General features: G+C 69.2%; 34 protein-coding genes and 5 pseudogenes (1 of these 39 running past the window's edge). 22 read left to right on the forward strand and 17 right to left on the reverse strand.

The genetic code is table 11. The features are described 5' to 3' along the window. Both ACZ53K_RS33725 and ACZ53K_RS33730 read right to left on the reverse strand, forming a co-directional pair. A pseudogene (locus tag ACZ53K_RS33725) lies at positions 1 to 90 on the reverse strand (IS5/IS1182 family transposase); the annotation flags it as partial. 29 nt (positions 91 to 119) lie between these two features. Further along, the gene (locus tag ACZ53K_RS33730; protein ID WP_468844287.1) at positions 120 to 1037 is read right to left on the reverse strand and encodes a LysR family transcriptional regulator; all 918 of its coding nucleotides are present in this window, start codon (positions 1035 to 1037) and stop codon (positions 120 to 122) included. A 100-nt stretch (positions 1038 to 1137) separates the two neighbouring features. Between ACZ53K_RS33730 and pcaD the strand changes: the two genes are divergently transcribed. Beyond that, positions 1138 to 1944, forward strand: a complete 807-nt coding sequence (gene pcaD, locus ACZ53K_RS33735) for a 3-oxoadipate enol-lactonase (protein WP_468844289.1) — start codon at positions 1138 to 1140, stop codon at positions 1942 to 1944. Between the two features lie 1061 nt (positions 1945 to 3005). Here pcaD and ACZ53K_RS33740 read toward each other — a convergent pair. Then, positions 3006 to 3338, reverse strand: coding sequence for a hypothetical protein (locus tag ACZ53K_RS33740; protein WP_468844291.1), 333 nt, complete (start codon positions 3336 to 3338; stop codon positions 3006 to 3008). Between the two features lie 213 nt (positions 3339 to 3551). Between ACZ53K_RS33740 and ACZ53K_RS33745 the strand changes: the two are divergent. The 4 genes and pseudogenes from ACZ53K_RS33745 (at position 3552) to ACZ53K_RS33760 (ending at position 7371) form a co-directional block, all read left to right on the forward strand. Next, positions 3552 to 4673: pseudogene (locus ACZ53K_RS33745) on the forward strand (epoxide hydrolase family protein). Between the two features lie 467 nt (positions 4674 to 5140). After that, complete coding sequence (locus ACZ53K_RS33750) at positions 5141 to 5359, forward strand: hypothetical protein (protein WP_468844293.1); 219 nt, start codon at positions 5141 to 5143, stop codon at positions 5357 to 5359. A gap of 213 nt (positions 5360 to 5572) precedes the next feature. After that, the gene (locus ACZ53K_RS33755) at positions 5573 to 6769 is read left to right on the forward strand and encodes a sensor histidine kinase (protein WP_468844295.1); all 1197 of its coding nucleotides are present in this window, start codon (positions 5573 to 5575) and stop codon (positions 6767 to 6769) included. Then, positions 6766 to 7371 carry a response regulator gene (locus ACZ53K_RS33760; RefSeq protein WP_468844297.1) on the forward strand — a complete coding sequence of 202 codons (606 nt, stop codon included), beginning with the start codon at positions 6766 to 6768 and terminating at the stop codon, positions 7369 to 7371. Before ACZ53K_RS33755 ends, ACZ53K_RS33760 begins: the two co-directional genes overlap by 4 nt. 51 nt (positions 7372 to 7422) lie before the next feature. Here ACZ53K_RS33760 and ACZ53K_RS33765 read toward each other — a convergent pair whose 3' ends face one another. The 3 genes from ACZ53K_RS33765 to ACZ53K_RS33775 all read right to left on the reverse strand — a co-directional run bounded on the left by ACZ53K_RS33765 (position 7423) and on the right by ACZ53K_RS33775 (position 10072). Next, the gene (locus tag ACZ53K_RS33765) at positions 7423 to 9192 is read right to left on the reverse strand and encodes a PH domain-containing protein (RefSeq protein ID WP_468844299.1); all 1770 of its coding nucleotides are present in this window, start codon (positions 9190 to 9192) and stop codon (positions 7423 to 7425) included. Continuing rightward, complete coding sequence (locus tag ACZ53K_RS33770; protein ID WP_468844301.1) at positions 9189 to 9740, reverse strand: PH domain-containing protein; 552 nt, start codon at positions 9738 to 9740, stop codon at positions 9189 to 9191. The genes ACZ53K_RS33765 and ACZ53K_RS33770 overlap by 4 nt, the downstream gene beginning before the upstream one ends. Positions 9741 to 9847: 107 nt before the next feature. Continuing rightward, positions 9848 to 10072 carry a DegT/DnrJ/EryC1/StrS family aminotransferase gene (locus tag ACZ53K_RS33775; RefSeq protein WP_468844303.1) on the reverse strand — a complete coding sequence of 75 codons (225 nt, stop codon included), beginning with the start codon at positions 10070 to 10072 and terminating at the stop codon, positions 9848 to 9850. Positions 10073 to 10297: 225 nt separating this feature from the next. On the opposite strand from ACZ53K_RS33775, the gene ACZ53K_RS33780 reads away from it, so the two are divergent. From ACZ53K_RS33780 to ACZ53K_RS33810, 7 genes and pseudogenes are all read left to right on the forward strand, one after another. Beyond that, positions 10298 to 10621, forward strand: coding sequence for a type VII secretion target (locus ACZ53K_RS33780; protein WP_468844305.1), 324 nt, complete (start codon positions 10298 to 10300; stop codon positions 10619 to 10621). Positions 10622 to 10631: 10 nt separating this feature from the next. Beyond that, entirely contained in the window at positions 10632 to 11885 is a 1254-nt protein-coding gene (locus ACZ53K_RS33785) for an amidase domain-containing protein (protein WP_468844307.1), read from the forward strand. A gap of 4 nt (positions 11886 to 11889) precedes the next feature. Further along, positions 11890 to 12324 carry a hypothetical protein gene (locus ACZ53K_RS33790; protein WP_468844309.1) on the forward strand — a complete coding sequence of 145 codons (435 nt, stop codon included), beginning with the start codon at positions 11890 to 11892 and terminating at the stop codon, positions 12322 to 12324. Between the two features lie 323 nt (positions 12325 to 12647). Continuing rightward, positions 12648 to 13064 (forward strand): annotated as a pseudogene (locus ACZ53K_RS33795) (transposase); the annotation flags it as partial. Positions 13065 to 13462: 398 nt separating this feature from the next. After that, positions 13463 to 17752, forward strand: coding sequence for a LamG-like jellyroll fold domain-containing protein (locus ACZ53K_RS33800; protein ID WP_468844312.1), 4290 nt, complete (start codon positions 13463 to 13465; stop codon positions 17750 to 17752). Between the two features lie 118 nt (positions 17753 to 17870). Continuing rightward, positions 17871 to 24830, forward strand: a complete 6960-nt coding sequence (locus ACZ53K_RS33805) for a polymorphic toxin-type HINT domain-containing protein (protein ID WP_468844314.1) — start codon at positions 17871 to 17873, stop codon at positions 24828 to 24830. Then, complete coding sequence (locus ACZ53K_RS33810; RefSeq protein ID WP_468844317.1) at positions 24802 to 25221, forward strand: DUF5958 family protein; 420 nt, start codon at positions 24802 to 24804, stop codon at positions 25219 to 25221. The genes ACZ53K_RS33805 and ACZ53K_RS33810 overlap by 29 nt, the downstream gene beginning before the upstream one ends. A 132-nt stretch (positions 25222 to 25353) precedes the next feature. Here the strand turns inward: ACZ53K_RS33810 and ACZ53K_RS33815 are convergent. The 4 genes and pseudogenes from ACZ53K_RS33815 to ACZ53K_RS33830 all read right to left on the reverse strand — a co-directional run. Then, a pseudogene (locus ACZ53K_RS33815) lies at positions 25354 to 25800 on the reverse strand (tyrosine-type recombinase/integrase); the annotation flags it as partial. Positions 25801 to 25845: 45 nt separating this feature from the next. Then, positions 25846 to 26585 (reverse strand): annotated as a pseudogene (locus ACZ53K_RS33820) (replication initiator); the annotation flags it as partial. Positions 26586 to 26651: 66 nt separating this feature from the next. Then, complete coding sequence (locus tag ACZ53K_RS33825) at positions 26652 to 27335, reverse strand: DUF2637 domain-containing protein (RefSeq protein ID WP_468844320.1); 684 nt, start codon at positions 27333 to 27335, stop codon at positions 26652 to 26654. 168 nt (positions 27336 to 27503) lie between these two features. Further along, positions 27504 to 28517: a hypothetical protein gene (locus tag ACZ53K_RS33830; protein ID WP_468844323.1), complete on the reverse strand. Its 1014-nt coding sequence runs from the start codon at positions 28515 to 28517 to the stop codon at positions 27504 to 27506. 186 nt (positions 28518 to 28703) lie between these two features. On the opposite strand from ACZ53K_RS33830, the gene ACZ53K_RS33835 reads away from it, so the two are divergent. From ACZ53K_RS33835 to ACZ53K_RS33845, 3 genes are all read left to right on the forward strand, one after another. Beyond that, on the forward strand, positions 28704 to 28967 hold the full coding sequence (locus ACZ53K_RS33835) for a helix-turn-helix transcriptional regulator (RefSeq protein WP_030597009.1): 264 nt from the start codon (positions 28704 to 28706) through the stop codon (positions 28965 to 28967). Positions 28968 to 29135: 168 nt separating this feature from the next. Next, the gene (locus ACZ53K_RS33840; RefSeq protein WP_468844325.1) at positions 29136 to 29984 is read left to right on the forward strand and encodes a DUF6083 domain-containing protein; all 849 of its coding nucleotides are present in this window, start codon (positions 29136 to 29138) and stop codon (positions 29982 to 29984) included. A 138-nt stretch (positions 29985 to 30122) separates the two neighbouring features. After that, on the forward strand, positions 30123 to 31595 hold the full coding sequence (locus tag ACZ53K_RS33845) for a UvrD-helicase domain-containing protein (RefSeq protein ID WP_468844328.1): 1473 nt from the start codon (positions 30123 to 30125) through the stop codon (positions 31593 to 31595). 485 nt (positions 31596 to 32080) lie between these two features. Here ACZ53K_RS33845 and ACZ53K_RS33850 read toward each other — a convergent pair whose 3' ends face one another. The 4 genes from ACZ53K_RS33850 to ACZ53K_RS33865 form a co-directional block, all read right to left on the reverse strand. Then, on the reverse strand, positions 32081 to 33829 hold the full coding sequence (locus ACZ53K_RS33850; RefSeq protein WP_468844331.1) for a WD40 repeat domain-containing protein: 1749 nt from the start codon (positions 33827 to 33829) through the stop codon (positions 32081 to 32083). Between the two features lie 55 nt (positions 33830 to 33884). After that, positions 33885 to 34724, reverse strand: coding sequence for a nucleic acid/nucleotide deaminase domain-containing protein (locus ACZ53K_RS33855; protein ID WP_468844333.1), 840 nt, complete (start codon positions 34722 to 34724; stop codon positions 33885 to 33887). Positions 34725 to 34736: 12 nt separating this feature from the next. Then, entirely contained in the window at positions 34737 to 35366 is a 630-nt protein-coding gene (locus ACZ53K_RS33860; RefSeq protein WP_468844336.1) for an SUKH-4 family immunity protein, read from the reverse strand. A 68-nt stretch (positions 35367 to 35434) separates the two neighbouring features. Further along, positions 35435 to 37123 (reverse strand): WXG100-like domain-containing protein, encoded by a 1689-nt coding sequence (locus tag ACZ53K_RS33865; RefSeq protein WP_468844339.1) that lies wholly within the window; start codon positions 37121 to 37123, stop codon positions 35435 to 35437. A 286-nt stretch (positions 37124 to 37409) separates the two neighbouring features. Between ACZ53K_RS33865 and ACZ53K_RS33870 the strand changes: the two genes are divergently transcribed. Then, the gene (locus tag ACZ53K_RS33870; RefSeq protein WP_468844341.1) at positions 37410 to 38132 is read left to right on the forward strand and encodes a DUF6461 domain-containing protein; all 723 of its coding nucleotides are present in this window, start codon (positions 37410 to 37412) and stop codon (positions 38130 to 38132) included. Between the two features lie 59 nt (positions 38133 to 38191). On the opposite strand, the gene ACZ53K_RS33875 is transcribed toward ACZ53K_RS33870, so the two are convergent. Next, a complete protein-coding gene (locus tag ACZ53K_RS33875; protein WP_468844344.1) occupies positions 38192 to 39517 on the reverse strand; it encodes a hypothetical protein in 1326 nt (441 codons plus the stop codon). A gap of 492 nt (positions 39518 to 40009) precedes the next feature. Here ACZ53K_RS33875 and ACZ53K_RS33880 point away from each other — a divergent pair, with 492 nt between their 5' ends. Then, on the forward strand, positions 40010 to 41950 hold the full coding sequence (locus ACZ53K_RS33880; protein WP_468844347.1) for a hypothetical protein: 1941 nt from the start codon (positions 40010 to 40012) through the stop codon (positions 41948 to 41950). Positions 41951 to 41999: 49 nt separating this feature from the next. On the opposite strand, the gene ACZ53K_RS33885 is transcribed toward ACZ53K_RS33880, so the two are convergent. After that, a complete protein-coding gene (locus ACZ53K_RS33885; RefSeq protein WP_468844349.1) occupies positions 42000 to 42662 on the reverse strand; it encodes an SMI1/KNR4 family protein in 663 nt (220 codons plus the stop codon). Positions 42663 to 43660: 998 nt separating this feature from the next. Between ACZ53K_RS33885 and ACZ53K_RS33890 the strand changes: the two genes are divergently transcribed. The 3 genes from ACZ53K_RS33890 to ACZ53K_RS33900 all read left to right on the forward strand — a co-directional run bounded on the left by ACZ53K_RS33890 (position 43661) and on the right by ACZ53K_RS33900 (position 54841). Further along, positions 43661 to 53878, forward strand: coding sequence for a LamG-like jellyroll fold domain-containing protein (locus tag ACZ53K_RS33890; RefSeq protein ID WP_468844454.1), 10218 nt, complete (start codon positions 43661 to 43663; stop codon positions 53876 to 53878). 6 nt (positions 53879 to 53884) lie between these two features. After that, a complete protein-coding gene (locus ACZ53K_RS33895) occupies positions 53885 to 54490 on the forward strand; it encodes an SMI1/KNR4 family protein (RefSeq protein ID WP_468844351.1) in 606 nt (201 codons plus the stop codon). A 216-nt stretch (positions 54491 to 54706) separates the two neighbouring features. Further along, positions 54707 to 54841: a hypothetical protein gene (locus ACZ53K_RS33900; protein WP_468844353.1), complete on the forward strand. Its 135-nt coding sequence runs from the start codon at positions 54707 to 54709 to the stop codon at positions 54839 to 54841. A gap of 730 nt (positions 54842 to 55571) precedes the next feature. Here ACZ53K_RS33900 and ACZ53K_RS33905 read toward each other — a convergent pair. Further along, positions 55572 to 56240, reverse strand: coding sequence for an HNH endonuclease family protein (locus tag ACZ53K_RS33905; RefSeq protein WP_468844356.1), 669 nt, complete (start codon positions 56238 to 56240; stop codon positions 55572 to 55574). A 247-nt stretch (positions 56241 to 56487) separates the two neighbouring features. On the opposite strand from ACZ53K_RS33905, the gene ACZ53K_RS33910 reads away from it, so the two are divergent. After that, entirely contained in the window at positions 56488 to 57183 is a 696-nt protein-coding gene (locus ACZ53K_RS33910) for an HNH endonuclease family protein (RefSeq protein WP_468844359.1), read from the forward strand. A 473-nt stretch (positions 57184 to 57656) separates the two neighbouring features. Continuing rightward, positions 57657 to 57671, forward strand: the 5' end (the start) of a protein-coding gene (locus tag ACZ53K_RS33915; RefSeq protein WP_468844362.1) for a lamin tail domain-containing protein. 447 nt of this gene lie beyond the right edge of the window; 15 of the gene's 462 nt are visible here — the first part of the coding sequence; it begins with the start codon at positions 57657 to 57659; its stop codon lies off the right edge, out of view.

Genomic DNA, 57671 nt, shown 5'->3' on the forward strand with positions numbered 1-57671 from the left:
CGCGGTGACCAGCCTGCCGAACTGCCGCGGGCCCAGCCCGGTGAACGGGGCTATCCAGGAGGGCTCCGAGGCCGTGATCACACCAGACACGGCAAGATCATCGCACTTCTGAACAGCAGTTACGGGACAACGCTTAGCGTCGGCCGTAGGACCGGTGCATGGCGGGCCAAGAAGTCCCACAGCTGGTCGGCGACTGGCCCGTGCGGCCGGTCACGCCGGCGGGCTACCGAGAGTTCCTCGACCACACCGGGAAAGTGCCGTCCGGCGATGGAAAGCAGGCGTCCGTCACGCAACTCAGTCTCGATCATGAATCGCGGCACGTGTCCCCACGCCATGCCGTGCAAGATCAGCTCCTTCTTCATGAGGTGGTCCGGAACGGAGCTCAGGGGCGCGCCTTCGACCAGGAAATGGCCTTGTTCGGACGGATGCCGCGCCGAATCCCGGACCATGCATTGGGTGAAGGCCTGCATCCGCTGCGGTGTGATGTCGGTGTCCGGAGGGAAGGGCAGGAAACCGGGCGCCACGACGGGCACCAGCGCGACGCGGCCGAGGTCGATCCACTCCATCCGCACGTCGCTTTTGGGGACGCGGTGCACGATGAGATCGGCTTCGTCCTCCAGCAGCCGCTCCCAGGGGCCGGTGACCGTCTCGAACTGCAGGTGCAGTCGTGTCTGCGGGCACTGCGCGAAGAAGCGGCTGAGCATCTCCAACACCGGCGGAAGTGGGCATAGGTCCCCGAGCACCACGCGCAGTTCGGCCTCTTCGCCCATCGCCAACTGCGCGGCGTAGGTCTGCAGCTCCTCGGCCTCGTGCAGGAGGAAGCGCACCTTGCGGTGGAAGGCGTGCCCCGCCTCGGTGAGCTGAACCCGATAGCCCGAGCGATCCAGCAGGTCCAGGCCCAGCTGGCGCTCCAGCTTGGCGACGGCTGTGAACACAGAAGGGTGCGAGCGGTGCAGTCGCTCGGCGGCGGCCTGGAAGCCGCCGCCGACCACAACGGCGTTGAAGCACTGCAACTCGTGGAGCGTGAAGTTCGACATTGTCCAGACAACCTACAGAACTCTTTCGATCTTTGTAATAGAACTCTTGCAGGTGGCGTTCCTAGGCTGAGCGCATATCCGCCAGATCACTGGAGCTGACATGACTTCTCAGACCCGTACTGCCATCACCACCGGCGATGGCGTCCGCATCGCCTACCGCTTCGACGGTCACGAGAACAAGCCGGTGCTGCTGCTCTCGAACTCCATCGGTACGGACCTCCACATGTGGGATGGCCAGATGTCGGCTCTGACCGAGCACTTCCGGCTGCTGCGCTACGACGCGCGCGGCCACGGCGCCTCCGATGTCCCGAGCGGTCCGTATTCCCTGGACCGGCTGGGGCGCGATGTGGTGGAGCTGCTGGATGCCCTGGGCCTGCAGCGGGTGCACGTGCTGGGCCTGTCTCTGGGGGGAATCGTCGCGCAGTGGTTGGGGATCCACGTTCCGGAGCGCGTCGACCGCCTGGTGCTTTCCAACACCGCCGCGTACCTCGGCCCGGCGAATCAGTGGGATCGACCGATCGCCGAACTGCTGGAAGCCCCCGACATACAGGTCACCGCGGAGAGGTTCCTGCACAACTGGTTCCCGGCCCACATGCTGCGAGGCGACGACGAGGTTGTCGAGGGCTTCCGCCGCACCCTGCTCGCCACGCAGCGCGAGGGCGTGGCCGGGAGCTGGGCTGCGGTGCGCGACTTCGACCTGCGCCGCACGGCCACACTCATCCACAGCCCGACACTGGTCATCGCGGGCGAGCACGACACCGTCACGTCCGCCGACCACGGGAAGGAGCTCGCCGCGACCGTCCCCGGCGCGCGGTTCACTGTCCTGCCCACGGTGCACATGGCGAACGTCGAAGGGCAGGCGGAGTTCCTGGACGCTGTGGTGGCCTTCCTCACAGAGCGGTCTTGACGGCTACCGCGTCGCGTCTGGACGGCCCCTTCCCGCTTTCCCAACCAACAGGCTCTGACAAGCCATCGTGCTTTTGATCAGGCGCTCGCTCCTGAGCGAACAGGGCTCTGGATCGGGTGAGGTGGCGCCCGTACGCGCATGAAGAGAGGGCCTCCTGGTAGCTCGCAGTTGTCGAAGCCAGAGCAAGCAGGAGGCCTTGTATCGCACTTGTATGCGATCACGCCCGCGGAGTCCAGTTCGTCCACCCCGGGGTGTGACTGTCTCGCCCACAGGTTCGGGAACGCGGCTGATCATCCAGGCCGGGAGCTCCGCTACCGCTCGGACATGAGTGATGCGGAGTGGGCGGTGGTCCGGCAGGCCTTTCCGACGCCGGCGTGGATGGACAGCCGGGGCGGCCGGCTGGAAGGCTCTTGCCACCGTCAGATGCTCGATGCAGTCCGCTACCTGGTCGATATCGGCATCAAGCGGCGGTCCATCCTGCGGACTTCCCGCCGTGGGACCGCGCCTACGCGTTCTTCCGCCGCTGGCGCGACCATGGTCCGGTCCGCGAACTCCATGACCGGCTCCGCGACGGCGTCCGCCGGGCGGAAGGCCGCGACGTTGCGCCGACCGCGGCCATAGTGGACTCGCAGTCGGTGAAGGCGGACGCCACCGTCAAGTACGACTCACGTGGCTACGACGGCTCAAGATAACGGCCGCAAACGGCACCTGATCACGGACTGCCTCGGCCTGCTGATGGTGCTGGTCACGCCAGCTCGCGCGGGGAGCACGTCAACGGCGTTGCGGGAGCCGACAACGTCCGCCTGTGCGGAGAGCGCGGGGGTTGTGGGGCGCCCCGGACGATTACCCGCAAAAAAGTGCGGGGCCCGTGAGAAAACCGATGGGCGCGAGACGTTGGGGCGCTCGCGGGGCGGGCTGACCCCGGCCGTGGTGGTGCGACTGCCGGAGGGGCCTCCGCGCGGCTCCTGCGGTGACTGTTGCGACGTAACACGGCTGCGCCCGGGCTGACAAGGCGGCGCCCCCTCCCGAGGGTTCGGGAGGGGGCGCTGTGTCCTGTGGGCTCAGGCGACGCTGAACCAGCAGATGTTCACGAAGTCCAGCGGATCATCGTACTGCTTTATTTCTCTGGCTACCCTCTGCAGGGCCTGGTCCCGGGGAAGGTTCCAGGGCACGAAGTCCTCGTCCTCCTGGGAGCCGAGGTCGCCGATTTGCACTCCACGGTCCAGCATGTCGCCGATCAGCTGCAGGGTGACGCTTTGCAACTGTGCTTCGGTGCGGTCTTTCCCGGTGACATTTTTGGCTGCGTCTCGGACCGGGATGAAGTACACGGGGGTCATCTCCGCATATTCGACGAGGTATTCGAGTTCCTCTTCGTACGCGTCTTTCGCTGTCATGACGACCCTCTCAGTGCTTTGCGTGGTAGCGCTTCAGTCCGAACTCCTCATGGAGGTCATCGCTGAAGTCGATGGCCGGATCTATCTTGGTCTCGCCGACCCGGCGCCCTGCCGCCGACCGCCGCCCCGAACCCGACGCCATGCGTGGGAGCCCGCGATGACGGTCCACCTGCATCTGATCCGATTACGCCTTGACCAGTAAGGAGCCTTGCCATGTCCGCCGAGCCGTTCGAGGTCGGCATCACCGAAGCCGAGATCGCGGACCTGCGTGAACGATTGCGACGGACACGGTGGCCCGAGCGCCAGCCAGTGGACGACTGATCACAGGGTGTGCCGCTGGCGTATGCACAGGAGCTTTGCCGCGCCTGGGCCGAGGACTACGACTTCGGGTTCGCCGAGCGGCTGAACGTGTTCCCGCAGTACCGCGACACGATCGACGATCTGGGCATCCACTTCCTGCACGTCCGCTCGCCGGAGCCAAACGCGTTCCCGCTCGTGCTCACGCACGGGTGGCCGGGTTCGGTGCTGGAGTTCCTGGAGGTCCTCGGTCCGCTGACCGACCCGCGCGCGCACGGCGGTGACCCGGCGGACGCGTTCCACGTGGTCGCGCCGTCGTTGCCCGGGTACGGCTGGAGTGACAAGCCGTCGACGACCGGGTGGGACATCACTCGCACCGCGCGCGCCTGGGACACGTTGATGGTCTCGCTGGGTTACGAACGGTACGGTGCGCAGGGCGGTGACTGGGGTTCGGCGGTGTCCGCGGTGTTGGGCGAGGTGGCGCCCGAGCGGGTCGCCGGCGTGCACCTGAACCTGGGATCCGTGGCGGCGGGCACGTTCGACGACCCGACGCCCGCGGAGCTGGCGAATCTCGAGGCCGAGAAGGAGATGCAGCGCACCGACCGGGGGTACTCGGCGATCCAGGCGACCCGGCCGCAGACGCTCGGCTACGGCCTCACCGACTCCCCGGCGGGGCAGGCCGCCTGGGTGGCCGAGAAGTTCTGGGCGTGGACGGACAACGACGGCCATCCCGAGGACGCGTTGTCGCGGCAGACGATCGTCGACGAGATCTCGGCCTATTGGTTCACCGCGTCGGCCACGTCGTCGGCGCGCCTGTACTGGGAGAGCTTCGCCAACTTCCGGGACAAGGTGACCGCGCCATCCGGGCTGTCGGTCTACCTGCGCGACATCACCCGCCTGTCGAGGCGGGAGGCCGAGCTGCGCTTCATCGGCCTGCGCTGGTTCGAGGAACTGCCGCACGGTGGCCACTTCGCCGCGCTGGAGCAGCCGGAGTCGTTGGTCAAGCAGGTGCGCGGGTTCTTCCGCCTGTTCCGCTGACTGTCCGTGCCGCCCCCTGGGAAGCCCGCGCGCAGGGGATGGTCCTGTCCGTCCCCCGGGTTACCGGCAAAACGACGGCCGCGCTCGGCGAGCGGTCGCTGGCGATCATCGCCCTCGAACGAGGAGTCGGCCTTCGAATGGCGGAGTAGCCTCGGCGAGCGCGGCGAAGTCCATCGCCTCGAAGTTCTTGCGGATGAAGGCGCCGGGCAGGTTCTTGTCGCGAACGGCCTTCTGCCAGTTCAGCGTGGCGAACGAGATGTCGACCGGACGTGCGGCCAGTCAACCCGCATCGTCATCTCCCGCCCGCCCGACACCCGGGTGCGCCTGGCCGTGATCGACCGAGACCCCCGCTGTGCGCCCGCGAGGCGTGCTGCGGGCCCGGCTGATGCCGACGGCCGCGGGCTGCTTCTGGTCGGCCGGCTCGCCGACCGGTGGGGGTACGACCGGATGGGCCCTGCGGTACGGCCATGGGGGGGAAGCGCGTGTGGGCTGAGCTGGCGCGGCTGTTTCCGGACACCCTCCAGCACATTTCCAAGGCGCTGCCGACCAGCCGCTGGGCCCACCTCAGCCAGGCCCTGCTGGACGGCGGGGCGTCCCCACTGTCGGACCTTCTGGTGCTGGGGGGCTGGACGCTGGGCTTTGCCCTGCTGGCCGGCTTCGCCTTCCGCCGGGACACCGCGCACTGAGCCCCAGCAGGTAGGCCTACGCGGCGGGTGGGCCGGGACCCTATGTGGTCGTGGCTGGCGCGGGCGCGTGCCGGCCACCGGCGTTCGGCGCGATGCCCGGCAACGCGCTCGCCGGCCCGGCCCGCAGGCGGCCCCGCCCCTGGAAAAACCTGAGGTTAGAGTGAAGGTCGCAGGGCGTGGCCCCGGCTTGGGGGCGCGGAAGGGGGAAAGCCGATGAGCCAGAAGTTCGGCGCGCGCACGGAGCGGGCGGACGGACCCGCCGGCCCCCCCTCCACCCGGGGAGCGGCGGTGGGCGCCACGGCTGCCGTCATTCCCCTCTTCGGTCTGGTTCCCTCGCTCTCCGCGTCGGACAGCCCGCTCACCACCGTCCTTGTGGCCGCCTTAGCCCTGGCCCTCTTCGCGGTCTCTCAGGTGACCATCTCGTGGTCGTACCACTCCGCCCGGCTCGATGACCGGTTCCGGCTGGCACTGTTGGTGCCGCTCGCGGCGCTGTCCGTGGCCCTTCCGCTGTGGCTGGGCAAGGACTGGACGATCCTGTTGACGTATCTGGCGGCCACCTGCGCGGTCGCCGTACCTCCCAGGATGACCCTGCCGGCGCTTGCGACATCGGTCTCGCTGGCCATCTTCGTGGCCGAGCATGTCGACGGAGCGGACACCACCTCGCTGGTGGTGATGACCGCGGCGGTCGGTCTCTCCATGACTACCTACCGCCGGATCCTCGACCTCAACGCCGAGTTGCGGCGCACCCGCCGCGAACTGGCGCGGGCCGCAGTGACCGAGGAGCGGCTGCGCTTCGCCCGGGACATGCACGACACGCTGGGCCACGACCTGCTCCAGCTCACCCTGCGCACGGAAGTGACAAGGAGGCTGTACCGGGCCGGCGGGATGGATGTGGAGCAGGAACTCCAGCAGATCGAGGACATGGGCCGGCAGTGCCTGGACCGGGTGCGGGAGGCGGTCACCGGCTACCGGCGGCTCAGCCTGCACGCGGTCATCGAGGAGGCCCGGCCGACGCTGGGTGACGCCGGTGTCTCGGTGTCGGTGGACGCTGTGACGGACCGGCTGCCCCAGGAAGTGGAGACGGCTTTGAGCTGGGTCGTTCGTGAGGCGCTGACGAACGTCGTCCGACACGCACAGGCGGCCCACTGCTGGGTCACGCTGTCCACGGAGGGCAGCCGCGCCGTCCTGGAAGTACGCGACGACGGCAAGGGGCCCGCCCGGCGCCCGACCTCAGGGCCAGGCGGGAACGGACTGACCGGTCTCACCGAGCGGGTCGCCGCCCTCGGTGGCTCCCTCCGGACGAGCGCCTCGCCGGGCGGCGGCTTCCGCCTCCTGGCCGCCGTCCCGCTCACGGACTCCACGACCGCCAGGGGCTCGCTCGCCCACTCCCTTACGGAAGGCACGACATGATCCGGGTACTGCTCGCCGAGGACCAGGCCATGGTGCGCGGTGCCATTGCGACCTTGCTGGGGCTGGAGCCGGACATCGAGGTGGTCGGCCAGGTCTGTGACGGGCCCAGCGCGGTGTCCACCGCCCTGGAGCTGCGCCCGGACCTGTGCCTGCTGGACATCGAGATGCCCGGCGGCAGCGGGCTGGATGCCGCGGGGACCTTGCACGCCAAGCTGCCCGAGACGAGAATCCTGGTCTTCACGGTCTTCGACCGTCCCGGTCATCTGCGCCGCGCGCTCGCGGCCGGGGCCAGCGGCTTCATCGGGAAGAACCGGCCGGTGGAAGAACTCGCGGCGGCGATCCGCCAGGTCATGGCCGGGGAAACCGTGATGGACCCCGCGCTGGCGGCCACCGCGCTGCGGGCCGCGCCCAACCCGCTCACCCCCAGGGAACGGGAGGTCCTGGCCGCGGCGATCGACGGTTCGCCGATCCCGCACATCGCGACGAGGGTGCACCTCTCCGAGAAGACGGTGCGCAACTACCTCTCCTCGGCCATCCAGAAGACGGACTGTGCCAACCGCTTCGAGGCGGCTCATACGGCCCGTGACAACGGTTGGCTGTAGAGCAGGAGAACGGGCTCCATGGGGACTGAAGGGACCGCGGGGACGGGCAGGTCAGGGCCTTTCCGGCGCTGACCCGTCAGAAGCGCCCTGGCCGCGTGCGGGCCCACTCCGCACGGGTGCGGCACCGCCGTCGGTGTCGTTCTCGCTGACGAGAAACGGTTCGAGCCAGTCGGGCCTGGCGGCGGCGGCCAGCGCGGTCGCCTCTTGCGTGGGAAGGTCCAGGACGTTGTAGTACTGCCGCCCGGCCGCCGTGGCCACGGTGAGGGTGGTCACCCCCGACCGACGCTGGAAGAAGGACTGGTGGAAGACCCAGCCGACTGCCGCGTCGCAGGACAGGACTTGACGCCGCCGCACCAACGACCCTTGCCGGGTCACCAAGTGAGCCCCGTCCAGCAGGGCATGGCCGAGACTGTGGTAGCGGTCCCGCCCCACCAGTTCGCCGAGTGGGAGCAACACCAGGGAAGCCAGGCAGCTCCAGACGGGCCACCCGGCCCACAGCGACAGCGCACCGATCAGGGCGACGGCCACCACAGCCGTGGTCCGGGCCCGGGTGAGCCGGCGCCTCCTGGCCCCGTGGCCGTGCCGGGTCAACGGGCAGTCCATCGGTGCCGCGTCCCCGTACACGGCCGCACCAACCTCGCGGGCGCGGGCGCGCGGCGCCGGGGGCAGCAGCAGTGAGCCGCCGTTCTCCGCCCCCCGTTCGGTCCGCAGGCCGGTGGTGATGGCGATGCAGCGCGCGCCGCGGACCAGGCGCAGCGGCAGCGTCTCGCTGATCTCGACGCCCCTGAGCCGGCGCCCTTCGATAGTGACTGAGCGCGTGGTGGTCAGGCCCCGGGTCAGCTTCAGTGTGCCGTTCCCGAGCCGGGTGAGCCGGAAGTTCCAGAAGGACACGGCATAGCCGATGATGGAGAGCAGTGACACTACCAGCACTCCCAGTACGACGGTCTCCAGCACCGCCAGCGGCATCGGCAGCGAGGAGAGCTGCCGGGCCAGGGCACGCACCGGGGGGAAGCGGTCGGGGCCGAGTTCCGCGGAGTTGAGGAACGTGACTGCCGATGTCAGCAGCACGCCGACGCTTGCCAGTCCGCTCAGGGTGAAGGCGCCGAACCGCGCCCACGTGGGCCGGAGCGTGGCGATCAGCTCTTCCCCCGCGCGGTCCGCATCCTCACGGATCTCGTCGGCACTCTCTTTACGCCGCTGTTCACGGCCCGAGGAACGCGGCTTTACGTAGCGGGCACGGCGCGGCCGTCCGTCCCCTGCCGGACGGGGGTGCGGCACCTCGGCGCCGGTGTCCCGTGTGGCGTCCGCTTGCGGGGCATCGGCCCGGGCGGGCTGTCCGGTGTGATGCAGCAGCTCGTTCCGCAGCAGCTCGGCAGCCGCAGTGTCCAGTGCGTCCAGTACCAGTCCGTCACCGTGCCGGTCCGACCGGCCCGTGCCGATGGCCAGCCGCCGCAGTCCCAGCGCCCGCTGCAGCACCCGGGCACTGACGTCGACCGACCGGATACGGTCCCGGGGAACGGACAGTACCTCCCGGCGCAGCAGCCCGCGACGGACCTGCACGTGCACGTCCGTCACCCGGTACGTGGTGGTGAAGTAACGGCCGAGGCCGATCATCACGGCCAGCCCGAGGCCGATCAGGCCCCAGGGCTTCTCGCCGCTGCGGCCGAGGAAAAAGACGCCCAGGACCACCGGCAGGAATCGGAGTGCCTCGTGGAGGGGGTGGACCGCCAGCATGCGCGGACTCAGCCGCCGCCACGCGGGCTCCTGCTCGGTGTCCGTCGCCGGTGCTCCCTCGGCGGCGGCAGCGGTCCGGGCCTTCATGTGGCGTCTCCGGGGGTCTGGCCGGTCTGGACGGTGAGCTCCTCGACCAGCCGTTCCGCGACGTCCTGGTCCAGTGCGTGGATCCGGACCGGGCCCCGGGCCGAGGCGGTCGTCACGGTGACGGAGACGAGCCCGAAGAGGGAGGCGAGCGGCCCCCGTTGGGTGTCCACGGTCTGGATGCGTGAGACGGGGGCGATCCGCCGTTCCTGGTTGAGCCAGCCCGCTCGGGTATAGACGGCCACCGGCGCGACCTCCCAGCGGTGCACCCGGAAGCGCCAGCGGGGCATGACGGACACGTGGAGCAGCGCGAGCACCGCCGTCACCGCGATCAGCACGTACTGCGGGTGCGGCACCGGCAGGTACGGCACCGTATCGATCCGGTCGTTCAGCAACCAGCCGGCTTGACCCAGTAGCAGTACGGCCCAGCCGAGTCCGGCACGGGCCGCCCAGAACAGCGGGGCCCGACGGCTGGCCGTCTCGCTGGGCGTCCGCAAGCGCACTGTGGCCTGCCCGGCGGGGCCCTCCGTCCTGTCCACGGTTGTCTTCATCACCACTCCACACTGGCCGAATCGGCGGCCCGCTCCCAGAGGTCCGTGTCCCGACTCTTTCGGGACAGATGTCCCGGAGGCTGGGGCGTGCCGTCGCACTCAGGACGTCAGCTCTTGGCGACGAACTCCCGGATGGAGTCCGCGACGTAGTCGATCATTTCGATACTGAGGCCAGGGTAGACACCAGTCCAGAAGGTGTGTTCGGTGATGACGTCGCTGTTGGCGAGGCTGCCGACGACGCGGTACCGGCGGTCCTGGTAGGCGGAGTGCCGACTGAGGTTTCCGGCGAACAACCTGCGGGTGCCGATCTTGCGTGCTTCGAGGAAGTCCACCGCGCGGCGCGGGTATAGCCCGCTTGTGCGGGGACCACCCGGGCCGGGGCGATGGCCGGGGCGGCGGTCAAACCGTGTAGATGATGGCGCCCGACATCATCTCGCCCTGACGTCCTCGACAACCGGCTGGCACAGGCTCTTTCTCACGGTGTCGGGCTGGCCAACCGCCTCCCGGCACTCCCGTACGATGATCCGAAAAGTGACCGACGGGGTGGGTATCCACGCATGGGCAACATCAGCATCAACAGCCATGCTGTGCGGACGACGGGCAGCGACATGAGCGTGCTGTCCCGGGAGACGGTCCGCAAGCTGAACAATTCCCTGGAGGAGAGCCAGGCGACGGGTTTGGCGGACTCTGTCTGGGGCTGGGAGTGTGCCGAGCACCTCTACTCCTGCGCGCTGACGTGGGAGGAGCACATGGTGGGCCTGGCGAAGAAGATGGGGGAGCTGGGCGAGCGGCTGCAGGAAAGCGCCGGCAGCTACGACGCACAGGACGAGGAAGCGGCCTCACGGCTGCGGCACGGCCTGAACGACCTGGGAAAGGCGTGAGCGGCCGGTGGTGAACTATGAGGCCGTGATCAATGCCCGGCCCGAGAAGTGGCGCAAGGCTGCCGAAGAGTGGGTGACGCTGGCCAAGCACGCTTTGCGCGCGGCCCAGGACATCCGGGGCAACGGCACCAAGCCGCTGGCCGACAGCTGGACCGACGAGGTGGGCCAGAAGGCCGCAAAGGAATTCGAAGAGCTGGCCGACCAGCTGGAGTCCGCCTACGACATTCTGCTCGGCGGCAAGATGCTCTGCGAGGCCGTGGCCGACAGCATGGAGACCGCGCTGAGCTCGGCGCGCGAGATCAACGAACTCGCCCAGCGCCACAATCTGCGCATCGGCACGGACGGTCTGCCCGAGGGCGCGCCGATGCCCGGTGAGGACCCGGACAAGCTGCATGCGCGCGAGTACATCGTCGCGCTGCGCGATCATGTGCTGCAGCAGGTCGGCGAGGCCGACAACACGGCCGCCGCGAAGTTCGCCATGCTGACGAAACAGGTGAACATCGCTGACCCCGACGAAGCGCTCAAGGTGCAGAACAAGGCCTCGCAGGCGGAGATGGAGATCCTCGGCGCCGAGATACCCAAGGATGCCGGGCCGATGACTCAGCGCATGTGGTGGAACGGCCTGAGCGACAAGCAGCGGCACGAGCTGATGCTGGCCGACCCGGTCGCCCTGTCGAAGCTGGAGGGGCTGCCGGAGAGCGCCAAACAGGAGATGCGCGGCACGGACGGGAAGTTCGACCGCGTCAAGATGGTCGAGTACGCGCTGCAGAACTGGGACCAGGACGATCCGATCGACTTCGGAAACAACTGCACCAACTTCGTCTCCCAAGCTCTCGATCACGCAGGCATGCAGAAGAAGCTCGACTTCTGGTCGGGGGCGCGTGGCGACGATACCTGGGGCCATGAAAGCGGTATCGGCAACGACTGGTGGGACAAGACGATGTACTACTCGAAGTCCTGGGGCGGAGCCGAGAACCAGCAGAACTTCATGCTCGATCACGGGGGTGAGGAAGTGCCACGCGACCAGGTCCGTCCCGGCGACATCATCTACTACGAGCAGGCCGGCGACAACGACCAGATCGAGAAGGGCAACACGCACCACGCCGCCATCGTCACCGGCGTCATGCCGGATGGTGAGATCAAGTACACCCAGCACAGCGACCCGTACCGCAACGTCAGCCTCGACGGCCGCCTCCCCAACACGGAAAAGGCCGAAGGCCAGCAGAAGGTCCGCATCGTCCGCCCGCACCCGGATTGGTACTGATCCCGTGGCCGAGACCACTTCCGATGCCCAAGAGCGGCCACAGTATCTGCCGAGACGTCGGCGTACTGCGATTCTGTCCGTTCCGCTGCTGACCGCCGCAGCCGTCACCTGTTTCGTCGCGACGCTGGTCGTGTCAACACAACACGTCCACCACCAGTCCGCCGCCTGCCGCTACATCGCCGTTCCGTGGACCCATTTCGCCTTGTCGTACGGTGCTCTGGCCGCCGCCGTACTGGCAGTGACCGTGCACATCGTGCTCCTGCGCAGCGCACGACGCCGCGGATCGGGGCCGACCGCACCCTGGCATAGCAGCCTTTCCACCATGTGTGTCGTCATCGCCAGCCTGATGATCGCCCTGTCGGCAGCCGTCACCGTTATGACACATGCGGACGCCGCTGAAACGGCAGCCAACCTCGGCAAGCCCATGTGCGAAGGCTGACCGGTCGGCGGCGGGGTCGCCTCCAGGCACCAGGTGCAGCCGCCGGCCTCGTCCAGGACACTCTCCTCGGCGGGGGCGGACGGCCTGCAGGGCGTCGGCAAGCTGCCAACCCGACTTGGTACACCCCAGGGCGGTGCGGGAAGGATCCCGAGCATCTCGAGGACGCCGTCGCGGGGGCCGCGGGTGGCGATACGCAGCGCCGCGGCACGGGGTGGCGGCGGCGCGCACGAGCGCGTGGAGCCGGGACGCGTCGAGCGCGCCGCGTTGCTAATAGGACTCCGTTAGGTCTTTCCATTCTCGCTGTCCGGGAGCATGTTGGGAGTGTGGACAGGCGACAAGTCGACGAGGTCCGTCTTGAGTTGGCGGAGTTCGCGGCCGATGTGTTCGCGTCGGTCCCGCGGCGGGACCAGCGGGCGAAGGGTGACTGCTATCTGCGGGGCCTGATGCTGGATGGGCGGCGCAAGTCGATCCAGGCGATGGCCGGCCGGCTCGCGGACGGCAACGAGCAGAACCTGCAGCAGTTCGTCAACCAGTCCACTTGGGACCCGCTGCCGGTCAGACGGCGGATCGCCGAACGCATGACGGCACTGGTCAAGCCCGAGGCGTGGTTGGTCGACGACGTGTCCTTCCCCAAGGACGGACGGATGTCGGTCGGCGTGGCCCGCCAGTACTGCGGCGCTCTGGGCAAGCGGGCCAACTGTCAGGTCGCAGTGAGCGTTGGCGGGGCGCGTCGCGCAGCGTTCTCAGCAAGTGCGCTTGAGTCGCGCTGCCGGTGACCGCGCGCCCCCGCATTCCTTTCCGGCTCGTCGCCCCCGACAGGCATGTGGTCCGGCGGGGCCGAGCGGTGTCGGGCGCCGTGTGGGGCAGGAAGGGACTAGGCGTCTGGGCTCGCCTCTGGGCGGTGAGGACCGCAGGCTGGAACACGTTCGATCGGGAAGTCCGGGAATCCTTATGAACTTGCGTCTCATTGCTGTACAACCTTCCCGCGAGTGATTCAGATCACCAGCCTTTCTGGGGTGATGTGCCGGGTTTGCTCCCTCCGTGCGGGCGGAGTGATCTAGACCACCGTCCTGCGGTGCCCGTACTGTCCCGCTCCACGGTCTTCATGGAATCTTCATCTTGTGGGCGGGGTGTGGGGATGACGCGTTCGGTGCGCAGACGGCGCGGCGCCAGCCGGTTACTGGTCTGGCTGCTGGGCACCGCGGTGTCGGTGAGCCTGCTGCCGGGGCTTCCCGCGGCCCAGGCCCAGTCCCGTACGGCGCAACCGTCCCCCGCGGCCCGCACCGCGGCCGCCCGTCCCGCCCAAGCCGCCACCGAGCAGGCCGCGTTGGCGCAGGCCAAGAGCAGCGACGCCACCGTCGAGGTGACCTCGGCGCGCGGGGAGAGCCGGGAGGTGTACGCCACCCCCGAGGGCAAGCTGGAGGCGCACGAGTACCTGCGTCCGGTGCGGGCGCGGATCAAGGGCCAGTGGCGCGAGATCGACACTGACCTCGTGACGGCCGGCGACGGCAGCGTGGCCCCGAAGGCCACGACGGTGGACCTGCGCTTCTCCGGCGGCGGGACAGCCCCGCTGGTGCGCATGCAGCGCACTGGACGCGAACTGGCGCTGAGCTGGCCGGCCCCGCTGCCCGCCCCGGTACTGGAGGGGGCGACGGCCACCTACCGCGACGTGCTGCCGGAGGTGGACCTGCGCATGGGGGCGCAGGCCGACGGGTTCACGCAATTGCTGGTGGTCAAGTCCGCCCAGGCCGCGGCCAGTGCGGAGCTGGCGCAGCTGCGGCTGAAGCTGTCCGCGACGGGAATGCAGGTCAAGGAGACCGTGGGCGGGGGACTGGAGGCGGTCGACAACGGCGCCAAGGCCGCGGTGTTCGAGGCGCCCACCCCGCTGATGTGGGACTCCAGCCCCGGCCGGCCCGGGGAAGGCGCCACCGGGCCCAAGGCTGCCTGGGCCGGGCCCGCCGCGGTGCGTGAGGGCGGCCAGGAGCCGGGGGCGGGGGAGTCCGGCAAGCTGGCGCCGGTCGGCGTGCACGTGCCGGCCGGCCAGGACGAAGTGGTCCTCAAACCCGACAAGGACGTGCTCACGGGCAAGGACACCGTCTACCCGGTCTTCATCGACCCGCAGTGGTCCTCGCCGCGCGCGGCGGCCTGGACGGTGGCCTCGAAGTACTGGGCCTCCTCCCCGCAGTGGAAGTTCAACGGTGACCACGACGCGGGGCTGGGCTACTGCGGCTGGAACTACTGCAAGCCCAACGACACCAAGCGCCTGTTCTACCGTGTACCGACCGCCGCCTTCGCCGGCAAGACGGTTCTCAAGGCCGAGTTCGTAATCCACAACACCTGGGCGGCGTCCTGCTCGGCGCGCGAGGTGCAGCTGTGGCGCACCAAGGACATCTCCTCCGCCACCACCTGGAACGCCCAGAACGCCGACGGGTTCTGGCAGCGGCATCTGAAGACCTCCAGCTTCGCCTACGGCTACGAGGGCTGCGCGGCCCGCGACGCCGAGTTCGACGTCAAGGCCGCGGTGCAGGAGGCCGCCGACCACCAGTGGTCGGCGATGACCTTCGGGCTGCGCGCCGGCGATGAGGGCGACCGCTACGGCTGGAAGCGGTTCTCCGACAAGGCGTTCTTGCGCGTGCAGTACAACCGGCCGCCCGCGCAGATCAAGATGGCGCAGCTGGCCATGGAGTACGGCGGGGTGTGCAAGACGCCCCAGGCCGCGGCCCGTACCCGCACCCTGGGCAAGATCTACGCCAACAACGTCAGTGACCCCGACGGCGACAGCGTCGCGGTGCAGTTCCAGGCCAAGTGGGACGCCGGCGACGGCAAGGGCACCATCGCCCGCTGGCAGCCGGGCCACACCACTGCAAAAAGGTCAGGTTCCAGCTTTGCCCTGAACCTGCCGGCCTCGATCCCCGCCAACAAGCAGGTCTTCTGGTACGCCCGGGCCTGGGACGGTGCCCAGTACTCGCCGTGGTCGTTCGCCGGGTCGGCGACCGCCTGCTACTTCGTCTACGACACCAGCGTCCCCAAGGCCCCCGCCGTCACCTCGGGAGAGTATCCCGCCTCCGACCCCGACAACCCCGACGACCCGTGGTTCGACGGCGTCGGCCAGTACGGCACCTTCACCCTGGCCTCCGCCTCCGGCGACGTCACCCGCTACCGCTGGAACCTCAACGGCGACCCCTGGCCTACCCGCGAGATCGCTACCAGCGCCGGCGCCCCCCAGAAGGCCATGGTGCTGCCCGCCCGCCCGGGGCTGAACTTCGTCACCGCCCAGGCCTTCGACGCGGCCGGCAACGGCAGCGAGATCCGCACCTACCAGTTCCGCGTCAAGGCCGGCCAGCCGGACCGCGCCGCCTGGCAGCTGGACGAGCCCGCCGGCGCCCAGCAGGCCAAGGGCACGGCCCCCGCCCGTACGGCACGCCTGCACGGCGGCGCCCGCACCGGCGCCGACGGCGTACTGGGCACCGCCCTGTCCCTCAACGGCACCGACGCCTACGCCGCCGCCGACCTGCCCGTCGTCGACACCGACCGCGGCTACTCGATCTCCGCGTGGGTCAACCCCTCCGAGAAACCCCAGCACGCCGCGGTCGTCGCCGCCCAGGCAGGCAACCGCGTCTCCGGCACCGAGCTGTACTACTCCGCCGACCTGGACCGCTGGGTGTTCAACCAGTACGCCAAGGACGACCCCAGCGCCCCCATCGTGCGGGCCATGGCCCCCGCCCCAGGCGGCCTGACCCCGGGCCAGTGGACCCACCTGATCGGCTCCTACGACCCCATCGCGAAGAAACTGCAGCTGTTCGTCAACGGCAAACTCGCCGGGGAAACCCCCTACAGCGCCGCCTGGAACGCGCGGCGCGGCCTGTACATCGGCGCCGCCACCTACGAAGGCAAGGTCTCCGCCCACTTCCCCGGCACCGTCGACGCTCTGCAGCTCTTCGACAAGCAGCTCACCACACCCGAGGTCGCCAAGCTCTACGCCAAGCAGCACATCACCGGTCCCGAACGTCCCGCCGTCGCCGTCTTCGACCTCGACGAGCAGCCCGGTACCGCCGAACTGGCCGGACGCGCAGAGGTGCTGCCCGCCCAGTTCCACGGCGGCGCCAAGCCCGGCGTGCCGGGCGTCGCCGGAAACGCCGTGTCCTTCAACGGCACCGACGCCTACGCCCGCGTCAACGCCCCCCACCTGAACACCGCCCGCTCCTTCACCGTCTCGGCCTGGGCCAGACTCGACACCACCAAACCCTCCCGGGCCGCGGTCGTCGCCGCCCAGGCCGGCACCCACGCCCCGGGCTTCGAGCTGTACTACTCCGCCGACCTGGACCGCTGGGTGTTCAACCAGTACACCGACGACGCCCCCACCGGCACACCGGTCAGGGCCACCGGCCCCAAGGCCGCCGGCGGAACCTGGGCGCACCTGGTCGGCGTCCACGACACCATCGCCGACACCCTCACCCTCTACGTCAACGGCCAACAAGCCGGCGCCGCCAAACTCAACGGCGCCTTCTACGCCGCCGGCCCCCTGCTGATCGGCGCGGGCTCCTACCGCGACGGCGCCCTGGGCAGCTACTTCCCCGGGCAGATCGACGATGTGCGCCTCTTCGACCGCCCCGTCTCCGCCGAAGAGGTCCAGCAGCTTTTCACGCACCGCCCGCTGCTCGCCGGCCGCTGGCAATTCGACGAAAGCAGCGGCACCGGCCCCGTCACCACGCCCGACGCACTCTCCCCGGCCCGCCCCATGGCCCTGTACGGGGATGCCAAGCTGACGCCCGAGGCCGCCTTCATGGGCAGCAACGGACTGCTGCTCGACGGCACCGGCGACTACGCCGCCACCACCACCGTGCCCGTCGACACCGGCGAGAGCTTCACCGTCGCCACCTGGGTCCAGGCCGCCGCCGTCCCCAAGGGCGCCTCCGCCCTGCTCAGCGCCGACGGCGAGCACACCAGCGCCTTCGCCGTGGGCTTCGTACCCACGCCCGGCGACCCGCAGGCCCAGGGCCGCTGGCAGTTCGCCATGCCCGGCAAGGACACCGCCGACGCCCCGATCACCCGGGCCGACAACGCCCAGGGCTTCCACGACGTCCGCGAATGGAACCACCTGGCCGTGGTCTACGACGGCCTCGCCAAACAGGCCCGCCTTTATATCAACGGCACCCTCGAAGCCCTCGCCTGCACCGACGCCGACGGCGACGGGAACGCCGACAACAGCGCGTGCGCCGACCTGGTCCCCTGGGCCGAGAACGTGCTCTCTTTCCAGGCCGTCAAGACGCTGCAGGTCGGCCGCGCCAAGGGCCGCGGCACCTGGGGCGAGTTCTGGCCCGGCGCCGTCGATGACCTGTGGACCTTCCAGGGCGCGCTGAGCGAAGCGCAGGTCCGCTGGCTCGCCGAGCACTGGAAAGACGTACCCACCGAAGTCCCCCAGCCGTAGCGCCCGGCCGCGAACCGTCTGCCCGCGGCCCGGCGCAGCACCCCGTCTTCCTCTAAAACCTCTTGTCACCCCGCCCTGCGACGGGCCGCGGGTGTCGCAGCGAAGGGTTGGAACAGCGATGAACGGCAAGGCCAGAGCCCGCAAATCCCTGGCACTGCGACGCCGGACCGCCGCAGCACGGCGCAAGATCGCCCTGGCGGCGTCCGCAGTGATGGTCGGCGCTCTCCTGCAGGTCACCAGCGCGCCGCCGGCCCCGGCCGCCGACATCGCCAACCGCCCCGCCCTGCCCGCTGCCGAAAAGCCCGTCCCCGGCAAGACCGCCAGCCTCATCAAGCCGCGCACCCTGCAGCAGGGCCCCACCACCCCGCGCGAGGCGCCCAAGGCGGCCTGGCCCCGCCCCGGCACGGCCACCATCAACCTGTCGCAGTCCGCCGGTGCCCGCTCCGCCAAGGCCGCCGGCCTGCCCCTCAGCCTCACTCCCGCCCCGCACCCCGGCACCGGCAAAGCCGCCGGCAACCCCGCGGCAGCCCGCGCTGCAACTCCCGCCGCCGTCACCGCCCAAGTGCTGGCTCACCAGCGTGCCCAGCGGGTGGGCCTCGACGGCATGCTGTTCACCCTCACCCCCCAGCCCGCCCCGAAATCTGCAGCAGCCGCTCCCGGCAAGGCCGCGGTCGCAGTCACCGTCAGCTACGCCGATTTCGCCGGGGCCTTCGGCGGCGGCTACGCCTCCCGCCTGAGGCTGCTGCAACTGCCCGCCTGCGCTCTGACCACCCCCGACAAATCAGCTTGCCGCGCCGCCACCGCGCTGCCCACGGCCAACGACACCGAACAGCACACCCTGACCGCCTCCGCCGTCGGCCTGCGCCAGGGGGCGCCGACCGTCCTGGCGGCCGCCGCCGCGGACAAGGGCGACAAGAGCGACTACCAGGCCACCCCGCTGTCCCCGTCGGCCAGCTGGAAGACCAACCTCAATACCGGCGACTTCACCTGGTCCTATCCCATGCCGGTGCCCGATGTGCCCGGCGGCCTCAAGCCCGACGTCGGCCTGTCGTACACCTCCGGCGCCCTCGACGGCCGCACCGGCAGCACCAACAACCAGGCCTCCTGGGCCGGCGACGGCTTCGAGATGTGGCCCGGCTTCATCGAGCGCCGCTACAAGCCCTGCGCCGACGACGACGTCAAGAACGCCGACGGCGACAAGCCCGCCGACCTGTGCTGGGGCTACGACAACGCCTTCCTGACCTTCAACGGCAAAGCCGGCGAACTCGTGCCCGCCGGCGACAACGCCTGGAAGCTCAAGGGCGACGACGGCACCCGCATCAAAAAGCTCACCTCCGCCGACCGCGCCAACGGCGACAACGACAACGAGTACTGGGAACTGACCGACCCCAAAGGCACCCGCTACTACTTCGGCTACCACCGGCTCCCGGGCTGGACCGCAGGCAAGGAAACCACCGACTCCACCTGGACCGTCCCCGTCTTCGGCGACGACAGCGGCGAGCCCTGCCACGCCGCGGCCTTCAAGGACGCCTGGTGCCAGCAGGCCTGGCGCTGGAACCTCGACTACATCGTCGACCCCCACGGCAACGCCGTCTCCTACTTCTACGGCAAGGAGACCAACTCCTACGGCCGCAACCTCAAGGAAGACGACGACACCCCCTACATCCGCGGCGGCTACCTCAAGCGCACCGACTACGGCCAAAAGGCCGCTGACCTCTATGCCGGCACCCCGCTGGCCCGGGTCAGCTACACCACCGCCGAGCGCTGCCTGCCCCAGGCCGGCGTCACCTGCGAGCCCGACACCATCGACGCCAAGGCCTTCTACTGGTACGACACCCCCTGGGACCTGAACTGCAAGGCCGCCACCAAGTGCGACAACGGCCGCTTCAGCCCCACCTTCTGGACGCGCAAACGGCTGACCAGTGTGACCACCGAGGTCTTCCAGAACAACAAGCCCACCCCGGTGGACTCCTGGGCCCTCAGCTACCGCTGGGGCAGCGCGGACGTCGACTACCAGCTCCTGCTCGAGGCCATCCAGCACACCGGCCACACCGCCGCCCCCGCCGTCACCCTGCCGAAGACCACCCTGGCCTACACCCAGCTCGCCAACCGCCTGGACAAGACCGGCGACGGCTACGCCCCCTTCATCAAAGCCCGCCTGTCCACGGTCGCCGACGAATCCGGCGGCCAGCTCGACGTCAACTACTCCGCCCCGGCCTGCAGCTTCGACGACCTGCCCACCCCGCAGACCAACACCACCCGCTGCTACCCCCAGTACATCGGCGGCACCGCCAGCGACGACCCGGACCGGCAGTGGTTCAACAAGTACCTCGTCACCTCCGTGACCGCCACCGACCGCACCGGCGGCGCCCCCGACCAGGTCACCCGCTACGAGTACCTGGGCGACGCCGCCTGGCACTTCGACGATGACGACGGCCTGACCAAGGAGAAGTTCAAGACCTGGTCGCAGTGGCGCGGCTACGGCCACGTCCGCGTCAAAACCGGCGGCCAGGGCGCCGACGGCATGAAAACCCAGGCCGACACCTACTTCCTGCGCGGCATGGACGGCGACCGCAAGGACACCACCGGCGCCACCAAAGCCGTCACCGTCCCCCTCGCCGACGGCGAAGGCGACGCCCTCACCGACCACCCCGCCGCAGCCGGCTTCGCCTACAAGAGCGCCACCTACTCCGGCCCCGGCGGCAAGGTCCTGACCAAGACCGTCAACCGCCCCTGGCACCACGAGACCGCCAAGAAGACCCGCGCCTGGGGCACCATCACCGCCAACCTCACCGGCACCGCCCACACCCGCACCTTCACCTCCCTCGACGACGGCGCCGGCACCAAGTGGCGCACCACCGCCCAGACCACCACCTACGAGACCACCGCCGGCCGCGCCGTCCAGCACGAGGACCTCGCCGACGAAACCACCGCCGACGACGACCAGTGCACCCGCACCACCTACGCCACCAACACCGACAAGAACATCCTCGCCGCCGCCTCCCGCACCGAGACCGTCGCCGTCAAGTGCACCGCCACCCCCGACCGCGCCAAGGACGTCCTGAGCGACCAGCGCACCGCCTACGACACCGCCCCCTATGGCACCGCCCCCACCAAGGGCGACGCCACCGCCACCGCGGTCCTCAAGAAACACGACGGCACCACCGCCACCTACCTCGAATCCGGCGTCACCTTCGACGCCTACGGCCGGCCCCTGACCGCCACCGACCTGAGTGCCGACCTCACCGCCCGCGGCGACGCCGCCCCCGCGCGCACCCCGCGCACCGACGGCCGCACCACCACGACCACCTACACCCCCGCCACCGGCTTCCCGGCCACCACCACCCAGACAGGCCCGCCCGCCACCGACGGCGACGCCACCACCGCCCAGACCACCACCACCGAAACCGATGCGCTGCGCGGCCAGCCGACCGCCACCACCGACACCAACGGCAAACGCACCACCATCACCTACGACGCCCTCGGCCGCACCGCGAAGGTCTGGCTGCCCGACCGCCGCACCAACCTTCTGCCGACCTACCAGTTCAGCTACCGCATCGAAGAAGGCAAACCCGTCGCGGTCGCGACCCGCACCCTCGACGAGGACGGCGGCAAGCACCTGACTGCCTACACCCTCTTCGACGGCTTCCAGCACCCGCGCCAGACCCAGGCCCCCGGCCCCGACGGCGGCCGGCTGCTGAGCGACACCTTCTACGACGAACGCGGCCTGACCGCCAAGACCTTCGCCCCCTACTACACCACCGGCGCACCCGGGCCCACCCTCTTCGCCCCCGACAACGCGCTGAGCGTCGAGAGCCAGACCCGCCACACCTACGACGGCCTCGGCCGCGAGACCGAAGCCCGCCAGATCGCGGGCAACGGAGACGGCGGCACCGTCCTGGCCGTCACCCAGACCCGCTACGGCGGCGACCGCACCACCGTCATCCCGCCCGAAGGCGCCACCGCCACCACCACCCTCACCGACGCCCGCGGCCAGACCACCGAACTGCGCCAGCACCACACCCGCACCGCCGACGCCCCCTACGACACCACCCGCTACACCCGCACCCCCGTCGGAAAGCTCGCCACGGTCACCGACCCGGCCGGCAACACCTGGACCTACACCTACGACCAGCTCGGCCGCCAGATCCGCACCACCGACCCCGACAAGGGCACCACCACCGCCACCTTCGACGACCGCGGCCAGCAGACCACCAACACCGACGCCCGCGGCACCACCCTGGCCAGCGTCTACGACAACCTCGGCCGCAAGACCGCCCTGCGCGAAAAGGCCCCCGACGGCCCCCTGCGCGCCAAATGGGTCTACGACACCCTCCCCGGCGCCAAGGGCCAGCTCGCCGAGGCCACCCGCTACGTCAACGGCCAGCCCTACACCCGCAAGGTCACCCAGTACGACCGCCTCTACCGCATCCAGCGCGCCGCCACCGTCATCCCGCCCTCCGAAGGCGCCCTGCAAGGTACCTACGAGGACACCACCGCCTACCGCGCCGGCGGCCTGGTCGGCAGCCGCGGCTACTCCGCGGCCGGCTCCCTGCCCGGCGGCGGCTGGAGCTACACCTACCAGGACCAGACCCTGCGCCCCCTCGCCGTCTACGACGGCCGCGGCGTACGCGCCGATGTCACCTACTCCCTGACCGGCAAGGCCCTGCAGTACCAGCTCGGCGGCACCAAAGACACCTACGGCATCAAGAAGACCTGGGCCACCAACACCTACGAATGGGGCACCCAGCGCCTTGCCACCGCCCGCGTCGACCGCCAGGACCAGGCCGGCGTCGACCGGTATGCCACCTACGGCTACGACCCGGCCGGCAACGTCACCGCCATTTCCGACATCTCGCGCACCGGCACCGACACCCAGTGCTTCACCTACGACCACCTGCGCCGCCTGAGCCAGGCCTGGGCCCAGGGCGACAAGAGCTGCGCCGCGGCCCCGGCCGCCAAGCTGCTCGGCGGCCCGGCCCCGTACTGGCAGAGCTACACCTACGACAAGGCCGGCAACCGCCTCACCGAAACCCAGCACGACCCCGCGGGGGAGACGGCCAAGGACACCACGAAGACCTACGCCTACCCCGGCCCCGGCAAGCCCCAGTCGCACACCCTGGCGTCCGTCACCACCACCGGCCCCACCGGCACCGCCAAGGACACCTACGGCTACGACCCGGCCGGCAACACCACCAGCCGCATCCTGGGCGGCGACGAACAGTCCCTGACCTGGGACGCCGAAGGCCACCTGGAAAAAGTCACCCAGCCCGCCAAGGACGGCGGCGCCAAGCAGACCACCACCTACCTCTACGACGCCGACGGCGCCCGCCTGATCGCCCGCACCCCCACCAAAACCACCCTCTACCTCGACACCACCGAACTCACCCTGCGCAAGGACGCCGCCAAGGCCGAAGCCACCCGCTACATCCCGCTCGGCGGCGGCCACCAGGCCGTCCTGGCCGACGACGGCACCTACACCGTCACCCTCGCCGACCACCAGGACACCGGCCAACTCGCCGTCACCACCGCCGACCTGTCCCTGCAACAGCGCCGCACCACCCCCTTCGGCACCCCCCGCGGCACCGCCCCGAAGACCTGGCCCGGCACCAAGGGCTTCGTCGGCGGCACCGACGACACCGCCGACACCGGACTCGTCCACCTCGGCGCCCGCGAATACGACCCCGCCATCGGCCGCTTCCTCTCCGTCGACCCGATCATGGACCTGGCCGACCCCCAGCAGATCAACGGCTACACCTACGGCAACAACAACCCCGCCACCTTCCCCGACCCCACCGGCCTCATGCCCGGCGGCTGCGAGAACCCCGGAGCCTGCTACGGGTACGCCCCCGGCGGCCACGGCTGCCCGCACGGCTGCGGTACCACCGAAAACGTCCAGTGGGGGAGAAAACAGTCCGAACGGAGTTGGCGGAGGTATACCGGCGGCGGTTCCTCGAAGCCGCGGTCCTACCGCATCGGCAACACGGGGATGAGCTACCCCATCTCCAAGGGTGAAGCAGTTCCGCATCGCTTCTACGAGGCGCTCGAAGCTCCCATGCGGGAGCGAGAGAGGCAGAACTCATGGATGGAGGGGGGAGTTCCTGACTACGTCATCGCCGGGGTGGCTCTGGCGGCGTGCTACGAATCGGAAAACTGCACGAAGAAGGCCAGGGACTACTTTTATGACATCTTCATCGCTGAAGTGATGAAGTTCGTCGGCACTGATCATGCGGGAGCTGGCCCGATGCCCGCAGTGAAGGGGCTCAGGGGTGCGGCGAAGGCCGGAAGTTCCGGTCCCTGTCACAGTTTCCTGGGTGATACCGATGTGCTGCTGGCAGACGGGGAAAAGAAGCACATCAAGGACGTCGAACCAGGTGATGAGGTCAGGGTGACCGACCCTGTCACCGGTAAAACTGAATCCCGCCCGGTTGTCGCTGTTATCCGTACAGAAGACGACAAGAAATTCGCCGAGATCGAGGTGAAGGGCGAGGGCGGCAAGGGGGTCCTAACCGCCACGGACAACCACCCCTTCTGGGTTCCCGAGAAGGGAAATTGGGTGGAGGCCGGGAGCCTTCACCCTGGTGTGCGGCTGCTGTCCTCCACGGAGGGGGCGACTGAGGTCTCCACAGTCCGCCATTACGAGAAGCAGCAGCGTACATACGACCTGACGGTCCAGGGCGTGCACACGTACTATGTGCTGGCTGGTCAGACTCCGGTCCTGGTTCACAACTCCAACGGGTGGTGTGGGCCTGGCCTGAGAACGGCATCGGAAGCTGGTATCAGCCCGAATGATGCCAAGCGAATTCAGAATGCCGCCGACAAGGCAGGGCAGCCAATCATCGTGGTCGGAAGTCGCGCAAACGGAACCCCCAACCCGACGTCAGACTGGGACTACATCCTGTCTGGTCCGTCCAGGACTCGTCACAGCGTCAAGAATTCGCTGCCAAGAGGAACAGGTGATGGTGAAGGGAGCGGTCGCGGTCGAGACTTCTGGCAGAGCTACAATCCGAACCGCCCCGACTATGCAGAGCTGGATCGGAATAGGTCGTATGTGGTATTCGAGCCCCGGAGCAGGTGAGGACTTGAGGGCATCAGAGCGCATCATCAACGAGGTCGCTCAAGGGCTCCGCACCCTGGATGATGCTGTGGCCTGGTTCTCCTCGTTGGAACAGGCTCAGCAGAAGGTGGTACTGCACGAGGTCGTTCGCTACGCCATGCAGGCCCATGCGACGGTGAACGATGCGCGTGAGGGGCTTCTGCGATCAGGCGTCAAGCCGACCATGACCCCGGCAGTTCTGATTGTCCGGGAACCGATTCTCGAACAGATGGGGAAGATCATAAATCTACCCTCCGGCGAGTACGTGAAATCATTTCGCGTCCTCGTGTCTACGTTCGCAGTAGCTGACACGCGACGAAGAGAAACGGAGTGCCGAGGAACTTGTAGCCACGCCTGGCACAACTTGTCGTAGTGGCCAATGTTCCCGGCGTTCCGAAGAAGGAATTGCCGAGGATTTCTGAGTTCACTCAGGCGCACATTGGGAGCCCCCAAGCGGTAATCGGCGGGGGCTCCCGGGCGTTTGACGGCAACGCTGACGGCAACGTCAGCGGACGACGGCTGCGGTGGGTGGGTCGTCGGGGGTGTCGGTCGGGCCGAGGGCGGTGCCGAGGGTGTCAATGGCCTGGCGCTGGAGGCGGAGACGTACGTGGGCGTAGACGCCGGCGGTGACGCCGATGTGGGCGTGGCCGAGGAGTTCCTTGATGACGACGAGGTCGACGCCCTGTTCCAGGAGCAGGGTGGCCGTCGAATGGCGGAGGTCGTGGAAGCGGATCGTCCGGAGTCCTGCCTTGTGGAGGAGGCGGCGGAAGCGGCGGGTGAGGTTGGTGGGGTCGAGAGGCTTGCCGTTCGGGGTGGTGAAGACGAGCCCGTTGTCCGTCCAGGCCGATCCGGCTGTCTGGCGCGCTTCTCGCTGCTGTCCCTGGTGGATCTTGAGGGAGTTGATGCACTCGGTGGGCAGGGCGATGCGGCGTTCGGAGGCGAGGGTCTCGGTGGCGTAGGAGGGTGGGGGCTGAGTGTTGCCGTCGGGGCCGTCGAGTCGGACGACGGCGTGGAAGTGGACCAGGCCGCGCTTCTGGTACTCGGCGACCTTGGCGAAGGACACCCGCAGTACGGCGCGAGCGGCCTTCTGCGTCATGCCGAGCCGGGTGGCGAGTTCGCGGCGCAGGTAGGTGGTGAAGCGGGCCCACAGGGCTGAGGCGTGGGCGTTGAAGAGGACCGCGCCCGCGTAGTCGTACGTCGCCGGATTGAGCGGCGTACCGAGCAACGGGTCTGCGGGGTCGTGGCGGGTGCCGCAGCGGCAGTGCCGGGCGTCGGGGCGGTGAGGGTGGCGAAGACGCGGGGGTGGGTGCGGACGGTGTCGGGGACGGTCTTGCCGCCGGAGAGGCCGGCGCGGATGAGGTGGTAGGTGTCGGCGGCGTAGAGGCGGGAGCAGGCCGGGCAGCGGGAGGCACGGCGGTTGCCGCACGCGGTGAGCAGGCTGCCGGTGGGCTCGGTGTTGGTGGAGTAGGAGCGCAGGACTTCACCGGTCGTGGTGTCGACGGTGGTCGTGTGGCCGGTCAGGCGGACGGGTTCGGTGCAGCCGCCGAGGCGTTCGATCTGCTGCTGTGCGCGGTCGAAGTCGGGATGGTTGACGAGGTGGAGCAGGTCCCGTACGGCGGGGCTTGCCACGTGGCGCAGGTCCAGGGTGACCATTCGGGGCGTGTCCCTTCTGTCGGGTGGGTGGCCCCGAGCAGCACCCAGCCAGGCAGGAAGGCGTGTTGGTGCTGCTCGGGGCATGACGAACCAGGCCCATCGGGTGGACGTGGGGTGGCGCGAGGGGATGCGGCCGGTGAGGGCTGGGGCTCAGAGCTGAGCGAGTGCGGCGGTGGCCACCGGGAGGGCGATGCCCATGCGCGCGCCCAGGTGGGCGGCGGTGATCGGGGTCCCGTGCTCGGCACGGTGGGTGTCCGCGATGCGCCGGGCCGCGTCCAGCAGGGCGGCAGGCAGGGCCGGGCCGGAGGCGGGTCGGGCCGTCTGGGTGACGGCGGCGGGAGCCGGGGCGGTCGGCGGTTCCTCGGTCGGCGAGGCGACAGTGACCGGGACGGGGGCCGGGGGTGCTGGTTCGGGTGCGGGTGCTTCGTCTGGCACCGGCGCGGAGATGGGAGTGGTGGCGTCCTCCAGATGCGGGGTGGGGGTGTGGAACTGGGCGAGGAGGGCGGGGCCGACGTGGCCCCAGCCGAGGAGCAGGAGCGGGGCGACCGTGTCCAGGCAGGCCCGTCCGTAGCGTCCGGTCAGCAGCGGTTCGGCGGTGTTCAGCGCGAGGGTGAGCAGCCCGCACAGGTGCAGCAGCCTGGTACCGGCCCGCAACTCCGCCTTGGACACCCCGCGCAGAGCCAGGAACCGCAGCGCGACCAGGAGCCCGACGACCGACAGGTCCACCATGGGGGCGATCAGCGGCGCGATCGGACGGGGAACACCGAGCCGCAGGGCGAGCGCCCAGACGTTGCCGAAGGAGAAGACGAAGGCCAGGGCCGCGATGATCGCCATGACCACATGACGCCCGCTGCTAGCGGCGAACCGACGGACGTGCCGAGGGCGATGCGCAACCGCGAATCGATGGCCTGGCCCAGGCTGGGCTAGCTGAAGGGATATGCGCCTCCCGGTTCCCTGGCGCCCTTAGCAGTCGATCGAATGAATATGGCGGGACGAGGTCGTTCAAATGGCGTTGTTGGGCAGGTGCCAGCGCAGGCTCTCGTTATGGCCGTCGCGGTGCCAGGTGTCCAGGGCGTGGGTGAGGACGAGGCGGTCGAGGAGGTCTTCTACCTGGGTGAGGGGGAGGCCGGTGAGCCGGGTGAGTTGTTCGGTCTCGGCGCTGCCGGTGTCATCGGCGGTGTGGGTGGCCAGGACGAGTGCGGCCAGGTGGACGGCTGGCGGTACCTCGCGGGGGATGGTCAGAGGGGCTGGCTGCAGGGCCCAGTGGGCGGCACGTGCCCGGTCGCCGCGGGCAGGGGCCTGGGTCAGGACGGCGGGATCCAGCAGTCGCGCCGCCACGCCGGTGTGGGTGTTTTTCGTGCTTGCTGCGGGGCAGAGCCAGCCGGCGTGGGTGAGTTCGTGCCAGGGCACCGCGTGGCCGCCCAGGCGCATTCCACGCAGCAGGCCCCCGGGAAGGTGGACGTGCCCGCGTTGGTTCGCGCGCAGTGCGCACTGCAGGGCGAGCAGCCGGGCGGTGGGGGAGCAGAAGCGGGGGAGGGCGGCTGCCAGGTAGGTGAGCATCTCTTTTACGCGCGCTTGCCCGCCCGGTTCCGGCCGGTGGGCGACCGGGTGGCGGGGCGAGGTACGGGGGACGGGCCGGATGAGCAAGGTGTCCGGAACCACGGCGGCATGAGGGGTTGCCGCCGCGCAGGCGGTGCAGGCATCGGCCAGCCGCCACCGGCGCCCGCCGCGGTCGCTGGCCAGGACGAGCAGGACGGGGCCGGTGCAGCCACGGTGCGGCGGGTGCCAGGGGCAGCCGTGGGCGCGGCACTGGCAGGTGCGCAGATGCGACGGCAGGGCGTCGTCGCGGGCGTGCCGGGCGAGGTGGCGCAAGGCCGCCGAGCGCGCCGCCCCAGCCACAAGCGAGCGGGTGCGCGGTGTGCAGTGGGGGCAGTCGAGTACTGGTCCGCCGGGCTGTGGGCGTAGCTCCACGGTCCAGGTGCGCCGCACCGCGGCGTGCGTGGGGGTGCGCCTCATGGGGCCCGCTTCCTTTCTGATCCGATGCAGTTCGTGGCCGCTACCGCGACCGGTCGCAGGCGGGGGTCGGCCGCACCGTAGTGCAGACCTCTGCCCTCCCGCAGGGCTGTCTCCGGCGCCTCACCTGCACAAATAGGGCAGAGGTCTGCACTGACAGGGCAGGGGTCTGCCCCTTCGGATGGTGGGGTGACGATCTTCCCGCCCGACCCGAACCTCACCGCGCTACGCCTGGAACTGGCACGGCTGAGGGCCGAGCGGCGCTGGACGTACGACGAACTCGCCGCCCGCAGCGGCCTGGCCCGGCGCACCCTCATCGAAATCGAGCAGGGCCGCACCATCGGCACCCTCAAGACCTGGCACGCCCTCGCCCATGCCCTGGGCACCCCGCTCGACCGGCTCTTCGCGGCCCTGTGCGACGGCCACACGCCCCCCGCCGACACCCCCAGCTGACCAGTCGACGCTGCCGCACACCCCGGCGGGCGAATCACTCGAACCGGTGACCGGCTGCGAACGCCAGACCGATGCGCCGCACGCACGTCCGGCTCGCCACGGCCATCCAGGGGACCCGCCGGGCCGCGACGAGCCATCCGGGGCGGGTCGCCTGCCACCTTCACCGCCATGTGCTCTTCCCCGACATCCGGCCGCCACTGGGACGGCAGCCCCCGCCACCCCCACCCAGGGCGCTCCCTGCGCGTTGCCGCCGACAGCCCCAGCCGCCTGCTGCGCAGCGCCCAGCGCGACCGGTGCCACCACTGCGGCAACCCCATCGAATGGTGCTACCGCGCCAACGGCCGCCCCATCCCGCTGCACCCGACCGAACTGCCCCGTGCCACCGTCCCCGCCGACGAGCGCTGGCACCTGAGCTCCGGCATCGCCCACCCCGCCAGCGACGGCAGCCCCTGGTGCCGCATCACCCACCAAGTGCTGTGCCCCGCCCGCACCCCACCCGCCTCCACATCTCAACTGCGCGACCTGCAGCGCCGGCTGGCCCTGCGCACCCGCCGTCTCAAGGACGCCGGAGCCCTTCCGCCACCGCCCGCCGAACCCGCACCACCGACCGCCCTCTGCCGGCCGGCTCGGCCCGTCGTGCGCCTGCTGTACGTGCACTACCTCGCCCCGCACCCCGTCGAGGACCTGCGGTGCGTGGCTCAGACCCGCACCCGCCACCGCTGCACGCACCTCCTCCTGGCCCCGGACACCCCGCCGGGCACCTGGGCCCTGCTGCCCGCCGCACCCGCCACCGGCCAACTGCCCCTGCCCGACACCCTCATGGCCGTCTACGACCTGACTCGCCTGCCCTACAGCGAGCAGCTGCGCTGGCGCGCGCAGCGCTGCCCCGCCCACGCCGCCGCCCCGGCCGCTCCCGACAGCGCCCGCACACAGTGGGAGCCCTTCGACCCGCTCCTGCACCACCAGCACATCCACCCACGCCTGCCCACCACCGTGCGCCACCGCACCCGGCCGTAACACCCCAACGCCCGCCTCCTTCGCGGTCCGGCCCATGTCCTCGCTCGCGCCGACTCCGCCGTCCGCGGACTGCCAAGCCCTCCAGCAGCCTGTGACGCATTCCCGGACCGTCAGGCAGCCCACCCCGGAGCCCCGATCATGAAGCCCACTGACGAACAGGCCGCCGCGGCCGACCGCTTCCACGCCGGTGACCACCTGGCCCTGCAGGCCGGCGCCGGCACCGGCAAGACCACCACCCTGGCCCTGCTCGCCCACGGCACCCGGCGACGCGGCCGCTACCTCGCCTACAACCGCGCCATCGCCCACGACGCCGCCACCCGCTTCCCCGCCACCGTCACCTGCAAAACCGCCCACGCCCTGGCCTTCGCCGCCACCGGCCACCGCTACGCCGGCCGCCTGAACGCCCCCCGCCGCCCCGCCTGGCACACCGCCCAGGACCTCGGCCTGACCAAGGTGCTGCAGATCGGTGAGCGCCTGCTGACGCCCAAGACCCTCTCCTACGCCGTCCTGCGCACCGTGACCCGCTTTTGCCACTCCGCCGACCCCGCCCTCACCCACCACCACGTCCCCGTGCTGCGCGGCCTCGAAGAGCAGGCGCTGCACGCCGAACTCGCCCACTACCTCACCCCGTTCGCCCAGAAAGCCTGGGGCGACCTGCAGCGCACGGACGACGGCATCGTCCGCTTCGACCACGACCACTACCTGAAGATCTGGGCCCTGACCCACCCCCGCCTGGACGCCGACTTCCTGCTGCTGGACGAGGCCCAGGACACCAACCCCGTCGTCGAACAGGTCTTCACCGCCCATCGCGACCACGCCCAGCTGGTCATGGTCGGCGACTCCGCCCAGGCCATCTACCACTGGCGCGGCGCCAAAGATGTCATGACCGGCTTCGACGGCACCGCCCTGGCCCTGTCCCGCTCCTTTCGCTTCGGCCCCCACCTGGCCCGGGAAGCCAACCGCTGGCTCAGCCTCGCCGGCGCCCGGTTGCGCCTGACCGGGAGCGCCACGGTGCCTACTGCAATCGGGACCGGTAATGGGGCGGATGCCGTGCTGTGCCGCACCAACGTCGGCGCTCTGGGTGAAGTCCTGCAGCAGCTCGCGCTCGGCCACCGCGTGGCCCTGGCCGGGGGAGGGGAGAGCCTGCGGGCCCTGGCCCTGGCCGCCCGCGACCTCAAGGAGGGCCGCCGCACCCACCACCAGGAACTCGTGCTGTTCACCTGCTGGGGCGAACTGCAGGACTACGCCGCCCACGACCCGGCCGGCCGCGACCTGCAACCGCTGGTCGACCTGGTCGACACCCACGGCACCGACGCCATCCTCACCGCGGTCCACCAGCTCGTGCCCGAAGACCAGGCCGAGGTGACGATCTCGACCGCCCACAAGGCCAAGGGCCGCGAATGGCCCTCCGTACGCATCGCCGAGGACTTCCAGCCGCCGCGTGACACCGGCGACAAAGACGAGCACGGCCGCCCCGTCCCCCCGCCGATCGACGCAGCCGACGCCCGTCTTGCCTACGTCGCCGTCACCCGGGCCCGCCACCGTCTCGACCTCGGCGGCCTGTCCTGGATCCACCATCATCCCCAAGGCCAAGCCCACGACACTCCCTGACCTGCTGATTGCCAACGTCGGCGAAGGTCCGTCGCGTAGCCGTCACGCTTACCCCACCAGGGACGACCACAGTGACCCCGGCCACCTTCCGGGCAGGCTGCTCCAGCAACCGGCAGCCGCTGACCACCGCTGATGTCCGCACGCCCGGGCCCGGCCTGACAGCGCAGGCGGAGCCGTCCGTACGGGATCAGTCGAGCCCGATGTGCAAGAGCCGGCGTCGGGGTGCCGTACGCCAAGCTCCTGCGCAGCCCGACGGCCAGCGTGGCTCGGGCTTGGGCCGGGGCATCGAGGTGGAGCACGGGCTCGGCCGGGCGCCGAGCTCTCCCGCGGCGTGCTCACTGAGCCGCAGGTGCAGTGCCTGGTGTCGGCGTGCACAGGGGGCTTCCTCGGTCCCGCCCTGGGCGTCAGCTAACGACACGCCCGGTCTGACGGTTCGGTGCTGTGAAGAATTGGCCGGTTCCTTGGGGCGGCGGGGCACCGTGGCGTCAGTTCCAAAGGCGGTCGAGTGGGAGCCGCAGAGCATAGAGGCCGTCGGGGCCGCCGATGGAGAGCTGGCCGTCTGGTGTGAGGGTGAGGCTGCTGCACCGATACAGCAGGGGCAGGGTCCGGGCTTCTCCGCTGAGCAGATCCCAGACGTGCAGCTCTGCGTCGTTCCACGCGGCGGCGAGAACCGGGCCGGCGGGCGTGTTGGCGGCGGCCAGTGCGGTGACGAGAGCGGGGCGCTGGTCGACGGGCTTGTCCATCGGTTCCTGAGCGGTCTCCCACATCCGGATGGACCCGTCGAAGGCGGCGCTGAGGACCAGGGTAGGGCCGTCGTCGGGCAGCCGCAGGCAGGTGAGGGCTGTGACCGGAACGGTGTGAAGGCGGTGGCTTCGCGGCGTGGGCGCGTATTCGGTCAGGGACCACAGATGGACCGCTCCGCTGGTGTCACCGACGGCGACCTGGGAGGACTGTGCACAGGACCCGAGAGCCGTGAGCTGCAAGCCCTCTGAAGACAGGCGGGCCCGGGAGTGGTGGGCGACGATGTGCCCGAGCACCGTGGCGGCTGCCCCTTCCGTATCGGCCGTCACCGCTTGCAGAGCACCGCCATCGCCGAGTACCAGTAGCGCGTCAGCGCCGGCCCCGGCCAGACCCGCGGGGCGAATGCCGGTCAGCGAGGGCAGCGGTCCCATGCGCTGGCCTGTTGCTGGCTCGACCAGGCGCAGTCGTCCCAGCGGATCAGCGACCAGCAGCTGACGGTCAGCCCCCTGCAGAAGGCACTGGGTGTTAGCCGGGGTGTCGTGCTGTGCCCAGATCGCTGTCCAGGAGTGCTGTTCGGTGAGGGGGCGAAGGTAAGCGGCGAGGCGGTCGTTGTCACCGAGAGCTGCGGCGTGCAGCAGCGCAGCACGCCCGGCTGGGCTGTGCTCGGCCGCGGTGAGCTGGGGCGCTGCCCGGCGCCAGATGCGGCGGGCCCCGGCAGGCAGCGGGAGGCGTTCGTCGTCCATCGCCGCGGTGATGGCGCGGGCCGGTCCGTAGACGAGGAAGCCGGGGTCGATCAGCAGCTGCTGGACCGCTGCAGTGGACTGACCGCCCGTTTTGTGCAGTGCTTGGTCAAGCACGCGCTCGCGGACGCCAACCGGAGCCTGCGCCCAATCAGGGCGCCCGTCGGCGGTCCTCGGGACGGCCGCCATGAGATCCACGAACCCGGCGGACACCTCGCCGGCCGGCTGGTGTCCGGCGGTGGGCTGCACCTCGATGACCTCGGCAGGGTGATCAGCGAGCAGCTCCGAGTCGCCGACTTCGACCACAGCGCGGACGTGGGGGAGCGCCAGCAGGGGCCCGAGCAGCTCGGTGACGAGCGTCGCCGGGTTGGCTTGAGGCAGGTCGGGTGCGGCGCCGCGTCCGGCGTGGTGCAGGTCGGGCACGAGGAGAAGCGTCGGCCGCTGGTCGACGGCGACCTGGTTCAGCAGACGGTCCGGGGGCAGAGGTCCGTAGCCCAGCTGGCGGCCGAGGTCCCAGGCGAACGTGTCCGCGGTCAGCCCGGCGGCAGGGATGGTGGCGTGAACTGTCACCCGAGGATGGCCGGCTGTGGAGGCTCCCGCCAGGAACCACGCCAGAAGGCGGCTCTTGCCGCTGCCGTTCGCGCCGCGCACCAGACACAGCGGCGGGCGGTCTGCGTTGGCATCGACGGCCCAGTCGAACAGCTGCTGCTTGTCGGGCACGCCCTCGACGTGCGGCCAAGCGGAGATGTCCAAAGCCGGAAAGACAGTGGCCACAGTTCCCCTCTACCCCTCTCCCTTGTCCGTGGCGTTACTGCGGCGGCTGCTCAGCAGCGGCCTCCCGCAGCTGCTGGATGCCTTCGGCCCGTGAGTCGGCGCTCTCTCCGTACGGGAAGTTGTGCGTGAGCTGCGCGTCGGGGAAGACCTCACCCAGCCACAGCGAGCAGTAGTGGCCGGGCATGAAGCACGCCTCCAGCTCCGTGTGGATCCGCAGCACCTGCTCCGGCCGCACGCCGGCCTGCCGAAGCTTGTGCCACAGCTTCTGCTCAGGATGGATCCCGATGCCTCCGGACTCCGTGAAGATCTGCTTCTCACCTTGACCGTTGACGACCTCGAAGGCCGCGAACCATTCGGTGCTCGCCGTGTCCTTGAGGTCGTCGAGCACCAGCGGCCACCAGTTCTCCCGCCCAGCGAACGCGGCGGCGTCGACGGCCCACAGTCGCTGCTCCAGCTGCTCGAACGCGGCCTTGGCGGCTTGCGGACTGTCCGTGGTGAGGATGGCCTGCAAAGCGTGATCCAGCGCTCCGAGCGACTGCGCGAAAGCCTCCGGCGTCGCGTTCACCGGGCGCACCGCCTCGTCCATGCCCAGCAGCACCGCACGCACCGCCCCGTCCTGGCCGGCGCAGATCTCGAACCCGCGGTCCGAGCCGAGACGCGCCCACGCCTGGGTGTTCTCGTGCACTACCCGGCGCCCGACGAAGTCCGCGTACTCGTGCAACGGGACCGGCTCGTCGTGAGCTGTTTCGAAGTACGGCCCCACCTGGAGAGGAACCGCAACGTTCGCGATCCGCTGCACGCTCGGGAGCCCGCTGGCACCATCAAAGACGGCCTCGGCCTCGAAGCGGCGCACGGCATTCTCCGGGATTGTCATGGGTAACTCCGCCTAACCGACCGACTCGTGAACGTCCCAGAGCACACGATCCCACGCGGGCAGCGCAGGAGCGTCGTCGGCGTCCCAGTCGAAGTCCTCCGACCACGCCGGCTCGACACCTTCGAAAGGAAGCGGATCGACGTGCATCATCCGTTCCCTCAGAGACATGGCCACGTCCTCCGAGTCATCGACGTCTTCCGACACCGAAAAGTCGTAGTTGGGGCGCTCGGACTGTAGCAAGTACAGGAAGTAGACGAAGGAGTCCAGGTTCCGGTTCAGCGGACGGGCCGTGTACTCGCCGTCCGGCAGGCAGTACACAGCCCCGGACACGGGATCCAGCACCACGCCGTCGTCGTACATCCCCCCGATCACCAGCCAGTTCTCCCAGCCCTTGGGCATGTCCTGATACTGGGAGAAGCAGGGGAGTTCTGCGCAGCGGGCGAACCTGCCTACCGGTTCCTCGTCGGTAAGGCGCCCGTCAACGAAGAAGAAGGAGCTCCGGTCATCCGGGAGGCCGACGCTGGTCAGCACTGACCGGGATGTTTCGTCCAGTCCTTCCGGCAGGTTCTCTTCCCGCAGTGTCACGAGCTCTTCCAGAGGGAACACCGACTCCATCAATGAGCGGTTGGTGAGCTGTGCCATATTTCATCCTGTCGCTGCTAGTTGTTGATTCCGCCACCTTATCGGAAGCGGCATCGCGGGGCCAATCTCTACTTCTTTTTCGGCCTGATTCCGTCAAGGTACTGCTTCATCTGGTCATTGCCGCGTTTCTTTGATTCCTCGGTCTCCCCGTACTCGACGCTATGAGAAACCTGCACCCCGTCAGGCAGGTACTTCGACATCCAGGCGCTACAGTCCACCGACCCCTTCCCTGACGTGCATGGCTCACGCTCCGTGTAGAGCTCTCTCATCCCATGGGTCGTGCCTGAATCAAGGAACGGAATGCCGATCTGACGCTCCGAGTGCGCCCCAGGCCACTTACTTCGCCCGACGAGAATGAACTCATCATCGGCGCCCCGCTCGCCATACCGGGCCGCAGCGTAGTTCCGGCTCGTGAACTTATCTTTCTTCAATCTCCCGTAATCGCTCTCGGCGTCGCGCGCTGAGCGCGTAGCACGCGACAGATCGGTACTTCCGAAACCGACCTGCTGAGACGATTTCTTCTTCCGGTCGGCCTTGTCCGGCAGCGGGTACTTCGACGCCTGCCTCTTGGGTACGCTGTCGTCCTGAAGCCCGAGCGGGGCAAGCCGGCTGCGATCCTCATCGGTCAGGTCCTGGTGCCCCTGATCCGTAAGTCGAGTGACCTTCCCCTTGTCGTCGACGAAGTACGCCGGAGCAGGGCCACCGGAACCCTTCTTGCCGAGACTCTGTATCTCCGTCGCGATTCCCGCGTCGTTCTCGTGATGGTTCTTCTTCATCTGCTTGACACCACGGGACATGTCGTCATCGAGATGCTTGGCCGTCCGCTTCAGGCAGTCCTCGATCCCGTCGACGACCTTGTGCAGCATGCCGCTGGCAGCATCGGCCATGGCGTCCTTGCCCTTGGTCCGGGCGTGGTGCCCCTTGGCTTTGCCGATCTTCCCGCCGGCCTTGTGCCGAAAGGTGCTGCCAGCACTCTCCAGCCCGCTGACAGCATCGTCGTGCGCGCCCGGATCGAAGGAGAACCCCGTACCGGCGCCGCCACCGCCTGCACCACCGCTGCCGCCGCCAGCGCTCAGCAGCTGCATTCCGGCCGCGGAATCCTTGGCCCCCTGCACGCCCTGTCGGAAGCCGTCCTTCCCGGCATCGACCGCATGGCCGACGTCCACACCCTTCTGCAGACCGAGGGCGTTGGCGCCGAGCTGGATGACCAGGTCGCCGACCATCGCCGTGAGGGCTTCCTCAACCGGGGTCAGGGCGATGCTGACCACATGCTCGGTGACCTGCTGGCAGACCTCCTTGAAGAGGCGTTTGACGATCACCCGGGTGGCCTGAGTGGCTCCTAGCGCGCCGAGTTCGGACAGACCGAAGGTGAAGGGGGCGGCGGCCTGGGCGGCGATGACCTCGGCGGCCAGGATGCCGAGCTGGACGATCGCACTGAGCTTGGCGCCCTCAATCAGCATGGCTACGCCGTCACAAGCGGTGGCGGCGAGCTCGCCGCAGTGCGCGAGCTTCGTCAGGTGTGTGCCGTTGACCTTGCTCCAGTGGGCGTTCAGCGCCTCGGCGGCCTTGCCGCCGCCGGCGGAGGAGACCAGGGCCTGGATCGAGTCGTGAGCGTGGCTTGCGCCGTCCCGGATGTCGCCGGAGAACTCCCGCATGGCCGTCGCCATCTCGCGGTAGTCGTCCTCGTCCACGTTCGGCCACGAGATCCCGATCAGGTCGAGAATCTCATCCGCCCATCCTGGCAGCACCACACCCATGCGTAACCCACCCCCGTCATCCATTACCGAGCTGGGGGGAAGACGCTGCCACCAGGGCTTTGGTTCCTCAAGCAGCAGGTGGGAAAGCTGGGACGCTATCTCGCCGAGCATCGAGGCGGGGCCAGTCGGAGCGCCGCATCCCGCTTTAGCTGAAGCGTTGCACCACCAGCCCCACCCAACGAATGGCGATGCTTCGAGGATGCGGCGGAGCCAGACTCAGCCAGGTGCGGGTCGGCAAGGTCCATACGATGGCTGGCCACCGAATGCTGCTGAGGAAGGGGCGGGCATGAATCCGCTGGCGTGGATCGCCGACGAGTATCCGACGCACTGTCTGACGTTGGGCAGAGGCTTGGCCGGTCGGGACCTGCTGTCACGATTAGGGGGCAGTTCAACGGAGATGTTCCAGCCACACGACGAGGACGAGGCGAACGAGTTCGTGTGGGCAGGCATGGAGGACTACTGGACCTGGGGTGCAGCGCGGGCTGGGCAATCCGGCGAGTGGGCGTATGTGCTGGAGCCGGCCAGCATGTGGAGCAGCCTCTCCGAGAGGCTGAAAGCCGCTTCCAGCGGAACGGAGCTGATCTGCTGCTCCTACGCGGACGCGATGGAAACGATCGCCTTCTGGCGCGACGGGGTACTGCTTGCCCAGTTCGAGACGCTGAGTCCAGGGCAGCGATCCGGGCAGGAACCGGACTTCCTTGAGGAATCGATGCGACGGGTCGGCCTTGGGGACGGTGATCCCGCTGGGCTTCGCCATCCCGGATTGGCTCTGCTCCACGAGGTGACGAGGGTGACGTTGTCGCAGGAGGAGACGGTGCTGGCCCTGGCGGGCAAGCTTCCGGCCATGGGCCTCGGTCCGGAAGCCATAGCAGAAGACCGCAGTGACCCGGCCTCGAACGCCAGGCCCGCGGACACCTCGGGAGGCCCAGTGGGCCTGTTTCCGGCTCCCCGCCTGGCCGGCAGCGCGAAGACCGAACCTGGGCAGGGCCGCAAGCGGCCCAAAGCCTGAGCGCGCAAGGCGGCCCCGGGGTGCCCCGGGGCCGCTGACGAGCCGAGCCGCCAGGGAAGTTACTGGACGGCGAGCCAGAACTTCTCGTCGTTCAGCACGCGGTTGTTTTGGTAGAAGCTGGACAGCGATCCACCGACGGAGCCGTTCTCCTTGTTGGGGACGTGGCCGATGGTGCAGCGGCGCCCAGACGTGTTGTTGATGTACGTGACGGTGTACCGACCGTTCGAGGGCATGTCCGGCCGGATCTGTGCACAGTCCTTGCCCGAGAGGCCCAGCTGGGCGCCGCTTTGGTTGGTGGCGGCGAAGGGGAACTCGTCGCAGCTGTCATCAGGGACCGTCGGGTCCTTCGTGAAGGTCGAATCGCAGACCTTGCCGCGGTTGGCCTGGCTGACCGCGTCGTCGGCTTCGCGGGTCAGCGGGCTTCCCTTGCCTTCCCAGCCCCAGTGGTCGGTGAGGTACTGCATTGACCAGGCAACGTTGGCGTGTCCGCGGTGGTTCAGCGGAAGGACCAGGGTAGGGGTGAAGGAGGGGAAGACGCAGCCGACGCTCGATCCGCTGGCGGTCTTGTCACAGCGGATGGTCATCTTCCCTGGTGGCTCGAACGTGGCCGGGGACAGCAGGACCTGGCCGGCGCCGAGTACCGTCACGGTGGTCTTGGTGCGGAAGCCTTCGACGTTCTGGCCAGCCTTCCACTGATGGCTGGTACCGCCGTAGAGGGTCTTGCCGACGGTGATCGGCTGTGAGCCCGTCCACGCGCCGCCGGCAGCGCAGGCACTGGCGGCGATGCACTCCGTCTTCCACGAAGCGCGCAGCGCCTTCGCCTCACCCCAGGCCGACTCCTGTTTCAGGGAAACGTCCGTCTTCCAATTGCCGCTCTTGCCATCCAGCACGAACTCCTGCCTGGCCGTGAACGTCGCCCCGCCGATCTTCTTCTTCGTCCGGGTGTCGATCACGTCGTACGTGAGCTTGGCCGACCCGCAGGCATCGAGCCGGGTGTAGTACCACTGCCCGACGACGACACTGCACTTGGCCTCCGCCGTCACCGGCTCGGACTCCGGCTGCGCCGCCACTGACTTCGGGGCGACAGACGTCCCGGTTCTGTCATCTTCGGCCGGTGTCTGGTCGATGCACCCGACTGTTTCGACACCCTGCTCGGCATAGCTGTCCAAGCGGGACTGCGCGGCTGCGCAGCCGATCGCGCCATCGAGTTCGACGGCCCCAGCCGCCTTCGGCTGAGGCATCTCGCCCGTCGGGCCCACAGGCTGTCCGACTTCCGCCGTCAGCTGTTCCGGAGCGGCCGTAGCGGAAACCGGGGCCAGCATCGAGGCGGTTACCGCCAGACCGGCGCCCGCCGCAGCCAGGGTTAAGCGTCTGCGTAAGTGCACGTTCTACCTCTCGTTCACGGCAAACCACGCCATGCCAAATAGGCGCATGGCACGGCGCTACCTGCCTTGGGAGACGATCAACGTGCCCCGGAGCGGGAAACTCCGTCAACAGATATTCGGCAAACCTGATGGAACCAGCCATACAAGGCGAGAAGCTGACCAATCGGCCGCATGCGCAATAAAAGGATGTGGATCTTCCAGATTCGTGCACCGGAGACCGTCTCTGGGGGAGCGCGGCTCGATGAAATCGAGCGCCAGGCCGCGCGCTGGTCGCGCTGGCGTGGCGGTGAAACAGCCAGCCGAGCTGAAGGAGCAAGACTCCCGCCTCCGTCTGCTCCCACCCGCTGGCCCTCAAGTTCCGTGCGCAGGGCCTGACTTGATTTGAACCGAACCTTTTGACACGGCCTTACGGCGTCCATATGTTCCCACCGCCACTCATGATCTTCTTGAACAGGTGGGAGCGACGTGCGTTTCAAAAGGATCGCCCTTGCTGTGGCCAGCACAGCGACAGCGGTGTCCGCGATAGCCGCCGGCTCAGTGCCGGCGCTGGCGACCCAAGACCCCCGCCCGACAAGCAACACGGTGGACCTGTCGCCGTCCGAACTCGCGGCTCAGGGGCCGGAGAAGGACGTGAAAGGCGGGCACCGCCCCGAGTCGGGCAAGGACCTCAAGGCAGGACCGCTGGACAAGAACGGTGTAGTCGCACAGACCACGGTCAAACTCAGCAACACCGTGACCGACAAGGACGGCGACAAGGCCACCCTGTCCTTCCAGGTCTACGAGACCGACGGCAACGGCAAGCCGACCACACAGGTCAAGCTGTCCGACAAGCCCGGCGGCGTGCTGGTCTCCCAGTACACCGCCTCGGGCAAGACCGCTGAAGTCGAAGTGCCCTACGGCAAGCTGAACCCCGGCAAGTCCTACGCATTTCGCACCTCGGGCTTCGACGGCACCCTGTACGAGACCAACTGGTCGTCCTGGGGCACCTTCAAGGTCCGTGACCGGGCGGTGGACATCAAGCTCCCCGAGCCGGACCAGAACGCGCCCAAGGTCAACCTGGAGGACTACCAGGAACCGCAACTCGCCCGGCGCAACATCCCCCAACCGACGCTGCTCAAGAACACCGACAGGTGCACGCCCGTGAGCGAATTCCGGGCGATGTGTGCTGGCGTGATAGACCCCGGTGAGATCTCTGCCGAGAAGTGGGCCAGGGCCGAACAGCGTCTGGGCGACATCAAGGCGCTCACCCCTCTGGTCAAGTGGTGCACCGACGGCACCGAGGCGACCTCGGGCAAGGACAGCTTCAAGCGCACCAGCGCGTGCCTGAAGAAGCATTCCCCGATCGGCATTCGGCTCGTGGATTACTCCAGCGGGCGACCGGTGCCGGTCGGCCTGGCCGCGTTCGCCTCGGACATCCAGATTCAGCTGGATCAGAAGTCCGATACCTTCCAGCAGCGGTTGACGTTGGTCCCGATCGAGTTGACGACGAAGGACCCCAAGGCCACTCACATCACCATTGACCCGAAGTTTGTCTGCGGGCCGCAGTGCACCACCAGTACTCCGCAGTGGGAGGGCAGTTCCACCTGGAGCTTCAAGGGCTCGGACCTGCACTCCGCGTACGCGACGTTCACGCACAAGGCCAGCGGAACCGACACGAACAAGGTCGCCTCGCACACGCTGAACTGGGGCCTCGAGCCGCAGGTGCCGGGATTCAAGGAGATCGAGCCCGTCAAACTCGGCAACTCGATACCAGACCTGGATGTGCGCTGCGACAAGGTGGCCAAGCCCACGCCCGGCTGCGTTTTCGATAAATACAAGCCCACGTGGGTGATGAACTTCAAGAAGGCGCCGGCCGCCGTCGCGCATGCATGGCTGATCCAGTCCAAGCTGCCCACCCACCCGGGCAGCAAGGCCGCGAATTTCCCGATGCAGTACCTGCCGGACGCGGAGAAGAACGACGCGGGCTACGACCCGCAGAAGAACCGTGACCGGATCTGCCCGAAGGCGGGCAACGAAAGCTGGGCGGACGCCAAGGGCAACCCGGACGCCAGCCCGGTCGATGCCAGCGACAAGCTCAGCTGCGACGAGTTCGCCTACGCCAAGAGCTACAACAGCGCAGGAATGCAGTCCAGCGACGGCGGGCTGAACCCGGTCAACTCCGGTGACCAGTGCGTGCAGAGCTACTCCACCCGCGTCAAGCAGGGCGAATGGCACCTGTATGACGACACCCGCCAGGCTGCACCGAGCTGGAAGGAGCGCTGCGGACGGTCCGCGATGTCCCTGCGGATCAACTCCGGCTCCATGAACACCTTCGGCTCCACCTTCTCGGGTGCGTTCAGACTCCTGGACAAGGACGAATACTGGGTGGCCTTCCCGGAGTTCGGGCACTGTGACGCCAGCAGGGCAAACGTGAAGTGCACCGTGCCCAAGTAACGCTCCCGGGCACATGCGGCCGGGCAGGCGCCAGGCTGCCCGGCCGCTGCTAATACCCGGGCCCGTCCAAAAGCCGTGCGTCAACGGTCATGTTCCTGGGATCGACCCACTCCAGGCCGCCGCGGTAGAGCGCAGGGCGGGACCAGACCTCCACTGTGCCCTCCGGCGTCGTCAGCGGGCGGCCCTGCTCCAGCGCGGCGGCCATCTCCTCCAGCCACTCGTGCAGCGGCCACCCATCACTGCCGTAGGGGTAGGGCTCGTCTTCGTCATCCACCGCCCACTTGCCCAGCCTCCCGTAGGCAGGATCGTTCTTGCGCGCGCTGGTGTGCCAGCCGGACCAGAAATCTCCGGGATGCTGAGCGAACGGCAGCAGGCCCCGCATGTCCCGCTCTTCCTCGTTCCACTCCTGGTGCTCCCGGTAGACCTCAACCAGTTGTTCCAGAGGGAGCATCGCCTTGCCGGTCGGGAGGATTCCGCTCCCCTCACCTTCGTCCACACCGTCGTGTACGCGGTACCAGGCAGCAAGACCGGGGGGAAGTTCGTAGCCGATAGCGGCCTCGGCGCTGGCAATGCTGGCGTCACTGGCTCCGGGCCGCAGCAAGTCCGCTGACGCAGGCGCATGTTGCGTAAGCCAGGCGTCGATCCGCTGCCAGGCCGCCGTCACGCGGCGCGCCTGCTCCCTTGCGGTCAGCGGGTGCATCTCATCCGTCATGCGCCCCACTGTCGCAGACACCACCGTCCCGCCCGCGGTGCGGTCTCGTGAACGCGCGTCACGGCCGAGGGGCGGTTCCTTCAAGTGCTCGGCGGTATGTCGCGGCCTCTTCGTGCATCAGTCGTCGGTGCGGGGGCTGTGCCAGATAGTCCCTTCCCGGTTCACGTATCGGTGTTCGCGGTCCCGGAGGAAGTCCGATCTGAGGTGGCGGTGCAAGAGGAGCGTGCGGCCCGGGTCCCGGCGACTGCGGCTGATCTCGGTGCCGAACTGGCGACGGAAGTCTGGACTGCGGTGTGATGACGATCCGCGAAGTCGGCTCCTGGGCGCGTTCAGCGTCGTGGGGCAGGCGGCATCCGCTATGGCGGCGGCGTTTGCCGCGCCGCCCGCGCCGCCCGCGTGCCCACAGGATGCAACGTGCGCCCGGTGCTGCGGCTGCTGGCCTTCCCTGCCCGGTCCCTGCTGCGGCCGCTGCCTGTGTGCTGCCTGCCGGCTGTGTGATTGCGGCAGAGGGCGGGACCTGGTGTTGCCCCTGGCGCACCTGCACTCCTCCTGTTGGACTGCCGCCGTCCGTGAGGTCGGCCCCGGGGCTGTCCGTTCAGCCGGCGTGGAGGTCAGCGCCGGAGGAGCCGTCGATTATGAGATTTGCATGAGAATCCAGCTTCGCTGTACAACTTGAGCCTTCTTGATCTTTTGAGGGGTTCTCGGTGCGTTCAGCGCGTGTTGTCGCCATATTGACGGCCTTTGCTCTTTTTGTTCTGTGTGGTACTGAACAGGCCGTCTGGGCGGTGAGCCAGTGGGACCGCAGCACACCGCTGAACTCCAAAGCTCCCGCTCAGGCCTGGGGTTCGGCTGCCGGCCGCAGCCACCGGGTGTCGGCCGATGCCACCAGGGCCTCTGCCGGCGAAGGCCACAACGCGCCCCTGGCCGGTGCGGGGCAGCTGCCGCCCGAACAGGAACTGCGGGGCACCCGGCTCGGCGGCACCGCGCCGACTCCCCGGATGGGGCCGGTGCGCGAGGTGCCCGCCCCCGAGGGCCCCGGGGCGGCCGGCTTCGACGCGGACACCAGCACCGAGGTAGTCAAGGAGCGCGCGGAGCGGCGGCGCACCTACCGCAACCAGGACGGGACCTACACCACCCGCCTGTACGACGATCCCGTCAACCTCCGGCGCGCCGACGGAAGCTGGGAGCCGATCGATACCGGCCTGGTTCACCCCGAGGGCCCGCGCACGATGAGTGTCACCTCCGAGCAGTGGACGACCAAGTCCACCCGCACGGGCCTGCATTTCTCCGGCTACGCCGACGACCGCCCCGTGCTGAGCCTGGACCTGGACGCCGACCACACGCTGGGCTTCGCGCTCGAGGGAGCCGCCCACGCGCCGGGCACGGTGGACGGCAGCACCATCACCTACGCCGACGTGCGGCCCGCGGCCGACCTGCAGTACCTCGCGGACAACGACGCGGTCAAGGAAACCCTGCTGCTCAAGAGCAAGGACGCGCCCACCCAGTGGCGTTTTGCGCTCAACTCGCGCGGACTGAGCGCGAAGCTCGACGAGCACGGCGGCCTCGCCTTCACCGACGCCTCCGGTACCGAACGCGCGTGGATGCCGCCGGGCTGGATGGAGGACTCCTCCGAGGCCGACAACGCCGGCCAGGGGGAGATTTCCTCCGGCGTGCACTACCGCCTCGAAGATGATCACGGACAGCAGGTCCTCGTGGTCGACCTGGACCAGGACTGGCTGGCGGCGCCCGAACGCACCTTCCCGGTCAAGGTCGACCCGTCGGTGAAGGCGGCCGGTGCGACCGCGGGCACCTACGTCCAGGCCCCGTACAACCAGAACTTCTCCGGCGACAAGGTGCTCAAGACCGGCACCTACGACGGCGGCCGCCACAAGGCCGCGGCCTTTTTGCGCTTCGCCGGCGTGGAGTCGTCACTGAAGAACGCCACCGTGCTGAACTCCAAGCTGGCCCTGTACAACACCTGGTCCTACTCGTGCACAGCCCGCCCGGTCACCGTGCACGCGATCACCTCCGACTGGTCGGAGAAGACCCTCAAGCAATACCCCGGCCCGGCCACCGGCCTCGCGCTCGGCTCCAAGAGCTTCGCCCACGGCTGGAGGCCGAAGAACACCACCCGGTGGGCCTGCGGACCGGCCTGGGAGGCGATCGACCTGGGCGCGGCGGGCCGCAGCCTGGTGGATGACTGGACACACGGCCGCAAGAAGAACTACGGCCTGGCCGTCCAGGCCTCCACCACCGACTCCCAGGGGTGGAAGCAGTTCGGCTCCAACACCTACCCCAACGGCAAGCCCAGCCTGGACATCACCTGGACCAAGTACGGCGCCGCCTACAAGCTGGGCGCGTTCACCAAGCCGGTGACCGCCACGGCCCAGGGCGAGATGAAGATCACCGTCACCAACCAGGGTCAGCAGACCTGGGGCAAGAACAGCAACTTCCAGCTGCACTACGACCTCTTCGACGCCAACGGCAAGAAGATCACCGACGCCGCGAAGCTCCTGTGGACGCCGATGCCCCGGGACGTGGCCCCCGGGCAGTCGGTGACCCTGGACGCCAAGATCGCCGCCCTGCCGCCCGCCACGTACACCCTGCAGTGGACCATGGAGGAGAAGGGCACGACCTCTTTCACCGCGCAAGGCATCCGCGGCGCGGCCGTCCAGATCGCCGCGGTCAACCTGCCGCCGCACCTGACGGCCGAGTCCCCGGCCAGCGGCGTGGTGCTCAACTCCCTGACGCCCACCCTGTGGGCCAGCGGCCAGGACCCTGACCATTTCCCCAGCGGACCGCTGCAGTACTCCTTCGAGGTCTGCCAGGTCGAGGGTAAAGACACCCGCAAGAACTGCCGCAGCGGGCCGCGCGGCACCGCCCAGCAGTGGTCGGTGCCCGCCGGCTGGCTCTCGTGGAGCACCACCTACGCCTGGTACGCCTACGCCCACGACGGCAAGGACGCCTCCGTGCGCCCGAACCCGGCGTTCTTCAGCACCCGCATTCCGCAGCCGGCGGTCACCGGCCATCTCGGCGGCGACGGCACCCACGAGTTCGGCGCCCGCGCCGGCAACTACTCCACCGCCGCCACCGACGCCGCCCTGTCCACCGTGGGCCCGGAACTGTCGGTCACCCGCACCTACAACTCCCTGGACCCGCGTACCGACACCGTCTTCGGCGCCGGCTGGTCCACCCGTTGGGACATGCAGGCGCGCCCCGAGAGCACCGGTGATGTCCTCATCACCCTGGCGCAGGGCAGCCGCGTGCGCTTCGGCCGCAACGCCGACGGCAGCTACGCCGCGCCCTCCGGGATGCCGCTGACCCTCACCGCAGGCCAGAGCGGCGGCTGGGTGCTGCGGGAGCGCAGCGGCACGCTGCACACCTTCGACGCCACCGGGCGCCTGACGAAGGTCACCGACGGCTCCGGCCGCGCGCAGCAGCTGACCTACACCGACAACAAACTGACCAGAGCCCAGGACGTGCTCTCGGGCCGGACGCTGGACTTCACCTGGCACGACGGCAAGGTCGCCTCCGTCACCACCAGCCCCGTCACCTCCGGTAAGCCAGGCCTGACCTGGACCTACACCTACGAAGGCAACCGGCTGACCAAGGTCTGCCCGCCCGGCTCCGACACCGACTGCACCCGCTACACATTCACCCAAGGCTCCCTCTACCCCAGCGTCGTGCTGGACCACAACCCCGTCGCGTACTGGCGCCTGGGCGAGAGCGAAGGCGCCGAGGCCAAGACCGCGGCCCCCTCGCGCACCGGGCTGAACACCGGCGCCTACCACGACGTCAAGATGGGCACGGACGGCGCACTGACGGCCACCAAGGACACCGCAGCGCAGTTCGACGGCGAGAACTCCTACGTGGAACTGCCGAAGGACACCTTGCGCACCTCCACCTTCCTGACCACCGAACTGTGGTTCAAGACCACCAAGCCCGGCATCCTGATGGGCTTCCAGGACGGAGCCCTGGACCAGGGCCAGCCGGACGACTGGGTGCCACCCTTGGCCATCGACCAGGACGGCAAGCTGCGCGCCCAGTACTGGTCGCACGCCGTCCAACCGATCGTCACCAAGCAGCCGGTGACGGACAACACCTGGCACCACGCCGCCCTCACCGGGGCCGGCACCACCCAGTCGCTCTACCTCGACGGCCAACTGGTCGGAACCCTCAACGCCCCCATCGACCACCAGAAGATGTCCTACACCTACCTGGGCGCCGGTTTCGCCAGCCCCGGCTGGGACGGCCTGCCGGCCGGCGTGCGCCACTTCACCGGACAGATCGACGAAGTCGCCGTCTACCACCAGGCTCTGGACGGCCGCACCCTCGCCGAGCACTACGCCGCCCGGACGGCCGCCGACCGCATCACCAAGGTCACCCTGCCGTCCGGCCGCACCCACGCCACGATCGCCTACGACGACGCCTCCGGCCGCCTGGCGCACCTGACGGACGACAACGGCGGCACCTGGAACCTCTCCACCCCCCGCTACTCGGGCGCCTCCCACACCTACGCCGACACCGTGCGCGACGCCGGCCCCGGCAACTACTGGCGCCTGGGGGAGCGCAGCGGCGCCGTCGCCGCCGACGACATCGCCGACGGCGGCGACGCCTCATACCAGCAAGGCGCCACCCCCGGCAGCACGGGCGCCTTCGCCGACAGCGATGACGGCGCGGCGACCCTGGACGGCTCCAAGGGCGCCATCGCCATCCCCACCGATACCCTGGACGGCGCCACCGCCCTGAGCGCCGAACTGTGGTTCCGCACCAGCAAGTCGGGCGTCCTGCTGGGCCGTCAGGACACCGAACTGGACCAGAGCGCCACCCAGTGGAAGCCGGCGCTGCTCATCGACGCCGCGGGCAAATTGCGCGGCCAGTTCGCCGACGACCCCAAACAGCAGATCACCTCCCGCGCCAGCGTCACCGACAACCACTGGCACCATGCGGTCCTCACCGGCTCCGACAGCGGGCAGACGCTCTACCTGGACGGCACCCCGGCCGGCACCTCCTCCGCTCCGGTCACCGCACAGACCCTCGCCCACGCCTACCTGGGAGCCGGCTACGCCAGCGCCTCCTGGGACGGCGGCGGCAAGGACGGCGTGCGTTACTTCTCCGGCCAGCTCGACGAGGCCGCCCTCTACCGCAAGGCGCTGGATGCCACCACCGTCGCCGGCCACTACACCGCCCGCAGCGGCCTGGTCGCCGGCGACGGCGCCCGCTACCGCGGCAACATCGCCGCCGACTCCCCCTCCGGCCACTGGAGGCTGGACGAAACCAGCGGCATCGAGGCCCACAGCAAGACCGCGGTGCACCAGGGCACCGGAACCTACCGCAAAACCGCACTGAACCAACCCGGCATCTTCGGCACCGGCGACAACACGGCCATCGAGCTCAACGGCGACGGCGCGGTCGAACTGCCCGGCAACGTCCTGGGCGGCAGCACCGAGATGAGCGCCGAACTGTGGTTCCGCACCGCCCGCCAGGGCGTGCTGCTGACCGCCCAGACCACCGAACTGGGCACCACCCCGCCGCAGTGGAACCCGGTCCTGACCGTCGGCCAGGACGGCAAGCTCTACGGCATGTTCCACTCCCGGGACAAAGTGACCACACCCCCTCTGGCCAGCGACGCCAAGGTCACCGACAACCAGTGGCACCACGTGGTGCTCACCACGACCGCCGACACCCAAACGCTCTACCTCGACGGCGCCCAGGCGGGCAGCAAGAGCGGCGGAGGCGACTGGCAAAATCTCACCCACGTCTACCTCGGCAACGGCTACTCCAGCTGGGCCTGGGACCGCATCAACTCCAAGGAGGAACGTCCCTTCACCGGCCAGCTCGACGAGGTCGCCTTCTACTCCAAGGCCCTGACCGACACCCGCGTCTCCGAGCACTACCAGGCCCAGCACTCCTCGGGCGTCCCAGCGCTCACCTCCACCGTCGAGGTCACCGACCCGACGGGCCACACCGAAAGCACCTCCTACGACGCGCTGCGCGGCCAGCGCCCGGTGGCCGCCACCGACGCTGCCGGCGGACGCACCACCTACGCCTACGACATGGGCGGCTTCCTGCACACCGTGACCGACCCCAACGGGCACGCCACGATCACCGGACACGACGCGCGCGGCAACACCGTCTCGCGCACCACCTGCCGTGACACCAACTCCTGCTGGACCTCGTTCACGGACTACTACCTCAACACCGCGGACCCGCTGGACCCCCGCAACGACAAGATCACCGCAGTGCGCGACGCACGCTCCACCAGCACACACGACGACCGCTACCGCACAACGACGAGCTACACCCCCCTCGGCCTGCCGCAGACCACGACCCTGCCCGACGGCCGCACCTCCCACATCACCTACACCACCGGAACCGAGGAGGCCCTCGGCGGCGGAACCGCCCCCGCCGGCCTGGTCCGCACCCAGACCACGCCCGGCGGCGCCACCACCCGCTTCGACTACGACGCAGGCGGCGACATGGTCCAATCGACTGCCCCGTCCGGCCTGGTGACCGCCTACGCCTACGACGGACTGGGCCGCAAGGCCTCCGAGACCCAGACCTCCGACACCTTTCCCGCCGGCGTCACCACCACCTACGCCTACGACACCCTCTCGCATGAGGTCGCCCGCACCGGCGCCCCCGCCAAGAACGAGATCACCGGCACAACCCACACCGGCAGCATCACCCGCACCTTCGACGTGGACGGCAACCTGCTGACCGAAACCGCCCGGGACACCACCGGCGGCGACGGCGCACGGACCACGACCTACCACTACGACGAACACGGCCGCAACGACCGCGTCACCGACCCCGAGGGCGCTGAAACCGCCGCCGGCTTCGACCAGATGGGCCGCGTCACCCAGCGCACCGACCCGCTGGGCACCATCTACCTCACCTCCTACACCCCCCAGGGCCTGCCCGCCGAAACCGTCCTCAAGAACTGGAAGGGCGACCCCAGCGGCACCCCCCGCGACCTGGTCGTGGCCTCCCGCGCCTACGACCCGGCCGGCCGACTGGCCTCCACTACCGACGCGATGGGCGCCACCACCACCTACACCTACTACGACGACAACCTCCCGGCAGCCACCACCGCCAAGGGCGTCGCCCAGGCCGACGGCACCCGGCACGACATCGTCACGGAAGCCCGCACCTACGACGGCGCAGGCCACCTGGTGCGCCAGACCACCGGCAACGGCCGCACCACCCTGACCCAGGAAGTCGACGCCACCGGCCGTCCCACCCGCACGGCCCTCGACCCCGAAGGCCTCAACCGCTGGACGACCTACACCTACGACAAGGACGACCACCCGCTCGAAGCCAAGACGGCGCTGCTCACCACCCGCACCACCTACGACGCAGCCGGCAACGCGCTGACCGAAACCGCCGACGACGGCAGGCGCGCCCTGACCACTTCACACACCTACGACCAGCGCGGCCTGCCCACCAGCACCACCAGCCCGCGAGGGAACGAGGACGGCGCCCACGCCGCCGACTTCACCACCACCTGGCGCTACGACGCCCTGGGCCGCCCCGTGGAGCAGACCGCCCCGCAGGTGACGGCCGAGACCAACGGCGCGGACGCCAAGGCTGTCAAGCCGGCCACGCTCACCGGCTACAACGCCTTCGGCGAGGCCACGCACACCCGCACCCCGGACGGCGCCGTCACCCGCACGGAAACCGACAAGCTCGGCCGCCCGACCGCCGTCACCCTGCCCGACTACACCCCGCCCGGCGGAAAGAAGATCACCGCGGTCTCCCGTACCGCCTATGACGCGGCGGGCCAGGTCACCACCACCACCGACCCACTCGGCCGCACCACCGGATACTCCTACGACCAGTTCGGCAACCTCACCCGCCGCTCGACCCCCACGCCCGCCGATCAGCTACCCGCCGGCCTGGTGCGCTTCGACGACACCGCCACCGTGTGGAACTGGACACCCACCGGCCTGCAGCTCTCGCGGACCGACCCCACCGGAGCCCGCACCGAAGCCACTTACGACGAACTCGGCCGCCGGCGAAGCGACACCACCATCGAGCGCTACCCCGCGCCGCAGAACCTGACCACCACCTACACCTGGGACGACGCGGGCAACCAGAGCGCCTCCACCACCCCGATGGGCCGCACCACCACGGCCGAATACAACGCCGCGGGTGAGGTGGTGAAAACGACCAGCCCCGCCGCAGGCACCACGGCCTTCGCCTACGACGCCCTGGGACGGCGCACCGAAGTCACCGACCCCACGGGCCGCAAGAGCACCATGAGCTACGACGGCCGGGACCACGTCACCGGCACGGCCGCCTACGGCACCGGCGACAAGCCCCTCAGCTCGACCAGCGCGACCTACGACTCCGACGGCAACCAGACCTCCACCACCAACGCCACCCAGGCAAAGATCACCCGGGCCTACGACGCACTCGGCCGCATGACCCAGCAGACCGAGCCGGTCGCCGACGGCAAGACCATCACCACCGGCTTCGGCTACGACACCCTCGGCCACCGCACTCGCCTCACCGACGGCCGCGGCAACACCACCACCTACACCTACACCCCCTGGGGCCTGCCCGAGGCCACCACCGAACCGCAGACCAAGGCCCACCCCAAGGCCGGCGACCGCACCTGGACGACGGTGTACGACGCGGCCGGGCAGGCCGTCACCGAACTCCTGCCCGGCGGCGTCAAGCGGACCCGCGAATACGACCTGCTGGGCAACCTGGCCAAGGAAACCGGCGAAGGAGCCGAAGCCCCCACCACCGCACGCACCCTCACCCACGACCTCGCAGGCCGGCTGACCGCCGCCGGCGACGGCACCGTCCTCGGCCAGAACACCTACACCTACAACGACCGAGGCCAACTGCTCAACGCCCACGGCCGCAGCGGCACCTCCACCTACACCTACGACGCCGACGGCGCCATGACCTCCCGCAAGGACGCCTCCGGCACCACCACCTACACCTACGACCATGCGGGCCGCCGCTCGCTGACCGAGGACGCCCTCACTGGCGGCCGCGCCCGCACCTCCTACGACGCCGCCGGACGCATCGAACAGGAGCAGTACGCCACCAGCACCCCCGACGGCACCCAATGGCGCGACGGAGGCCGGCGCAGCTACCACTACGACACCCTCGGACGCCTCAGCGCCGACACCGTCACCGCCCCGGACCACACCACCAACATCACCGACACCCACTACACCTACGACCCTGACGGCCGCCTGACCCACAAGACGACCCGCGGCACCGCCGGCGCCGGCGACAACACCTACACCTACGACCCGGCAGGCCGCCTGTCCTCGTGGACCAGCGGCGACACCACCACCGCCTACGAGTGGGACGCGGCCGGCAACCGCGTCAAGAACGGCACCACCAGCGCCAGCTACGACGAACGCAACCGGCTGCTTCAGGACGGCAACACCACCTATCACTACACCGCCCGAGGCACCCTGGCCTCCGCCACCCCCGGATCGGGCACGGCGCGCGAACTGACCTCCGACGCCTTCGAGCGCCGGATCACCGACAGCGACACCAGCTACGGATACGACTCCCTGGACCGCGTCACCGGACGCGGACAGACCGAGTTCACCTACGACGGCGGCTCCAACAACCTCGTTGGCGACGGCACGCACACCTACAGCCGGACCCCCGACGGCGCTCTGCTCGCCATGGGCGGCAAGGGCGTAAGCGCGCGCCGCGCACTGACCGACCAGCACACCGACCTGGTGGCCGGCCTGTCCCCGGACGGTTCCAAAATCACCGGCTCCACCGCCTACGACCCCTTCGGCACGGTCACCGCCCACGAAGGCACCACCGCGTCCCTGGGCTACCAGTCCGGCTGGACGGATCCGTCCACCGGGGACGTCAACATGGCCGCCCGCTGGTACCAGCCGAACACCGGCGCCTTCGCCTCACGCGACACCTGGCAGCTGGACCCGACCTCCTCGGCCCGAGCCAACCGTTACGTGTATGGCAACGGCGACCCGGTGGACCACACGGATCCGAGCGGGCACGTCATTCCTCTCGTGATCGGAGGCGTCGTCCTGGGATGGGAAGCCCTCGGCTGGGGCACTGCGGCTGCAATCGGCACCGGCGGGGGAGCGCTGGTCTACGACAAGTGGTCCCGCAGCCGCTCGGGCGGGGTCATCGGTTCGCGATCGTCCGGCTCCGTGTGGGACAACATCTTCTCAAGCACCGAATCCATGGCCGCCCGCATACAAGCACAGGCCGACTACTTTGCAGGGATGGCCGGCGGACACGAAATGATCGTCATGACGCCCGGCCCATACACCGGTCACGGCAGAAGCCGCGGGTACAGCCGAACCCGCTGGCGCGGGTACCACCGCAGCTACAGCCGGACTGGGCACCACCGCGGATACACTCCACGTGCCGTACGGGCCAAGGCACCGACACGCCCTGTCCGACCGCCGATTCCGCAGAACCCCAACGCGGGCCGCAACCCAGTACCTGCCCCCAAGCGGGCACTGCCCAAGCCCGACTGGAATCCGGGCTCTGGCGGCTGGCAGCCCGGCGACGGCTGGGACATGGTGATGGGCGCCCTGCAGATGCTCAACCTGCTCGGCAATGGACAGTACACACCGGACCAGGGCCAAGACCCCCTTCCCGCACCTGAGAACAACCCCGGCGGGAAAAACGACGGCCGCGATCGCCAGGACAACATCTGCGATGCAGGCCCGGGCGTCAGCCCGACCGGCCACGCCGTCTACCTGCCGCGCGAACGCTATTACGATGCCTTCTCACAGCGCTCCGAATGCCGTGCGACCGGGGTGTACGGACTGCTGGACGGCAGTGACTACAACAAGGGACGCAAGGCGCCAGGGACAAATACCAATGCTTCCACCAAGCCTCCGGGAATGGACGAAATCGCAGCGCAGGGTCACGTTCCGGCGAACGGACACCTGATTCCCGCGGCGGCCAGCGGTTCCGGCATCGACTTGCGCAACCTGGTGGCTGAGTACGAAAAGACGAACACCCCCTACCTCAACTGGGGAGTGGAAAGGGAAATCAGGACTGCCGTCAAGTCTGGAAAGCACCTCCAGTTGTCCGTCACGCCGCACTACAACCGGCCTGACTCAGGCATTCCGACCAGCATCGAGTACAACTACGCTGTGCTGGAGGACGGTTCTGCCAAACACTGCGTCATACACCAGTCGCCGTCCGGAGGAACAACCACAGGCAGCGCTGACTGCCCCAGGAGATGAACAAAAATGACACATTCCGCCTACCTGGAATCCGTCCTCTCCATGCTCGGCGAGCCGACTGCCAGCCACGAAGACCCCGCTGCATGGGAAGCCCTTGAAGACCAACTGGGATTCCGGCTGCCTGAGGACTACAAAACCATCATCGACACCTACGGGCCGGTGAGAATCAACGGGCACCTGGCGCTGCATCACCCCGCGACGCAGCGATGGAACCTGGGGCAGTGGATTCGCGAGACCGCGGAAGCATGGTCGGAAGTGCCCTGGGACGAGGTCGACCTGGAAGCGGACCCCAGGCCGTCCCTCGGTATCCCCGACATGCGCTTCGGCACTGCGGACGGACTCATTCCCGCAGTGTCGAGTGACCGGGACGAAGCCGTGTTCCTGGCGCAAGGCGCCGAACAACAACGCTGGCGGGTCTTCGTCTCGCGCGACGACGAGTTCTTCGAATACCCCATGGACTTCGCCGAGTGGCTGTACCGATACCTGGTCGGTGAGGACATGGCCGGGCCGAACAGCTCCGCTTTCTATCCGGGACCCGTCAGATTCGAAAGTCTTCCCATGGACGCCCACGAGCGCACCTCCGAATGGCACGGCCCAGACCGAGGCATGTGAATTCACGAAGGCCCCGCTACACGGAGCGCCGTGTAGTGCCCACCAGCACGATCGTCCGCCAGCCACAGGGCAGATGAATCCCGATCCGTGAGACAAGGCCCGGGCACTCGCCCGTGAGGCCCGAGAACTGCCGTGTGCCTCTGCGAGGCGGAGGCACACGGCGGGCTGCCCCAGCAGCGGAAGTGCGTCACACTGCACTACCTGCTCAGCTGACGGGTGACCGAGGTCCCGCACGTCACCGGCCTGGCGGCGTCGTCCGCCCACCCCCACCTGTTCTCGGCCCGCACTGCACTGGCCAAGGCGACGGGGAAAGAGGCTGCTGTGCCCGACCACGAGAAGGGTGATCACTGACGATTGAGGACGCCCTGCACGGTGCACCATCCGTACACCCGCCTGCACCCCGGCCCAGCAGGCTGAAGACCACCGGCACCTACGAGAGCGCAGCAACGCCCTCGCCCGCCGGCAAGAGCTCGCCGCCCTGATGGGCGCAAACAGTCGACTCGTACCGGAACTGGCCGGACTGCTCCTGCAGGGCAGCCCCCTGGTCGGCGAGGCAGTCCGGGGCCGGGCTGACAACGACCTGACCGCCCTGTGCACCTCGCACTCAGAGCATTCGGCGCCACCGACCGCCTGACGAACTTCGCGCGATGTACGCAGTACCGACTATCAAAGGGAGCTCGTCTTCGGCTGCCTGCCCTACCTGAGCGGGCGCGACGACACCGCGCGGTTCTGGTGGCGATACGCCGTCGGCGCCGAAAACAGCCAGGCCGCTTACTACCTCTTCCTGAAGGGGATCGTCCGCGGGACCTGGAAGAGGCCGTGCACTGCTTCCGCCACTACGAAGCGGGAGCCTTACAGCGTGAACAGGAGGACGAGAGAAGCCTGAGGGCCGAGATCCACGCCGAGGAACTTGAGACACGACCCGGCGACTGCGTCACCGAGGTCGGCACTTGTAGGCAGGAACTGTTTGATCCAGGAGAAGTATCTGACCGACCTTGTCAGCTGACCCGGTGCAGGCTGTGGTCCTTCGTGTCTCGAAGGACCACAGGCCCAGTCGGCAGTCACAGGCCGGCGACTGTCTTTACACGGGCCGGTATTCGACGTGGGTGTGGCCGCAGCCTGCGGCCAGGCGGCGCAGTGCGTCCCGCTCGGTGCGGTCGAGGGTCAGCGCCCAGCGGAGTTTGGTGCTGACCCAGTCGGCGGCGTAGGTGCAGCGGGCGTCGGCCAGCGGCGGCAGCCAGGTCGACGGGTCCTGGTCGGCCTTGGACCGGTTGGTCTTGGCGGTGACCGCGACGAGGGAGCGTTCGGCGCCGAGGTCGTTGGCGTATGCCTCGCGGCGCGTGGCGCTCCACTGCGAGGCACCGGAGTCCCACGCCTCGGCGAGCGGCACCATGTGGTCGATGTCCAGGCCCTTGGGGTCCGTCACGGTCACCGCGTCGTAGTACGAGAACCAGCGACCGGAGACGACCTTGCACTTCGGCCCGATCTCGGGGCGCTCGCGGGACTCGGCGATCAGGACTTCGGCGCGGGTGTTGCAGCTGTCGTGGTCGGCGTCGGTCCAGTGCTTGAAGCTGGTGCGCTGGTAGCCGGTGCGGGACTCGGCGGCGAGGGGGAGGGCTTCGATCCCGTCGTGCAGGCTCGCGTACCGGGCGGGCACAACGGGCTCGTCGGCCTGGGCCGGGGAGGCCGCGGTCAGGGGCAGCAGGGCGAGGGCGGCGCCGGCGAGGGCACGCGCAGTCATCTTGATCACGGCACCTGGATACCGGCTCGCCCGCCGGCGCACGGCGGGGTCGGCCCGCGGCAACCCGCGCGGGTGACGCCCCGGCCACACGTCCCCTTCCAGCGCGATGTGGTGCAGGCGCGGGCAACGTCTCGAAGACCGGCCGAGCGACACAGTGCTCTCGCGGAAGGTGGTGTGCGCGGTGTTCGGCGCGGTAGCACCGGTGGGTAGATTCAGGGAACCTGACGATGTTTCACCTGGCCTGGGAGCCCCGCACTTGCATCCCCTCCGCCGCGCCGCGGCCTTCGCCTGCCCGCTCCTGCTGCTGTCCGTGGCAGCCTGCTCCAACGACGCCTCCCGTGAAGACCCGAAGCCGCCGCGGGCTGCCGCGCCGCCGGCGCCGGGCGGGCTGGCGCTGGCCAAGGCCGTGGACCAGCTGAAGGTCGCCCGTGAGTCCCGCAGCGGCTACGACCGGGACAAGTTCAAGCTGTGGGTCGACGCCGACCGCAACGGCTGTGATGCCCGTGAGGAGGTGCTGTTGGCGGAGGCGGTGAAGAAGCCCCGCAAGGGCAGCGGCTGCAAGCTGACCGGTGGCCAGTGGAAGTCGTACTACGACGGCAAGACCGTCAACGACGCGGCGAAGCTGGACATCGACCACCTCGTCCCGCTCGCCGAGGCCTGGGATTCGGGGGCCTCGAAGTGGACGGCCAAGCGCCGCGAGGCGTACGCCAACGACCTCGACGCACCGCGCGGCCTGGTGGCGGTCAGCTCCGGGCCGAACCGGGCCAAGGGCGACAAGGACCCCGCCCAGTGGCTGCCGCCCGCCAAGGACGCCTACTGCACCTACGCCGCCGACTGGACCTCCACCAAACTCCGCTGGAACCTCACCACCGACACCGCCGAGCGCGCCGCCCTGCGCAAACTCGCCGCCGGCTGCCCCAAGACGAAGGTGGCCTTCACCCCGGCCCCGTGACCAGCCGCTGTCTTCGGTCCCGCCGGCTGCCGCACGCGCAGGCGGCGGCAGCCCGATGAGCCCTGCCGCGGCGCGGCCGATGCGGACGTACGGTCGCAGGCCCGGGAGCGCGTTCGCCGAGGCGGTACTGCCCCGGGCGGCCTCACAGAGCTTGGGCACGCCCGTTCGCACGGTCCGCCACGGGACCCGCACGGGCGTATGCCACCTCACCCCGCCGGGGACGATGCCCGGCTCTCCGCACGATTGCGCTGGTCACAGCGGGTGGCGTGCGGCGTGATCCGACGGCGCTCGGCGCTGGCCCTGCGCGGGGGTGTGTGCCCCGGGCAGGGTGTGGGTGTGCGTTTGTCCGTGTTCTGTAATGACAAGTCACATCTTCAACCAGCATCTGCGGCGTACCTCCACAGTGGTCCTGCCCGGCGACGGTCCGGGCATCAGGTCCCGCCGCGTGCGGGGCTGTGAGCAGGAGGTTGTTCATGATCCGTTCCGCC

Source organism: Streptomyces sp. NPDC033221, assembly GCF_055577005.1.

What these genes read in the sequence shown, in the direction of transcription:
- ACZ53K_RS33755 (WP_468844295.1), top strand. Translation starts at nt 5,573, where the DNA reads ATGAGCCAGAAGTTCGGCGCGCGCACGGAGCGGGCGGACGGACCCGCC.
- ACZ53K_RS33750 (WP_468844293.1), top strand. Translation starts at nt 5,141, where the DNA reads ATGGGGGGGAAGCGCGTGTGGGCTGAGCTGGCGCGGCTGTTTCCGGAC.
- ACZ53K_RS33845 (WP_468844328.1), top strand. Translation starts at nt 30,123, where the DNA reads ATGAAGCCCACTGACGAACAGGCCGCCGCGGCCGACCGCTTCCACGCC.
- ACZ53K_RS33780 (WP_468844305.1), top strand. Translation starts at nt 10,298, where the DNA reads ATGGGCAACATCAGCATCAACAGCCATGCTGTGCGGACGACGGGCAGC.
- ACZ53K_RS33765 (WP_468844299.1), bottom strand. Translation starts at nt 9,192, where the DNA reads ATGAAGGCCCGGACCGCTGCCGCCGCCGAGGGAGCACCGGCGACGGAC.
- pcaD (WP_468844289.1), top strand. Translation starts at nt 1,138, where the DNA reads ATGACTTCTCAGACCCGTACTGCCATCACCACCGGCGATGGCGTCCGC.
- ACZ53K_RS33860 (WP_468844336.1), bottom strand. Translation starts at nt 35,366, where the DNA reads ATGGCACAGCTCACCAACCGCTCATTGATGGAGTCGGTGTTCCCTCTG.
- ACZ53K_RS33885 (WP_468844349.1), bottom strand. Translation starts at nt 42,662, where the DNA reads ATGACGGATGAGATGCACCCGCTGACCGCAAGGGAGCAGGCGCGCCGC.
- ACZ53K_RS33740 (WP_468844291.1), bottom strand. Translation starts at nt 3,338, where the DNA reads ATGACAGCGAAAGACGCGTACGAAGAGGAACTCGAATACCTCGTCGAA.
- ACZ53K_RS33895 (WP_468844351.1), top strand. Translation starts at nt 53,885, where the DNA reads ATGACACATTCCGCCTACCTGGAATCCGTCCTCTCCATGCTCGGCGAG.
- ACZ53K_RS33865 (WP_468844339.1), bottom strand. Translation starts at nt 37,123, where the DNA reads ATGGGTGTGGTGCTGCCAGGATGGGCGGATGAGATTCTCGACCTGATC.
- ACZ53K_RS33855 (WP_468844333.1), bottom strand. Translation starts at nt 34,724, where the DNA reads ATGACAATCCCGGAGAATGCCGTGCGCCGCTTCGAGGCCGAGGCCGTC.
- ACZ53K_RS33840 (WP_468844325.1), top strand. Translation starts at nt 29,136, where the DNA reads ATGTGCTCTTCCCCGACATCCGGCCGCCACTGGGACGGCAGCCCCCGC.
- ACZ53K_RS33800 (WP_468844312.1), top strand. Translation starts at nt 13,463, where the DNA reads ATGACGCGTTCGGTGCGCAGACGGCGCGGCGCCAGCCGGTTACTGGTC.
- ACZ53K_RS33805 (WP_468844314.1), top strand. Translation starts at nt 17,871, where the DNA reads ATGAACGGCAAGGCCAGAGCCCGCAAATCCCTGGCACTGCGACGCCGG.
- ACZ53K_RS33830 (WP_468844323.1), bottom strand. Translation starts at nt 28,517, where the DNA reads ATGAGGCGCACCCCCACGCACGCCGCGGTGCGGCGCACCTGGACCGTG.
- ACZ53K_RS33890 (WP_468844454.1), top strand. Translation starts at nt 43,661, where the DNA reads ATGGGGCCGGTGCGCGAGGTGCCCGCCCCCGAGGGCCCCGGGGCGGCC.
- ACZ53K_RS33770 (WP_468844301.1), bottom strand. Translation starts at nt 9,740, where the DNA reads ATGAAGACAACCGTGGACAGGACGGAGGGCCCCGCCGGGCAGGCCACA.
- ACZ53K_RS33870 (WP_468844341.1), top strand. Translation starts at nt 37,410, where the DNA reads ATGAATCCGCTGGCGTGGATCGCCGACGAGTATCCGACGCACTGTCTG.
- ACZ53K_RS33825 (WP_468844320.1), bottom strand. Translation starts at nt 27,335, where the DNA reads ATGGCGATCATCGCGGCCCTGGCCTTCGTCTTCTCCTTCGGCAACGTC.
- ACZ53K_RS33760 (WP_468844297.1), top strand. Translation starts at nt 6,766, where the DNA reads ATGATCCGGGTACTGCTCGCCGAGGACCAGGCCATGGTGCGCGGTGCC.
- ACZ53K_RS33730 (WP_468844287.1), bottom strand. Translation starts at nt 1,037, where the DNA reads ATGTCGAACTTCACGCTCCACGAGTTGCAGTGCTTCAACGCCGTTGTG.
- ACZ53K_RS33810 (WP_468844317.1), top strand. Translation starts at nt 24,802, where the DNA reads ATGTGGTATTCGAGCCCCGGAGCAGGTGAGGACTTGAGGGCATCAGAG.